Here is a 57,671-nt window from a genome sequence, read left to right on the forward strand (position 1 = left end):
GCTACAATTCCGGGAGTTTCGCAAATTTCTACCGGAACTTCTATTGGAAAACCGGTTATTCGCGGATTAAGCGGAAACCGTGTTTTGGTTTATTCTCAAGGGGTTCGTATCGAAAATCAGCAATTTGGAGACGAACATGGTTTAGGTTTAAATGATGCAGGAATTGAAAGTGTTGAAGTTATTAAAGGCCCGGCATCGCTATTGTACGGTTCTGATGCTTTGGGAGGAGTTTTATACTTTAATCCTGAAAAATTTGCTGATGCCGGTACTTTTAAAGCTAATTTCAGCCAAAAATATTTTACAAATACAGAAGGAAGTAATTCTTCTATTGGTTTAAAAACTTCTACTGATAACTGGAAATTTCTGGCTCGCGGAAGTTACAATACACATTCTGACTATAAAATTTCTGGCGGCGACCGCGTAACAAATTCACGTTACAACGAAACCGATTTTAAAACCGGAATTGGTTATAGTAATTCGAGTTTTTCAAGTGTTTTAAGATACAATTACAACAAACTGGATATTGGAATTCCGGAGGAAGGAATCGCTGAACAATCTTCCAGCAAAGACACACAGTTTCCGAGACAGGGAATTTTCAACCATTTGTTGAGTTTAAACAATGTTATCTTTTTTGAAAACTCAAAACTGGATGTTGATTTAGGTTATATTTCTAATGACAGAAGTGAATTTGAAGACAGCAACGAAGCTTCTCTTCATATGAAACTGAATACTCTGAATTATAATTTAAAATATCACTTTCCTAAATTCGGAAAAATCGAAACTATTTTAGGTATTCAGGGAATGCACCAGACAAATAAAAATTCTGGTGAAGAATATTTAATTCCGGATGCCACAACGAATGATTTTGGTGTTTTTGGAACTGCCAATTACGAATGGAATAACAGCGTTCTTCAGGCAGGATTACGTTTTGATAACAGAAACATTACTTCTGACGCTCACGGAACTGAAGGCGAAGAAGGCTATTTTCAGGCTCTTGACCGATCTTTTGACAGTTTTAATGCTTCTTTAGGATATAAAACAAAACTGGCTGAACCGTTAACACTTCGTTTAAATGTTGCTACAGGATTTAGAGCGCCAAACTTAGCCGAATTGACTTCAAACGGTGTTCATGAAGGAACAAATCGTTATGAAATAGGAAATGCTGATTTAAAAACAGAACAAAACGTTCAGACTGATTTGAATTTAGAATACAAAAACACGCATTTTGAGTTTTTCGTTAACGGATTTTACAATCACGTAAATAATTATATCTACACTTCGCCAACTGGAGAAGTTCGTGATGACAATGATGTTTTCGCTTATGTTCAGGATAATGCCAAATTATATGGTGGTGAAGTTGGATTACACTTTCACCCACATCCTTTAGACTGGCTGCATTTTGAAACTAGTTTTGAAACTGTAACAGGTAAAAAAGACAATGATGATTATTTACCATTAATTCCTGCAAACAACTGGAATAACACCTTGAGAACAGAATTTAATATTAAAGACTGGTTAAGCGAAGGTTTTGCTTCTTTGAATGTTTCTTCGACTTTCAGTCAGGATAATGTAAGTGGTTTCGAAACGGCTTCTAAAGGTTATACTTTAGTAAATTTAGGTTTTGGAGGAACGGTAAAACTAGGAAAAACTGCTTTTGATGTTAATCTGAACGGAAACAATTTATTCGACAAAAAATACATTGCACACCTTTCAAGATTAAAAACAGACGGAATCCCAAATATTGGAAGAAACATCGTTCTGGGTGTTAATTTCAACTTATAAATAATTTAACCGCAAAGTGTTACGCAAGGTTCGCTAAGTTTTTATTTTAGCTTGGCATTTAAAAAATCTCGCAAAGGCGCGAAGTCGCAAAGAAATTTTAAAACTTTGCGTCTCTGCGCCTTTGCGAGATTAATATTGAGTGCTTTGCATAAACTCTTGCGTACTTTGCGGTTAAAAATTCAACAATGACACAAAAAATGCTATTTTTGTTAAAACCGACAAACTTAAATATGAAAAAAACATTTCTACTAATGGCGATTACAACAGCAGGAATTTCATTTGGGCAAAATAAAATTCAGTACCCGGAAACTAAAAAAGGAGAAACTGTCGATGTATATTTTGACACAAAAGTAAGCGATCCTTATCGTTGGCTGGAAGATGATAAATCTGCAGAAACTGGCGCTTGGGTGAAAGCTGAAAATGAAGTAACGTATGGATATTTAGATAAAATTCCGTTTCGTGAAGAGCTTAAAAAACGAATGGAAAAACTTTGGAATTACGAGAAAATTGGAGCTCCGTCTAAAGAAGGAAAGTTTACTTATTATTCTAAAAATAACGGACTTCAAAATCAATCTGTTGTTTATAGAAAAGACCAAAATGGCAAAGAAGAGGTTTTTCTTGATCCGAATACTTTCTCAAAAGACGGAACGACTTCTCTGGGTGGCTTAGAGTTTTCTAAAGATGGAAACAAAGCAGCTTATTCAATTTCTGAAGGCGGAAGCGACTGGAGAAAAGTTATTATTATTGATGCTTTGTCTAAAAAAATTTTAGAAGATACTTTGGTTGATGTAAAATTCAGCGGTGTTTCATGGCTTGGAAATGAAGGTTTTTATTATTCCAGTTATGATAAACCAAAAGGAAGTGAACTTTCTGCCAAAACAGATCAGCATAAATTGTATTTTCATAAGTTAGGAACTTCTCAAAAAGAAGATAAAGTGATTTTTGGTGCCGATCAAAAAAGAAGATATGTTGGCGGTTATGTTACCGAAGACAATCATTATCTGGTCATTACAGCAGCAAATTCTACTTACGGAAACGAGCTTTATATTCAAGATCTAAAAACACCAAACGGTCCAATTATTACGATTGTAGATAATTTTAATACTGATAATTCGATTATAGAAAACGAAGGCACAAAATTATTTATCCATACCGATTATAATGCTCCAAACGGACGTGTAGTTACAGTAGATTTCAGTAATCCAAAACAAGAAAACTGGAAAGATTTTATTAAAGAAACCGAGAATGTTTTATCTCCGTCTACAGGCGGCGGATATTTCTTTGCAAATTATACAAAAGATGCCGTTTCATTAGTTTTACAATACGATTACAGCGGAAAATTAGTTCGTGAAATTAAACTTCCTGCGGTTGGAACTGCCGGAGGATTTGGTGCAAAAAAAGAAGAAAAGATTTTATACTACAGCTTTACAAATTACACAACTCCGGGAACAATTTTTTCTTTTGAGCCAAAATCTGGAAAATCAGAAATTTATCAAAAACCGAAAGTTGATTTCAAAAGTGATGATTACGAGTCTAAACAAGTTTTCTATACTTCAAAAGACGGTACAAAAGTTCCGATGATTATTACGTATAAAAAAGGAACAAAATTAGACGGTAAAAATCCAACGATTCTTTATGGTTACGGCGGATTTAATATTAGTTTGACGCCTGCTTTTAGCATTTCAAATGCGGTTTGGATGGAAAACGGAGGCGTTTATGCCGTTGCCAATTTAAGAGGAGGCGGTGAATACGGTAAAAAATGGCACGATGCGGGAACTAAACTTCAAAAGCAAAATGTATTTGATGACTTTATCGCCGCTGCAGAATATCTAATTGCTCAAAAATATACTTCATCTGATTATTTAGCGATTCGCGGAGGATCAAACGGAGGTTTGTTAGTGGGAGCAACAATGACACAACGCCCTGATTTAATGAAAGTAGCACTTCCTGCAGTTGGTGTTATGGACATGCTTCGTTATCACACTTTTACAGCTGGTGCAGGTTGGGCGTATGATTACGGAACTGCTCAGGACAGCAAAGAAATGTTTGAATATTTAAAAGGATATTCTCCTGTTCAAAACGTTAAAAGCGGCACTAAATATCCGGCTACAATGGTTACAACCGGAGATCATGATGATCGTGTTGTTCCGGCGCATAGTTTTAAATTTGCTGCTGAACTACAGGAGAAACAAGCAGGAGAAAATCCGGTTTTAATTAGAATTGATGTAAAAGCAGGTCACGGCGCAGGAAAATCTGTTGCGGCTACTATTCAGGAAAATGTAGACATTCAGGCTTTCACACTTTATAATATGGGTTTTAAAGCTCTGCCTAAAAAATAAGACTTAAAAACTAAGATTTTTCAGCCACGAATTCACGAATTTATTTTGTGAATATCGTGGCTTTTTCTTTGTCTAAAATTATACAAATTTTGTTTTTCTTTTCTTCCGCAGATTTTGCATATTGAGCAGAATAAAATAAAAATCTATGTTAAATCTGCTTAAATCTTTTCAAATCTGCGCGAAATGAATTCGTGTAATCGATACAGAATTTTTAAGATGCAGATTAAAATAAATTCGTGAATTCGTGGCTAATTTTCTTTTAAATTTGAGAAACTTAAAACTTAAACCATGAAAATTATAAAATGGGGAATTATTGGCTGCGGAAATGTAACCGAAGTAAAAAGCGGACCGGCTTTGCAGAAAGCTCCAAATTCGGCTTTAGTTGCGGTTATGCGACGAGATGCAAAACTTGCCGAAGATTACGCCAAACGTCATAATGTCCCGAAATGGTATTCGAATGCTGAAGATTTAATAAATGATCCCGAAGTTGATGCTGTTTATATCGCTACGCCGCCATCTTCTCATAAAGAATATACCATTTTATGCGCCAAAGCCGGAAAACCTGTTTATGTAGAGAAACCAATGGCTTTGACTTTTGAAGAATGCAATGAGATGATTAGCGTCTGCAAAGAACATAATGTGCCGCTTTTTGTTGCTTATTACAGAAGAGGCTTACCGCGTTTTTTAAAAATAAAAGAAATAATTGACCAAGGAAAATTAGGTAGCATTAGACATGTAAACTGCGTTTTATATCATTCTTTTGAAGCTCGCTATGATGACGAAATTAACCTTCCGTGGACGGTTTTACCGCATATTTCAGGCGGTGGAATTTTTGTTGATTTGGCCTGTCACACTTTAGATTTTCTGGATTTTGTTTTAGGTCCGATAAAATCTGTTCGCGGGCATGCAACTTCTCAATTAATGGCTTATCCTGCCGAAGATGCTGTTTCAATGTCATTTTTATTCGAAAACGGAATTCACGGATCGGGAATGTGGAATTTTGCAAGTTTTGAGCGTTATGATAATACCGAAATTGTAGGCGATAAAGGTAAAATCTCGTTTTCGACTTTTGGAAATGATCCAATTCATATTCAATATACTAATGGAGAAAAGGAAAGTATTACGATAGAAAATCCGCTTCATATTCAGCAGCCTTTTATAGAAACGGTTATTGCTGAACTTTTAGGAAAAGAAGGTGCTTCCCCATCAAAAGGAGTTTCAGGAGCGAGAACGACCTGGGTTATTGATGAAGTTTTAAAAGAATTTAGAAATTCTAAATAATTAATTGCCTCCAGCTAAAGCTGGAGGATAAAAATTAAAACATATTAAAGGCTTTAGCCAAAAACTTTTGTTCGGCTAAAGCCTTTTTTAAATTCAATCCTATTAACCTCCAGCTAAAGCTGGAGGCAATTAAACTCATACTTTCTCAAAGTTGAATTTTGGCGATAAAAAAAGGATATTCTCTCGAACATCCTTTCTTCAAAAAACTATAAAACTTCTATAAAAAAATTATAGGCTGTATTTTAAACCTACAGTTAATCCTAAACCAGAGATTCCAACATAAGAGCTTAACTCATCCATTTTGTCATTTGGTCTCGTTGTATCAGTTGTATCAGTTGTAGTAGCAGTATTTGGGTTAAACAAAGGATTATTAGAATTTACATCTAATCTATCATGATACACTGTATATCTCTGTGAAGTATTTCTTGTTGCTAAAGCATCTTGTCCATTCACTGTATATTCAGTAGTTTCTTTAGTTTTTCCGTGCACAGTAAAGTTACGGTATTCTAATTCAGCAAACGCAGAAATGTGTTTTCCTAATTTATACGATGTTCCTAAAGAAGCCATAAATCCAAGTGTTGGGTTTGGTTTTACCACATCCTTAGAATAAATATTATTTGTTGCTACCACATTATTTCCTGAATAAGATGTAAGCTCTCTATCAGTTTTTATATCTAATGTACCGTGAATTGGAACAATTACTCCAACTTTAGTATACGGCTCAAATCCGTGAGCTTCACCTAAAAACATTACGACAGCTGGTGCAATGTCAAAAGCTTTAATTTGTCCTTCAGCAGTAAAGCTTAGATAAGTATCTACGTTTGTAGCCTGATTATAAGCATAAAGTCTATTTGTTGTCTGAGCCATTGTCTTACTATTACTAATGTAGTAATTAGCTGCAACCTCAACTCCTAAACGTGTAGAGAAACGATATCCTGCAGTGATTCCACTTCTAAAACCCTGACCAAAAGAACCTGTAATGCTTTCTCTTGAAACCAATTTATTATTTGTTAATCTACCTTCGTATACATCTCTGTTTGGTGCCTGTCCTCCAACTTCTGGAAACTCAGTTGAAGCAGTTTGGTTAAAATAAGATCCTCCTAATTTAAAGTACCAGCTTTCTGGTTTGTCTGCTTTTTCTGTCTGCGCCATAGTAGCCATAGAGCAAACTAATAATCCTAATAAAAATAGGTTCTTTTTCATAATTCTGATTTTAATTGTTTTTATACAAACATAGATTATTTTAACATATTCCTATAGTTTGCATTGTTAGACTTGGAACGAAATCGTTGTAATTTCGGGCAATATTACTAAAAAAGTATTATGCATGCATATTTTTAACTAAAAAAATTCACATTCTATCAAATTTTAACTGTTAAAATTTAGTTCAGCTTAAAATTTATCTGCATTTTTTCTAATTCCTGAAGTAGTTCGGTACAAATCCTAACTTTTAATCTTCTGCTTGGCATTGTCAGTTTGGTTACTACTTTCACCTCTTCTACTTCTTTAACTTCCTGCATTTTGGCTTCTGCAACAGTTGTTTCATTATCATCACTTACATCTTCAAATACGGCATCTTCATTGTCTTCAAACTCACTGGTAGTTTCAACTTCGACCAGACGTTTTATATTTTCAATTTCCATGATTTCAAAACTCACTGAGTTATCTCCTCTGTTTTCATTGAATAAATGACTTAATCTATGAATAAAATCGGGATGCAAATCTTTAATATCTAATAACAGAATCAGCTTTTTTGCAAAAGCTTCTAGAATATCCTGTAATTGTCTTACCTCAACAAACTGCATTCTTGGATCTGATTTTTTCCCTGTATCATGGTTAACCCAGCCATCTTTTATCATTATTTTCAGGAAGGCAAAATTATTTTGAATTAAGAAATGGCGGAATTTCAAATATTCTTCACCAAAAATCTTAAACTCGTAACTTTCATCATATCCTTCTAAGTTAAATGCTGCCCAGCCTTTTCCATTTTTAGCCACACGATGCTGTACGTTATTAATAATTCCGGCAAAGGTTAGGTTTTTCCCAACATATTCATTCATACTTTTTAGCGCTTCTAAACGAGCATTACAGAAGTATTTCATTTCAAACCTAAAATCGTCAAGCGGATGTCCGGAAATATAGATTCCGACAACTTCTTTTTCTTTGGCCAGTTTTTCCATTGTGCTCCAGTCTTCGCATGGAGGCACAACAGGTTCTGCAATCTGCACTTCGCTGGTTTCTCCGAACAAACTTACCTGAGACGAATTCTCGTTTTCCTGAAATTTCGACCCGTAACGCATTGCTTTTTCGTAGAAAGTGATTCCATCGCCATCATCATGAAAATACTGTGCTCTTGAAGTTCCTTCAAAAGAATCAAACCCTCCTGCTAAAGCTAAATTTTCAATCGCTTTTTTGTTTGCCGCACGCAAATCAATTCGTTTTGCCAAATCAAAAATCGATTTATATTTTCCGTCTTTTCTGTTTTCAACGATAGTTTCAACTGCTCCGGCTCCTACTCCTTTAATTGCTCCCATCCCGAATCGAACAGCGTAATTATCATTTACGGTAAATTTATAATATGATTCGTTTACACAAGGACCTAAAACCTGTAATCCCATACGTTTACATTCTTCCATGAAAAACGAAACTTGTTTAATATCATTCATATTATTCGAAAGTACCGCTGCCATATATTCGGCAGGATAATGCGCTTTCAAATAAGCTGTTTGGTATGCAATCCAGGCATAACAAGTTGAGTGCGATTTGTTGAAGGCGTAACTCGCAAAGGCTTCCCAGTCTTTCCAGATTTTCTCCAGAATTTTGGCATCATGGCCTTTTGCTGCGGCTTGTTCAACAAACTTCGGCTTCATTTTATCCAGTACGTCTTTTTGTTTCTTACCCATCGCTTTACGCAATACGTCGGCCTCACCCTTTGTAAATCCTGCCAAAGACTGAGACAAAAGCATTACCTGCTCTTGGTAAACGGTAATTCCATAGGTTTCAGAAAGATATTCGGCACAGGCATCTAAATCGTATTTAATTTCTTCGTCGCCATTTTTTCTTCGAACGAAAGACGGAATATACTCCAAAGGTCCCGGACGATATAAGGCGTTCATTGCAATTAAATCTCCAAAAACCGTTGGTTTCAGATCCTTCATGTATTTCTGCATCCCAGGCGACTCATATTGGAAGATTCCAACGGTTTCACCTCTTTGGAAAAGCGCATACGTTTCTTCGTCATCGATTGGGAAAGTATCAGGATTCAGCTCAATTCCCGTTCTATATTTTACAAGTTTTACGGTGTCTTTTATCAGCGTAAGGGTCTTAAGACCCAAGAAGTCCATTTTCAACAATCCGGCACTTTCGGCAACGGAGTTATCAAACTGAGTTACATATAAATCGGAATCTTTTGCTGTCGTTACAGGAACATAATTCGTAATATCCGACGGTGTAATGATAACCCCACAGGCATGGATTCCTGTATTACGCATTGATCCTTCAAGAATTTTTGCCTGTTGGATCGTTTCTCCGGCTAAATCACCTTCGTTTGCTATGGCAATTAATTCTTTTACATTATCAAATTCGTCAGAACGAAGAGCTTTTTTGACTTCCTCTTCACTCTCCGAAATAAAACGCGCCAGATTCCATTTTGACGGCATCATTCCCGGAATCAGTTTCGCAATTCTATCAGCTTCAAATAATGGTAAATCCAGTACACGAGCGGTATCACGAATCGCCGATTTGGTCGCCATTTTACCATAAGTGATAATCTGTGCCACCTGATTTTTTCCGTATTTGTTGATTACGTATTCCATTACACGGCCACGACCTTCGTCATCAAAGTCGATATCAATATCGGGCATCGATACACGGTCAGGATTTAGAAAACGCTCAAAAAGTAAGTCGTATTTAATGGGGTCAATATTGGTAATTCCGAGACAGTAAGCAACCGCAGATCCGGCTGCAGAACCACGCCCTGGTCCTACCGATACATCCATTTTTCTCGCCTCGGCAATGAAATCCTGTACAATCAAAAAGTAACCTGGATATCCTGAATTCGAAATCGTCATTAATTCAAAATCCAGACGTTCCTGAATCGATTCGGTAATTTCGCCATATCTTCTTTTAGCACCTTCCATGGTCAGATGTCGGAGATATTTATTTTCTCCTCGTACACCGCCATCTTCTTCATCTTCGGGAACCATAAATTCTTCCGGAATATCAAATTTGGGAAGCAATACATCACGATACAATGAGTAACCTTCAACCTTATCTACAATTTCCTGAATATTGATAATGGCTTCCGGCAGATCGGCAAAGAGTTTTTTCATCTCTTCTTCGGACTTGAAATAGTATTCCTGATTTGGAAGTCCATAACGATAACCGCGGCCACGACCAATTGGCGTTGCCTGCTTTTCACCGTCTTTTACACACAATAAAATGTCGTGTGCATTGGCATCTTCTTTATTTAAATAATAAGTATTGTTAGTTGCAATTAGCTTGACATTATGCTTTTGCGAAAATTCAATCAGGGTTTTATTGACACGATTTTCATCTTCCTGATTGTGACGCATTACTTCAAGGTAAAAATCTTCTCCAAATTGTTCTTTCCACCAAATCAAAGCTTCTTCGGCCTGATTTTCACCAATGTTCAGGATTTTACTCGGAATTTCTCCGTATAAATTTCCAGACAAGACCATAATATCGCCCTTGTATTGCTCAACAATTTTTCTGTCAATCCTTGGAACGTAATAAAATCCATCCGTATAAGCAATGGAAGCCATTTTAGCCAGATTGTGATATCCGGCTTTGTTTTTGGCCAATAAAACAACCTGATAACCGTTGTCTTTTTTGCTTTTATCTAAGTGATTGTCGCAAATATTAAATTCACAACCTACAATTGGTTTTACTTCAGTTTCTGTTGGTTCCTCACCCGCTTCGACCAAAGCTTTATTTTTCCCTGAAGCGGCTTTGTTGTGGTTCATAACGGCGCTCACAAAATGGAAAGCTCCCATCATGTTTCCTGTATCGGTCATGGCAACAGCCGGCATTCCATTTTTGGCTGCAGCCGCAACTATATTTCCAATTCCGATAGTCGATTGAAGTACCGAAAACTGTGTATGATTGTGTAAATGTGCAAATTTTGCAGCTTTAAAATCGGCTTTATCAGATTCTGAAACTACAGTTTGTTTATCTTCAGTTTGTAAGGCTTTAAGCTGTTCTCTGATTTTATCTGAAGCCGCTTTTAAATTGATATGTTTTAAACCAATAAGCTTAAACGGCTCAGGATTTCTTTCCTGAAAATCTTTAAAATACCCCTGAGGAACATCTAGTTCTTCTTTGGTAAAAACCTCTCTTCTAACTAATTCTAAAAAACAACGCGTAGTGGCCTCAACGTCGGCAGTTGCGTTGTGGGCTTCTGCAAAAGGAACATTGAATAAATATTCATGCAATTCGGTCAAAGTTGGAAGTTTGAATTTTCCTCCTCGACCTCCCGGAAGTTGCAATAACGAAGCGGTAACTTCGGTACAAGTATCGAGAACCGGAATGGAAGCCATAATAGAATCTACTCCCATTCTATGGAATTCGGCTCCCATAATATTTACGTCGAAACCTAAATTCTGTCCAACAATGAATTTGGTTTTACTTAAAGCAATATTGAATTTCTCTAAAACTTCGGCCAAAGTGATTCCATCGGCTTCAGCCAATTCAGTCGAGATTCCGTGAATACGCTCGGCATCATACGGAATGTTAAATCCTTCTGGTTTTACCAAATAATCCTGATGCTCAATAAGCTGTCCCATTTCGTCATGCAACTGCCAGGCAATTTGTATACAGCGAGGCCAGTTATCAGAATCGGTTATTGGGGCATCCCAGCGTTTTGGTAATCCGGTTGTTTCGGTATCGAATATTAAATACATAGAGTTGCAAAAAGTCAAATTTTAGAACTCCAAATTCCAAATCACAAACATTGCAAACCATTGATAACATGAAATATAACAAAATGTGAAATGAAAAATCGGAGGAATTCAAATTTACGCTTTTTTTAGAGAAATAAAGAAGCGAAAGTTGTTAACAAAAACGTTAATTAAAACTTGTCGATTGCAATACTTAAAATTTTAAACACATAGAAACATAGATTGTAGTTTTGTAAAAAGAGATTTTAGAAAATCTAGATTTTCACACATAGCTATGTGTACTTTTAAATAAGTGAAACGCCTTTGTAGACAAAGAAAAACTATGTTTCTATGTGTTTAAAATAATTAAACTCAAAACTTTTTCTTCAATTATTCATTTTGGATACTCATTAGACCAAAATGAACACTTTTAAACTACAGTGTATCCTGAACTTTGCTTCATCAAATTATAACAATTAAAAAAACAAATAATCATGAAAACAATTTTTATCACAGGCGCATCATCAGGTTTAGGAAAAGCAACAGCAAAATTATTCCACAAAAAAGGATGGAATGTAATCGCAACCATGAGAAACCCTGAAAAAGAAACTGAACTTTCTCAATTAAAAAACGTTACGCTTTTGGCGTTAGACGTTACCCATTATGATCAAATCCAATCTACGGTTAAAAAAGCACTAGAATTAAGCGACATTGATATCGTTTTTAACAATGCTGGTTATGGATTAATTGGCCCTTTAGAGAGTCTTTCTGATTCCCAAATTACCAAACAATTAGATACTAATTTATTGGGAGTAATTCGCGTTACGAATGCATTTATTCCTTACTTCAGAGAAAGAAAAAGCGGTTTGTTTATCTCTACAACATCTATCGGCGGATTGATTGCTTTTCCTTTAGGATCAATTTATCACGCAACAAAATGGGGCTTAGAAGGCTGGAGCGAAAGTATGGCTTACGAATTAAATCCGTTTGGAATAAACATTAAAACAGTTTCTCCTGGTGGTATCAAAACTGAATTTCTTCATGGTTCATTAGATACTGGTGCCAAACCTGAATATCAGACAATGGTAGATAAAATGTTTGGAAGCGTTGACGTTATGTTTGAAATGGCTTCAACTCCTGAGCAAATTGCTGATGTTGTTTACGAAGCTGCAACTGATGGAAAAAACCAATTAAGATATGTTGCCGGCGAAGATGCAAAAGCATTTTATAAACGCAGACTGGAAGTAGGCGACGAAGTTTTTCGTTCTGAATTTGGCAAACAATTTTTTGGAGAATAATTCATTTCAAACTAATACCGTTCAGGTTTCAAGAAGCCGAACGGTATTAGTCTTTTAAATTTTCATACTTTTATATCATGGAAAAGAAAAACAATAATCCGGCAAAAATCTCTTCTATATCGCAGTTTCACGATCTGCTTCGACTGCCAAAACCGCTTCATCCAATGGTGAGTTTGGTAGACAATACAAAGTTGGTCATCAATGAAGATTTAGCGAATCATGCCTTTTTGCTTGATTTTTATAAGATCTCTTATAAGTTTTCCACCAAAGGAAAAATGGGCTACGGTCAAGGCTATTATGATTTCAACGAAGGCGGACTCATGTTTGCTTCTCCAACTCAGTTAATTTTTACTGAAAATGAAGAAGGCGCAGAATACGGCGGCTATACACTTTTATTTCATCCTGATTTTATTCGGAATTATCCTTTGGGAAAAAGCATCAAAAAATATGGTTTCTTTTCTTATGATACCAATGAAGCGCTGCATCTTTCAGACAGCGAAAAAACAATTATTATTGGATTATTACAAAGTATCGACAACGAACTCAATACCGCAATTGATGAAATGAGCCAAGATGTGATTGTTTCTTATATTGATGTTTTGCTGAATTACAGCAATCGTTTTTACAAACGCCAATTTATTACCAGAAAAATCATCAGTCACGATTTATTATTGAAAGTTGAAGAAACGCTGGACAATTATATCAGCAACTCTGAAACCTTAAAAAGAGGATTGCCAACAGTAGAATTTCTGGCTTCACAGATTAATGTTTCGAGTCATTATCTCAGCGACATGCTTCGTAATTTAACCGGACTAAATGCACAACAGCATATTCATTCGAAATTAATAGAAAAGTCAAAAGATTTCCTGATTACAACCAATCTTTCAGTAGCAGAAATCGCTTATCAACTAGGTTTTGAATATCCTCAATCGTTCAGCAAATTATTCAAAAAGAAAACCAATCTTACTCCATTAGAATTTAAAAATTCTTTGAATTAATTTTCAAAAACACTTCTTTCAAAAAATCAGTTTTTGCTTCAAAAAAACACAAAATTTCATAAAAATACACTTCTTGGATGTCGTAGTATTTTGATGTTTTATTGAATCTAAATAATGTCCAAAAAACGCCTTTCAATGCTTTAAAAAACTCAAAAAGCATTCTTTTAGCAAAGATTTCAAAACTAACAATTATTACTATTTTTATGTAATTTGTTAGATTTTTTCAATCAAATTCTTATATTTTATATTGATTTTGAGATAAATTTGCAAACTATTAAAACAAAAAACAAACAGGTAAAATCAAAGCCGAAAAAGAAAAAGCAAATCTATTTCTTAATCATTTTTCTTTCAAATTTTAGCTTGCAAAAGCCATTTGGCAATTTGTAAATTAGTTTGGGTATCGTATATAATGAAATATCGAAATTGACGCTTTTTTATCTTTTTTTACTTTTGTTTTGCTATTATAATGAACAGGAAATTGCTGTGGTTATAGAAATTACAATTTAAAAAAATAAAAAATGAGTAAGACATTATTTGACAAAGTATGGGATTCACATGTTGTGCGTAAAATTGAAGATGGGCCAGATGTGTTTTTTATTGACCGCCATTTCATTCATGAAGTTACGAGTCCTGTTGCTTTTTTAGGATTAAAATCAAGAGGCGTTAATGTATTATATCCAGAACGTACTTTTGCAACTGCCGACCACAATACACCAACCATAAACCAACATTTACCAGTTCAGGATCCGCTTTCTGCAAACCAGCTTAAAGCTCTTGAAGACAATGCCGCTGAATACGGAATTTCGCACTGGGGATTAGGTCACCAAAAAAATGGAATTGTACACGTAGTGGGTCCTGAAAACGGAATTACTTTGCCAGGTGCTACTATTGTATGTGGAGATTCACATACGTCTACTCACGGTGCTTTTGGAGCAATTGCTTTTGGTATCGGAACATCTGAGGTTGAAATGGTGCTTTCTACTCAATGTATTATGCAGCCAAAACCAAAGAAAATGCGTATCAACGTAAACGGTAAATTGAGTAAAGGTGTTGGTCCAAAAGACGTTGCACTTTACATTATTGCTCAGTTAACTACTTCTGGAGGAACTGGATATTTTGTTGAATATGCTGGTGATGTTTTTGAAAACATGACTATGGAAGGCCGTATGACGGTTTGTAATTTAAGTATCGAAATGGGTGCTCGTGGAGGTATGATTGCTCCTGACCAAACTACTTTCGATTTCTTAGAAGGAAGACTTTACGCTCCAAAAGGAGAAGCTTGGACAAAAGCTGTTGAATACTGGAAAACTTTAAAAACTGATCCAGATGCTGTATTTGATGCCGAATTAAATATCAAAGCGGAAGACATCGAACCAATGATTACTTATGGTACTAACCCAGGAATGGGAATCGGTATCACAAAACATATCCCAAGTGCAAAAGAAGTTGAAGGCGGTGAGGAAACTTACAAAAAATCTTTAGCTTACATGGGCTTCAACGAAGACGATGTAATGATTGGAAAACAAATCGACTACGTTTTCTTAGGAAGCTGTACAAACGGACGTATTGAAGATTTTAGAGCTTTTGCTGAAATTGTAAAAGGAAGAAAAAAAGCAGATAATGTTACCGCTTGGTTAGTTCCAGGTTCTCACGTTGTCGAAGCTCAGATTAAAGAAGAAGGAATTTTAGATATTTTGACTGAAGCTGGTTTCGTATTACGTCAGCCGGGATGTTCTGCTTGTTTAGCAATGAACGACGATAAAGTTCCTGCTGGAAAATATGCAGTAAGTACTTCAAACAGAAACTTTGAAGGTCGTCAAGGTCCTGGTTCAAGAACGCTTCTTGCAAGTCCAATTATGGCTGCTGCAGCTGCGGTTACAGGAAAATTGACCGACCCAAGAGAGCTGTTCTAAGTCAATGACAATTGCAATAACAATTTCAAAATCAATTACAATCGCTTTTAGGTTATAAAGATTCTCAATTTTCAGAAAATCTAAAATCTAAAATCCAAAAATCTAAAATTAAAATGGCATACGATAAATTTAATATACTTACTAGCAGCGGAGTTCCGTTGCCAATTGAGAACGTAGATACAGATCAAATCATCCCGGCTCGTTTCTTAAAAGCTACAAAACGCGAAGGTTTTGGAGACAATCTTTTTAGAGACTGGAGATACAACGGAGATGATACTCCAAAAGCAGATTTCGTTTTAAACAACCCAACTTATAGCGGGAAAATCTTGGTTGGAGGAAAAAACTTCGGTTCTGGATCTTCTAGAGAGCACGCTGCATGGGCAGTTTACGATTACGGATTCCGCGCTGTGGTTTCTAGTTTCTTTGCAGATATCTTCAAAGGAAACTGTTTGAATATTGGTGTATTGCCAGTACAAATCAGCCCAGAATTTTTAGCTAATATTTTCAAAGCTATCGAAGCTGATCCTAAAACAGAATTAGAAATCAATCTTCCAAACCAAACCATTACTTTGTTATCAACTGGCGAGCAAGAATCTTTTGCCATTAACGGTTACAAAAAGAACAACTTAATCAATGGTTTTGACGATATTGATTATTTACAAAACATGAAGGAAGATATTAAAGCTTTTGCTGATAAACTTCCGTACTAATAGAAATATCATTCAGTCTATTAGACCCGAAAGGCTTCAAAACCTCTCGGGTCTTTCTAGAATATAGAACGCGGATGAAACTGATTTGCTTTCGCAAAAACTCGGAGTAACGCAGATTTTTTATCCAAATAAAAAAATCCGTTTTTATCAGCGTCTTCGCGAAAGCGAATCCGTAAAATCAGCGTCAAATTACATCAGAATTACAATATCAATATGGAAAAAAGAAAAATTGAAATAATGGATACGACACTTCGTGATGGTGAACAAACCTCAGGAGTTTCATTTTCTGCTGCAGAAAAACTGACCATTGCGCAATTGTTGCTGGAGGAATTAAATATTGATAGAATCGAAATTGCTTCGGCGCGTGTGAGCGAAGGAGAATTTCAGGCTGTAAAAGGCATTACTTCATGGGCTGAAGAGAAAGGATACATTAACAGAATTGAAGTTCTAACATTTGTTGATGGAGGCGTTTCAATTGACTGGATGAAAAAAGCGGGTGCTAAAGTGCAGAATTTGCTGACCAAAGGCTCAATGAATCACTTAACACATCAATTAAAGAAAACTCCGGAACAACATTTTTCCGAAATCGCTCAAATTATCGCTTTAGCAAAAGAAAAAAATATTGAAACCAATGTTTATCTGGAAGACTGGAGCAACGGAATGCGAAATTCTCCAGATTATGTTTTTCAATTTTTGGATTTCTTAGCAACTCAGCCAATTAAAAGAGTTTTACTTCCTGACACTTTAGGCGTTTTAATTCCGTCTCTAACTTTTGAATTTATTTCAAAAATCAGAGCAAAATATCCAAGCATTCATTTTGATTTCCATGCTCATAACGATTATGACTTAAGTGTTGCCAACGTTATGGAAGCCATAAAAGCGGGAATCAACGGACTTCACGTAACGGTAAACGGAATGGGAGAACGCGCCGGAAATGCACCGCTTGAAAGTACTGTTGCCGTAATCAACGATTATCTGCCACAAGTAGACATTAACGTAAAAGAAACTTCTTTGTATTCTGTGAGTAAGCTGGTTGAAACTTTTACAGGTTATAGAATTCCTGCAAACAAACCAATTGTTGGAGATAATGTTTTTACACAAACTGCCGGAATTCACGCCGACGGAGACAATAAAAACAATCTTTATTTCAATGACCTTCTTCCAGAACGTTTTGGAAGAAAAAGAAAATACGCCCTCGGAAAAACTTCAGGAAAAGCCAATATCGAAAAAAATCTTCAGGAATTGGGTTTAAAACTAAACAACGAAGATTTGAAATTGGTTACCCAAAGAATTATCGAATTGGGCGACAAAAAAGAAACCGTAACGAAAGAAGATCTTCCATACATTATTTCAGATGTTTTGGATAGTCATACTTACGAAGAAAAAATTACGATAAACTCTTATATGCTGGTTCATTCTAAAGGAATGCGCCCATCTACGACTTTATCTTTAAATTTAAACGGAGAAATAATCGAAGAAAATGCGCAAGGAGACGGTCAGTTTGATGCTTTTATGAATGCTTTATCGAAGATTTACAAAAGCAAAAAACTTACGCTTCCGAAATTGATCGATTATGCCGTGAGAATCCCGCCAGGAAGTAGTTCTGATGCGTTGTGCGAAACCATTATAACTTGGGTTAACAACGGAAAAGAATTCAAAACCCGCGGATTAGATTCGGATCAAACCGTTGCAGCGATTATTGCAACGCAAAAAATGTTGAATATAATTACATAGGTTCTAAGTTGCTAAGATTCTAAGCTACTAAATTTTTCTTCTTTGAACTCAGAATCTCAGCAACTCAGAATCTTAAAAACAAAACTAAGTAATAAGAATAAAAACTTAGAATCTTAGCAACTTAGAACCTTTGAACCTTAATAACACATATAGAATGAAATTAAACATAGCCCTTTTAGCCGGAGACGGAATCGGACCAGAAGTAATAAATGAAGCTGTAAAAGTATCTGATGCTATTGCAAAAAAATTCAATCACGAAATAACCTGGACTCCTGCTTTGACTGGAGCTTGCGCAATTGATGCAGTTGGAGTTCCTTATCCAGACGAAACGCACGAAATTTGTATGAAAGCCGATGCGGTTTTATTTGGAGCTATCGGACATCCAAAATATGATAACGATCCAAGTGCACCGGTTCGCCCTGAACAAGGACTATTATTAATGCGTAAAAAATTGGGCTTATTCGCAAATGTGCGCCCAACATTTACTTTTCCTTCTTTAATTGACAATTCTCCTTTAAAAAGAGAAAGAATTGAAGGAACTGATTTAGTTTTCTTAAGAGAATTAACAGGTGGAATTTACTTTGGTGAAAAAGGAAGAAAAGATAACGGAGATACCGCTTTTGACAACTGTGTTTACACAAGAGCCGAGGTTCAGCGTTTAGCTAAAAAAGGTTTCGAACTGGCAATGTCCCGTAACAAAAAATTATGCTGCGTTGACAAAGCAAACGTATTGGAAACTTCACGTTTATGGAGAGAAACAGTTCAGGCAATGGAAAAAGATTATCCGGAAGTAACGGTTTCTTATGAATTTGTTGATGCTGTTGCAATGCGTTTGGTGCAATGGCCAAACTCTTATGATGTATTAATTACTGAGAATTTATTTGGAGATATTCTAACTGACGAAGCTTCTGTAATTTCCGGTTCTATGGGATTAATGCCTTCTGCTTCTGTAGGAGAACATACCTCATTATACGAACCAATTCACGGATCTTACCCACAAGCTACAGGATTGAATATTGCCAATCCATTAGCCACCATTTTATCTGCAGCCATGATGTTCGAAGATGCTTTTGGATTAAAAGCTGAAGCTGATGCTATCCGTGCCGTTGTAAACAAATCTTTAGAAGAAGGTGTTGTTACAGAAGACTTAGCTGTAAAAGGATCAAAAGCTTACAAGACAAGCGAAGTTGGAGACTGGTTAGTTGCTAATTTATAATAGTTTATTTTGTTTCAAGTTTCAGGTTTCACGTTCCAGCAACTTGAAGCTTGAAACAAATAAACCTGAAACAAAAAAAGGGATCAATTTTCATTGATCCCTTTTATATTTTAGAAAAAAAACATTAATATTCTCTTCTGTTTCCGCGATCTCCGCCACGGTTGTTTCCATAACCACCACGATCGTTTCCTCCGCGGTTATTATTAAAACTTCTTCTTTCGCCTTCTGGTTTTGGCTCAGATTTATTTACAACGATTGTACGTCCTGATACAACAGCACCATTCAATTCGTCGATAGCTTTCTGAGCTTCGCTATCATTTGGCATTTCAACAAAACCAAAGCCTTTACTTCTTCCAGTAAATTTATCAGTAATAATTTTAACAGAGTCAACTGTTCCATAAGCCTCAAAAGACTCTCTTAAATCTGCTTCCTCAATACTGAATGGAAGGCTTCCAACAAAAATATTCATAGATATTTATTTATAATAATGAACAAATGTAGTCTTATTATTCTGCAATCTACTATATATTAGTTTATTTATGTTTTTATTTAGATTTTAAACCCTTTTAATATAAGATTAAGGTTTAGCAAAAATCACATTTCCGGAACATTTCCTTCAATTGGAATTTTATAAAAAACTCCTTCTGTAAAATTGACTTTGGGATTTTCTATATTGCTTTCGTCATCGTTTACAGCAGTAAACTTAAATGTTCCCGAAATCGTACTCGCATCCGTATCATAATCTGTAATAACAATTTGTCCGCTGCCCTTGTTTGTACCTGTAGAAAATGAAGCTGATTCCGCAGGAAGTGTATTTTTATACGTAGCTTTAGAAACATCATTAACCCCTAAAATAAAAGTTTGTTCAGATGAAGAAGCTGTTTGCAGTATAATTTTTTCATATCCAAGCGAACCTTCAATAACTAAAATACCGTTTGTACCAAAATGAGCTTTATATGCCTGAGACCTCCAGAAAACATTATTTTTTAAAGTTTGAAAAGCAGGGTTATTAAATTTTACATCTTCTGTACAAGATATAAGGAGAAATAAAAATGATAAAAAGTAAAAATATTTTTTCATGTAAATGATGAATTTAATGCAAAAGTACCGCATTATGAGATAAATATTTAAAATTTAAAGTCAAAAAAACGCTAAAATACTGTCGTAACTACATTTAATACTTTTTGAAACGAATAATTAATAAAAAAATTATATCTTTGCGCCCTTAATTAACAGAGGTCGAGTACCTCAAAATTTAATCATAAGATTATGTCAGTAAAAATTAGATTACAAAGACACGGTAAAAAAGGAAAACCTTTTTACTGGGTAGTAGCTGCAGATGCACGCTCAAAAAGAGATGGTAGATACTTAGAGAAAATCGGTACTTACAATCCAAACACAAACCCAGCAACTGTTGAGTTAAACCTTGACAGCGCAGTTAAATGGCTACACAATGGTGCTCAGCCAACTGATACTGCCAGAGCTATCCTTTCTTACAAAGGTGCTTTATTGAAACACCACCTTGACGGAGGAGTTCGTAAAGGAGCTTTGACGCAAGAACAAGCTGATGCTAAATTAACTGCTTGGTTAGAAGCTAAAGCTGGAAAAGTTGACGCTAAAAAAGATGGTTTATCTAAAGCAAAAGCTGATGCTAAAGCAAAAGCTTTAAAAGCTGAGCAAGAAGTTAACGCTAAACGTGTTGCTGATGCTGCCGCTGCACAAGCTGAAGCTGATGCTGCTGCACAAGCTGCTGAGACTACTGAAGAAGTTGCTGAAGTTGAAGCAACTGAAGAAGCTCCTGCTGCTGAAGAGAATAACGAAACAACTGAAGCATAATTTTACCTTAGCGATAAATGCGTAAAGAAGAATGTTTTTATTTAGGTAAAATCGCTAAAAAATTTAGTTTCAAAGGTGAAGTCTTAATCTATTTAGATACGGATGAACCTGAGTTATACGAAAATCTGGAATCAGTGTTTGTTGAACACAACAAACACTTGGTTCCTTTTTTTATTGAATCAAGTTCTTTACACAAAGGCGACTTTCTTAGAGTTCGTTTTGAAGATGTTAATACCGAAGAAGATGCTGACGCTCTTGTTGGAAACGGAATTTATCTTCCACTATCAATGTTGCCAAAACTTTCTGGTAACAAATTTTATTTTCATGAAGTAATTGGTTTCGAAATTGAAGATCAGCGTTTAGGCGTTTTCGGAAAAATTGCTGCCATTAATGATACTACTGCACAACCTCTTTTTGAAGTTTTAAATGGTGAAGTCGAAATATTAGTTCCGATGATTGATCATTTTTTGGTAAAAGTAGATCGTGAAAATAAAAAAATCATCATGAATCTTCCGGAAGGATTGATTGAGATGTATTTGTAAAAACTGATTGGTTTAATCGGTTAATTGCACCGAAAACTAAAGTTTCAGTTAAAAATCTTTTTCTTAAAAAATTAAATCAAAATGTTTCAGTTCAAGCAATTTTCTGTAAAACAAGATAAAACCGCTATGAAAGTTGGTACTGATGGCGTTTTATTAGGTTCTTGGGCTCCAATTCATCATAATCCATTTAGTATTTTAGATATTGGCGCAGGAACAGGAATTATTGCTTTAATGCTTGCGCAGAGAACTCACGCTGAACAAATTGATGCTCTTGAAATTGACGAAGATGCTTATGAACAAGCAGTAGAAAATTTTGAAAGTTCTCCGTGGGGTGATAGATTATTTTGTTTTCATGCTGGTTTAGATGAATTTATAGAAGAACCAGAAGAAGAATACGATTTGATTGTTTCAAATCCGCCTTTTTATTCCGAAGATTATAAAACTGATAACGAACAGCGTGATTTAGCAAGATTTCAAGATGCAATGCCCTTTGATGAAATTGTAGAAGCTGCTGATTTACTGCTTTCAGACAACGGAATTTTAGCTGTAATTATTCCTTTTAGGGAAGAAGAAAAATTTACTGCTTTGGCGAAAGATTTCGAATTATACCCAATAAAAATTACACGTGTAAAAGGCACTTCAAAATCGGAAATTAAACGAAGTCTATTAGCTTTTAGCCGAAATGAAGTTTCTGAAATTGAAATTAATGAATTAATAATTGAAATCGACAGACACGTTTATACCCCGGAATATATTGAGCTTACAAAAGATTTCTATTTAAAATTCTAAACCTGCTCAAATATACTTTTAAATTGATATAAGATTCTTTCAATTAACCTTAAATCTTCGGTCACGATTTCTGCACTTCCTTTCATTTCCTGCTGAAATACAATTTGTTTTTTATAAGATGTTTCAAGTCCGTTTGGGAGAGCAACATCAATCAGCAGATTTCCGTCTTTATCCGGAACCAGAGAAATATTCTGAATTTTTCCTTTTAAAACACCAAACTCTCTGTCGGGAAAATTTGCCAGGCGAATATTAACCCGCTGCCCTACTTTTATTTTACCTGAATTCAACGCCGGAGCTTTTACTTTTCCTATGTAACCATTTTTAGCATCGGGAATAATCGAGAAAACATTATCGCCGGAATTAATCGTTTGGTTTTCTGTCCAAACCTGCAGGAAACTAACTTTTCCGCTTATAGAAGATTTTAAGGCATAAGCCAATTCCCAGTCTTTAATTACTTTTTTAAGCTGATAGAAAGACTGCGCCATATTTCTGCCTAAGTTAACTTCTTCCTTAGTGCTGTTTGCCTTAGAACTCTGACTTGATTTTGTATTATCAATCAATGATGATTTCAGCTGCGAAATAGACGATAACAAACCTCTGTAGCTTTTCTGTGCTTGTAAAAAACTAAGCTTTTTAACTTCCATTTCCTGAGCCGAAATAATTCCTTTATTGAATAAAACTTCAAAACGGGCTACTTCATTTTTCTGTAACTGCAGTTCGCTTTCATTAATTACTTTTTGCTGCTGCAAAATTTCCAGCCTTTCTTTTATCTGAATTTTTTCAGAAACCTGAGCTCTGTTTTCAATGGCAAAAGGCTGCAGATCATGATTTAATTCCTGTGCCTGATAATCTTTTTGAAAAACAGCAAAAGCGCTTTCAATTTCTCCCAGTTGTGCATTTTTAAGTTTTGAGAAAGGAAATTCTGTTTTTGGATCATTAATATTATAGCTGTCAGTTATACTTTTCAGCAAAAAAACATCATTATAATTGGCCGTGTTTTCTATAATGGCAAGTATGCTGTTTTTATTAACTATCGCCTTGTTTTTAACCAATATAGCTTCAATACGACCCGAGGATTTAGCAACAATTTTCTCTGGCGGAATATTGGTTGTAATGACAATTTCGGTATTGACAACATCTGGATATTTTATGAACCAGGAAACAAAAAAGAGCATCAGGATGATAACAAAAATCAAAACGGTTCCCCAGCGGATCATCCAATGCGGTACTTTGGTCAGAATGTCCTGAACCTCCTCGCTTCTTAATTCGAATGTAGTATTGTCTTCTGCCATGATTAATTTCCTAACTGTAATTGATTTTTAACCAATTCAAAATAATTCCCTTTCTGTGCCACTAAAGCCGAATGTGATCCTATTTCAATAATTTTTCCTTTTTCTAAAACCACAATCTGATCAGCATTCATGACCGTGCTTAAACGGTGAGCAATTACAATTACGGTTTTATTTTTAAAGAAAATATCCAGTTTCTGCATAATTTCTTTTTCATTATTAGCATCCAGAGCTGATGTAGCTTCGTCAAAAAAGAGTATTTCAGGGTTTTTATAAACCGCTCTTGCAATTAACAACCGCTGTTTCTGCCCTGTACTCATTCCTGTTCCCTCGGCGCCAATTTTTGTATTGTAACCAAGAGGAAGTTCGCTTATATATTCTTTTATATTGGCCACATCTGCTGCATAAACCAGTCTTTCTTTATCAATTTTATCGATTCCAAAAGCAATATTATTGGCAATAGTATCACTAAAAATAAAGCCTTCCTGCATTACAGCTCCAATATTAGAACGCCATGCTTTTTGCGAAATATTTTTCAGGTTTGAATTTCCAATATTGATTTCTCCTTTTTCAGGTTCATAAAATTTCAAAAGCAGTTTCATGAGTGTTGTTTTTCCGCTTCCGCTCACGCCTACTATAGCTGTTACTTTATTGGCCGGAATTATCAAATCAAGATCTTTTAATACTGGAATATCTGATCCTAAATATCGATAAGAAACATTTTTAATTTCAATATCTGAATTGTAAGGAACATCATTTGACTGGTGTTCTTCCTGTTGGGTTTCATCTTCTTTTTCGTGTATTTCAGACAGTCTTGCCAATGATATTTTCGCATCCTGAAGTTCTCTTACAAATTCTATAAGCTGGGTTATTGGCCCGTTTAAGCTCCCTACAATCGAACTGATTGCCAGCATCATACCAAGGGTTATCGAACCATCTATTACTAATTTTGCAGAGAGAAATATGATGAAAATATTTTTTAATTCATTTATGACAGATGAACCTATAGTCTGGCTTTGTTCTAAAATTAGACCTTTTATCGAAACCCTGAACAATCTTGCCTGAACATATTCCCAACCCCAGCGTTTCTGTTTTTCGGCGTTATGGAGTTTGATTTCCTGCATACCGTTTATGAGTTCCATCACTTTACTCTGTTCCTGAGAAACCTCAGCAAAACGTTTGTAATCCAGAACTTCTCTTCTTTTTAAAAACAAGGTAATCCACCCAAAATAAAGAGCACTTCCTGCAAAAAATACTAAAAATATTTTCAGATTAAAATAAGCCAGAACTGCTCCCATAACAAACATATTAATGACAGAAAACAACACATTTAAAGATGAGGTTGTAAGGATTTTTTCGATTCTGCGATGATCATTAATACGCTGCATGATATCACCGGTCATTCTCACATCAAAAAATGAAATTGGAAGATTCATCAATTTGATGAAGAAATCTGAGATTAGCGATATGTTGATTCTTGTCGAAAGATGCAATAATATCCAGCTTCTTATAAGTTCCAGACCGGTTCTTCCGGCAAAAAGAAATAATTGCGCAAAAAGTATTAAATAAATAAAATGAATATTTTGATTTTGTATCCCTACATCAACAATACTCTGGGTTAAAAACGGAAAAATAAGCTGGAGTAAACTGCTGGCCAAAAGCCCAATACTCAACTGAATCAAAAAAGATTTATACCGCAGTACATATTGAAACAAAAGCTTAAACCCTAAACCTTTATTATCTTCTTTATCAAAATCTGACTGGAAGAATTTTGGTGTTGGTTCCATTAAAAGCGCGATACCTTCCTGAGTAGAATCATTGGCATTATTGCCAATCCAGAATTTTAAAAAATCCGCTTTATTGTATTCAATTAATCCAAAAGCAGGGTCTGAAATGTAATATCTGCCTTTTTTTATTTTATAAAGTACAACATAATGATTATTGTTCCAATGTAGAATACAAGGCAGCGGCGCTTCGTCTAACCTTTCGGAACTTAATTTTACTCCCAAAGTTCTGAAACCAATTTTCTCAGCGGCATCACTCAAAAAAAGCAAATTGCTTCCTTCACGAGTCGTCTCGCTGCTGTCCCGCAATTCCTGAATGTTGATTGTTTTGCCGTAATGTTTTGCTATTATTTTTAAACATGTAGGTCCGCAATCTTTATAATCTGCCTGTTTGTAATTGGTGAATTTTTTCAATTCTGCTATTTGGGTTTATTCATAGCAATATTATACAAAAAATCTTAAAAAATATAAACCATTTTTTAATTTAAATAGGTCAAAATTTATTTTTCAATATTTTTTATAGTAAACAAAAAAAGAGTAGAAATAAATCTACTCTTTTAAGTATCTAAAAAAGGTATTTTTAGTAACATACTTCTCTAGGAGATGGCACTTGATCAGCCCTAACCAAATAAAACCGACCCAAGTGACCAATTATCCTGAGAATCCCGACACCAATCATCAATGTTGGGATAATTTGCTCAATGTTCCACGATCGAGCGCCTACAAATTAAAAAAAACATGACTAAATTTTAAAAAGGCTTTATTGTATATTACTTTAAATAATTTTAAAAATTTAGGATTGCAAAGACATTCTAATTCTTTGCTTTTCTACCTTAGCAATAACTGTGCAGCTTTTAATTCAAATCTGAAAAATAGTCTGTACAATCTTCTACTATAATCGAATTGGCATCGCATTTTGATGCTAATTCTATGCTTATAATTCCAATTATTGTTTTTTGTTCGCTTACACTTATCTCTTGTGTTCCTTCTAAGTTTAATATATTTTTTAACATGATTTCTAATTTTTAATTGTTCATTAATATTTATCAAATGTTAAACTAGGCTATTCTTTCTAATACCGGTGTTTCCTTTTCTTCAACAAAATCGTTTAAGAAATATTTTAGTTCACTTAATTCATACTCATTAGGAAACAATTTTTCATTTACAATTTTTACTGGTGTATAATTGAAATTGTTTTTTGAACACCACTCGTATTGCTTGTTTATTTCCTGGTTAATCATCATACTTACATTATCAACATGCCATTTTTTCAACCATTTTTTCAGACTCATTTTTTTTATATGCCAATCTGAAATCGCTTCAACTGTTTTTCCCGGAGTTGATCTGTTTATGGTTAAAAGTCTTTCTACAACAGCTTTATATGGATTATCTAAATTCTCCGGATTAATGTTAAACAGAACACTTAAAAATATCTTATCCGGGAACTTTAAAACTAAATCAAAAGCTTCCTGAAATGTTTTATGACAATGAGCGCAACTTGGGCTTATTATTATAGAAAGTTTTACTACGGCACTTCTATTTCCAAAATTTAACCCTCTTAAGTCCTCAAATCCATTTTGATGAGAAACTTTTTTAGATAAAAAGTTTAACAACGAATAATTTCTTTTGAATTTTTTAAGTTCTTTTAATGAATTTTCATTATTAAGAACATCTTTTGCTATTGATTTTACGACAAATCCAATTGGTATCAGAAGTAATAAAGAAAATAGAAATGGGAAAATGGTACTGAAACTGAAACTTAGCGTAAATAAATCTGACAAAAACCAAATTGCACTTTGTGTAAAAATCAAAAATGAAACCATTAAACACATCACACACCATTTTTGAAGTTCGAATTTTTGAATCCATATTGAAGAAACAATAACCGGAATCGCCAGCAAACTCAAAAACCCAACAAAAATCGACTAGTTAAATGGCTGAACCAATATTGAAATAAAGCTTGCTCCAAAAAACAAAAGAGGTAAGTCTGAAAAACTAATCCATCTGTTTTCATAATTTTCAGTAAAACTTAAAACAGAATTACAAGAAGAATTTGTAGTTAGATTACAAAAATTTGTAATTAGTCCGTTTTTAAAACCTAGTTTTTCCTGAACAATTAAAATACTAACAATTAATCCCAATGCTGTTGTCAGCAAAAATGTAGCACTAAATAAACTATATGAGTTGTAAAAAAATGATAGTCCTGCTACTAATATAAAAGGCACAAGATATTTTAGCCAATTCAATTCAACTTTTAAATTTTCTCTTGCTACAACATTGTTTGGTTCAATTGCTACAATTACGCCGCTCCAGTCTAAAAGAAATTTTTCATAAGATATTTTTTGTATTCCTTTTTTAGTTGTATTTATGCTAACGTGATTTTTAGCTTTTTCTACCAAGATTAATTCATCTTTAAAATAAGCTAAAAAATTAGAAGGCAGATCAACTATTTGTTCTTTGGGAACTCTTATTGCAGCATTCTCTATCGACAACAAATCAAATGAATCTGTTATCGCAAACAAACTAGGATAATTTGGATGAGAAAGAAATAAATCTTTAAACTCATTTTTTACCTCCGAGTATCTGTTAATTTGAAGAAATTTTTGAATAAGTTTTAACATCTTCCTGACCTGTTTTAAATCGAATTACAGTACAAATATTGGTGTTTTTATTCAAAATATTATGCGATAAACACACATTTTATATATTATACTACATACAATTTATAAATTATATCAACTATAATTTATTCATAAAATACTGATTATCAATTAATTAAAAAGAAAAATAAAAATGAAAAATGCTCAAAACCCAAATCTCGACCAAGAGCTAAGCATTTTCTGTAGTTTTGATAAATCAGTAACCGTAACATGTAAAAAGATGGCAAATATGAAATTAAAATTCGAAGATTTTGTTGAAGAAAAATTATCTAAAAATCAGCAAAAAATGGTAAGAGGAGGAGATGATCCAGTACCACCACCAGTTGATCCTGGAAAAAAGGATACTAATGGTAATGGATAAGAGATCCTTATAAGTATAAAGTTTTTATAAACTTAAATATTATTCGCAAACTGAGCTGGAGATACTCCAGTTCTTTTGCGAAATGATTTAGCAAAAGATACTGCATTTTTAAAACCTACACTTTCAGCAATTGCTTGTGTTGAGTATTTACGATACATATGATTTGTAATCATCTCGTTGATAACGTAATTAATTTTTAACTCATTTGAGTACTCCCCAAACGATTTACCAAATCGCTTATTAACTACGTAGGACAAATAAGTTGTATTTGTTTTTATCTTTTTTGCCACATACGGCAGGGTAAAATCAGCATTTAGATATTCTAGTTTTTCTTCAAGAGCTAGTAATTTTTCTACTATTTTATTCTCTTTGGCCTCATCGATACTAAGCGTAATATTTTCTTTTTTGAGATGAATTTCTTCATTTTCAAAAATTTCTTCTCTATCTCCTAACTCAACTTCAGTATTATTTTTCTTCTCAATGTTAGCCTTAAATTCCTCAATTAAGGCATTCATTTTTTTATGTGCCTTATTCTTATCCCTAATATTTTTAATTAATAGAAAGACGATTCCAACCACCAATAGAACATAAAAAACCTTTAATGCTTTATTCAAAAATACATCGTATTGATACTTTTCCTGAATAACAACCATCTCTTCTGTCAAATCATTTACCCCTAGTTTATAATTTACTTCTAAGGCTTCATGATTTAATTTTGTTTGGAACTGCTCATAATTATCCAAATAAATTTTAGAGTGCTTATAAGCAAGTTCAGGCTCTTTTTTTATATTATAAATTTTTGCCTGATAATAATTTGACTTTAAAAAATCTATATTATTTGATTTCGTTATTTCTGCAAGAGAATCGCATTTTTTAAAAAACACCAAAGCCTTATCGTACTTTTTGGTTGTAAAGTAAATGTCTCCCAGATTATAATTTGCAATACATAACAAATCGGGCTGATTGTTCTGCTGAGAATAAAATACTATATCATAATAGGTTTTTTCAGCAGCCTTATAATCGCCTTTCCAGTTATATATATTTCCCAGACTTAATTTTGCCGTAATTCTGTTATCAGCAAAATTCTGCGAATAGTTAATTGCTCTTTTATAATAATATTCAGCAGAATCTAGTAAGTACTTTTTGTCTAAGTTTTTAATGAAATAATTTTCATAAGAACTTCCTAAGCTTACATTAATATTACTTTTTCTATTTAAGAAATCTTCTTTTGTAAAAATACCTTCATTTTTGTCCACAAAATCATTCAACTGCCTTAAGTTTTTAATTGACAATTGATAATTTCCGACAGCTTCATTAATTAAAGCTATATTTCCTCTAAATTTTACAATTTGAATAATATCATTAATCTCTACAGAAAGCTTCATTCCCTGCTGATATTTATCCAGCGCAGCACTAAAATTACCTCTTTTCCATTCTGCCAGTCCGCCATAATTGTATATATATGACTTTAACTGGATTTTATCACGAGATTCCGGCACTTTCTCTAAGTACTTAAGTGCCAATATATATTTTTCTTTTGAAAGCTTTGTATTTCCTTTTATCTGAAGCAGTTGAGTCATTGCTCCATTCGCAAAAGCCAAATGTTTATAATTGTTTGATTTTGCCATTTGATTAGCATATACAAGGGCACTATCGACATTAGCGTTATAATTTAGTCGAATTTTTTCCTGCAATATCAAATATTCTTCTTCGCTCAATGCCCCTTTTTGCTGGGCAAATGTCATGTTTAGGGCAAAAAAGAGTACAAAAGAAATGATCAGCCTCATTCAATTTATGTTTTTTGGAATCTCAAAATTAGTCTATAAATTATCAATAAACTAGAATTTATTCACCTATTTTGTGATTATTTTATAATCAACTTCTAAAAATATAACATTTTAACTTTGTTTTGTTATATTTTTATTGCGTAAATTTGTTTTGCAAAAAACTATCAAAAATGAAACCAGACTTATTTCAAGCTCCAGATTATTATAATCTTGATGATTTATTAACAGATGAACATAAATTAGTTCGAGAATCGGCTCGTGCATGGGTTAAAAGAGAAGTTTCTCCTATTATTGAAGAATACGCTCAAAAAGCAGAATTTCCTAAGCAAATTATAAAAGGGCTTGGAGAAATTGGAGGATTCGGGCCTTATATTCCTGTGGAGTATGGAGGTGCAGGATTAGACCAGATTTCTTATGGACTAATTATGCAGGAAATCGAAAGAGGCGATTCTGGTGTAAGATCAACTTCGTCTGTGCAGTCTTCTTTAGTAATGTATCCTATTTGGAAATACGGAAACGAAGAACAACGCATGAAATACTTACCAAAATTAGCAACAGGTGAATATATGGGATGTTTTGGTTTAACCGAACCAGACCATGGTTCAGACCCGGGAAGTATGATTACCAATTTTAAAGATATGGGCGATTATTATCTTTTAAATGGTGCTAAAATGTGGATTTCAAATGCTCCTTTTGCAGATATTGCGGTTGTTTGGGCAAAAAATGAAGAAGGAAGGATTCACGGTTTAATTGTTGAAAGAGGTATGGAAGGTTTTACAACTCCTGAAACTCACAATAAATGGTCACTTCGAGCTTCTGCAACCGGAGAATTAATTTTTGATAACGTAAAAGTTCCAAAAGAAAACCTTTTACCAAATAAATCTGGTTTAGGTGCTCCGCTTGGCTGTTTAGACTCGGCAAGATATGGAATCGCATGGGGAGCAATTGGTGCTGCAATGGACTGTTATGATACTGCTTTACGATATGCTAAAGAAAGAATACAGTTTGGCAAACCAATTGGAGGAACACAATTACAACAGAAAAAATTGGCCGAAATGATTACCGAAATTACAAAGGCTCAATTATTAACCTGGCGTTTAGGTGTTTTGAGAAACGAAGGAAAAGCAACAACTGCACAAATATCGATGGCAAAACGTAATAATGTTAACATGGCAATCGAAATTGCACGTGAGGCAAGACAAATGCTGGGCGGAATGGGAATTACCGGAGAATATTCGATCATGCGCCACATGATGAACCTTGAAAGTGTCATCACTTATGAAGGAACTCATGACATTCATTTATTGATTACAGGAATGGATGTAACTGGAATTCCAGCATTTAAATCATAAACAACTATTAAATTATATACAAAAACAATCTAAAAAAGCTTCTTCTAACCGAGAAGCTTTTTATCTTTGCACCAAAATCTACATAAATGAATATTGAAACTATAAACAATAGCATTCAACCTCAAAAAGAACAGCTTTTAAACCATTCTTTATACAACAAAATCCAAACGATTGATGACTTACATAGTTTTGTAGAAAATCATGTTTTTGCCGTTTGGGATTTTATGTCGCTTTTAAAAGCTTTACAAGCCAAACTTACTTGTACAACAACACCTTGGTTTGCTACTAAAAATCCGCAGACAAGATATTTAATCAATGAAATTGTTCTTGCAGAAGAAACTGATTTAAGCATTGACGGAAGAAGACAAAGCCACTACGAAATGTACCTTGAGGCAATGGAAGACTGTGGTGCGGATATAACAGAGATTAATAAATTTTTAGCTTCGGTAAATTCGCTTCATAACATTTTTGTTGCTATAAAACAAAGTTCGCTTCATCCTGAAATAAAAGCATTCTTAGATTTTACTTTTAGAGTTATTGAAGAAGGAAAACCTCATCAAATTGCAGCAGCATTTACTTTTGGAAGAGAAGACTTGATCCCGAGTATGTTTACCGAAATCCTGAAAAACTTTCAAAAAAACCTTCCGGATACAGATTTAAGCAAATTGTTATATTATTTCGAAAGACATATTGAACTTGATGCAGATGAACACGGACCAATGGCGATGCAGATGATTACCGATTTATGTGAAGATGATGCTCAAAAATGGAAAGAAGTTGAAGAAGTTTCCATCTTAGCTTTAGAAAAACGCATCGGACTTTGGAATGCCATAGAAGAAGAAATTCTACTTAAAACAGAAATGGTATAAAAACCAAATCTATATATTTAACGTAACTATTTGTTTAAACCAGCATAAATTAAAAATTATGAAGCCTCAGTTAAAACAAATAGTTACCGTTATTCTTTCAGCATTTTTATTAAGTTGCAGTACAGAAGAATCTACTTCCGAAACTCCCGGAACACCAACTCCTGTAACTCCGCCAACAACACAAATTCCCACAACTCCTATTTCTAAAACTATAAATTATTTGGCTTTAGGAGACAGTTATACTATTGGTCAAAGTGTTTGCGAAACCTGCCGATATCCTGAACAGCTCAAAACCAGTTTAAAAGCGATTTATCCGGAAACTAGTTTTTCATTAAGAGTAATTGCCACAACCGGCTGGACAACCAATAATTTACTTACTGCAATAAAAGAACAAAATCCAGAATCTAATTATGATTTGGTAACGCTTTTAATTGGCGTAAATAATCAATATCAGGGAAGAGATTTTTCCATGTACGAAAAAGAATTTCCCGAATTGGTTACCAAAGCAATTGTATTGGCAAAAGGCGATAAAAAAAATGTAGTTGTACTTTCGATTCCAGATTATGCTTATACTTCTTTCGGAATGATGTTTGGAACAAACGGAAGAATGAAAATCACCGAAGAAATAAACAAATACAACACATTTGCCGAAAACTACTGTATGATGAATGGTGTAACTTTTGTTTCCATTACAGACATTACCAGAAACGGATTAGTCAACACAAGTCTTGTTGCTTCTGATGGTTTACACCCTTCAGAATCTGCTTATGCGATGTTTGTAGAGCGCATTTTGCCAAAGGTAAAAATGGCTTTGCAGGATTAGTTTTTTATTTTAAAAAACAGAAAAATCAATTTTAAAAGTACGTAGCACTTGTGTCGGGACTAGATTAGAGATTTTCGTTTTCTATTAACCTTTTTAACAGGATTGGTGGAGGCGATGGAGGTAAAATTGATTTCAAATTTCCAAAATCTACAATCTTTACAGTTGGAAGAAATTTAAATTTCCTCTTTATTTCTCCAAGAGAATCAATAAATTTTTCTAGCTCTTGTGGCGCTACATGACCATAAAGAAAAATCTGCTTTCTTTTCCCTTCTTTTAAGATATTGATTAAATAGCTAGTTCCATCAACTAAATTTTCTTGTTCGTAGACATCATTAAATTTTTCAAAATTTATGCTCTGATATAATTCACTTATTTTCTTTCTTTCAGAAACTTCGAGAATTGCATACGAAGTTTTTACTGGCTCTGGATAAATTCTCTTAAAATATACCGTATCACTTTTGGTAAATTTCATTGAAATAGCATGATGTAAGCCAGAAGAAGAAAATACAAATTCATCAAACGGAAATGGTTTTACATCTTCCTTTTTAGAACAGGAAAGAAATAAAAAAATAATACCAAAAATTACAAACTGTTTTTTCATCTAATCAAATCTATTAAAACCAATTTTACTTTTTAGACTTCCAAATAAAACCATCCAATAAATAATGTGTAAACTGTGGCACTGTTAACAAAGGAACTAACAAAATCTGCCAACTAGAAAAATCAAAATCAGTAACGCTAATATTCTCATTCCAAACAAAAAATTCCCAAAGGAATTCTTCCGAAAAGGCAATTACAAGCAGAATTCCAATATAAATAAAAATTCCTTTGTACTGTTTTAAGAAAGATAAATTTCCCAATTCTGATCGTGATTTTCCGTCTATTTCTTTAAAATAAACCAAAGCCATATACGGAATTCCGTGCGATACGACATTCAATAAAGTAAAAATCAAATCATCATTAAAATAGACAATTCCAAAATACCAAGACAAAGCAGTTCCCAGAATAATACTGTTTTTTGGAATATTAAAAAACTGATTCTGAATTGATTTTACAGCCGTATAAACCATGTACAAAATCAAAATTGCAATATAAATCCAAAACAAAATCTCTAAAACAATTTGATTTTCAAACCTAAAAAATTCATTTTCTACAAACCAGTTGAACTTTCGCTTAGACGAAAAAAACCAATACAGCATCGGATATCCAGTTGAAGCATAAATTGTTAAATTATCAATGCAAACCGAGATTTTAGTCTTTGTTTCTTTTCTAGCATACAATCTCATAAAACCATATTGCTGTCTTATAAAATGAAAAACAGCCACATAAGCCAAAAACGACCAAAAAACCAAACTTCCGAAAGAGAAAAACACAATTCCTGTTACAAAACAAATTAGCGGTAAAAGAATTAATCGTCTTTTCTGTTTTTGAAATTCATCAGCAACAAAATAAGTTTTGAATAATGTCGCATAAACATGCGCCACGTCTATAAAAACAATCAGGAAAAGCCAAGTGTAAAAAGAATAATTCTCCTCAATTTGGGCAATATAATCCTGAAAAATGAAAATGATAGCCAAGACAAAAAATGACGGCCCAATAATAAATGCCCAATCGGTTTTGGCTTTATGAATCCACGGTTGTTCCATCTACAATTTCATTTACAACATTAATTCCCTGATGAAAAGCTTCTTCAAAAATCGAAATTCCTGATAAATCGCTGTGCGCGAAATAAATCTTTTTTTCAATATTCTGTTTTGCCTGCTTTTTTGCTTCACCAAAAATAAATCCTGGCGCAGGCGAAATCATTCCGTGACCTAAAAGAAAAACTTCAATGTCTTCTGTATATTCTTCAATATCTGGATGTGCGATTTTTAAATCATTCAATACAAATTGTTTCCAGTATTCTTTATCTTTTTTATAAAGCTCTTTTCTTGTTTTCTTTAAATCGGCAGAAGAAAAACTGTAATAATATGTAATGACTTTTTTATCCTGAACCTGATTCACGGTCTGATGCTGATCGTACACATAACCCAAACCTTTTGCATCGTAAATCACATTATCCCACGAAAGTGGAAAACTAAAATTATCAAATAAATCATTGACTGTAAACGTTGCCAAAAGCCAAGGCGTATAATGAAAATCTTTGGTAAATACTTTTCGATTTTTAATCAAATATTGATTTACAAATTGTGGAGAAGCCATTATCAATTTGTCTGCAATAATTTCGACAGAAGTTTTATTGACATCATCAAAAGCTTTTGCGATTACTTTATTCCCTTCTGTTTTGACTTCGTAAACCAAATGATTTTTCAGCGTTTTATCTTTGGAATATTTTTTCAAATGATTGGCTAATTGAGAATTTCCTTCTGCCCAAGTTAAAACGCTATCATGTTTTTCGGGTGTGCAATCTTGCTTTCTTCCTGCAAAATAATGAATTCCAGCCCAAGCCGAAACGTATTCGATTCCTAAACCAAAATCGTCTTTACAGCAATAATCGATATAATTGTACAAAGGTTCTGAAGTAAAATGATTTTCTTGAAACCATTTTTTCATGGTGATTTTATCTAAAGCTCTCGTTTTTTCATCTGACGAAGAAAGATAAAGCGGAATATCAAACAAATATTTCTGATCTTGTCCTTTTCCGGTTCTGAAAACATCCATTTGCTTGAAAAATTTTTCAAACTCCAAATCATCAGCAACCGAATTTCCTTCTTTTGGAACGACGCCTTCCTGCCAATTATTTTTGTAAAACAAACGTTCGTCTGGCGCAAAAGTCAATTGCAATTCGTCAAAAATCGGAAAGCCTTTTGTATCGTAACCCAAAATGATTTTTTCTTCTTCTAGAAAACGAAGCAATTCTTTGTCTTGAAAATTTGGCAAAGGCAAATAATGCGCGCCTAAAGGATATTTAGAATATTTATTTTCTCCGTTAGAAGAATTTCCGCCCAAATGATTTTCTAATTCTACCATTAAAAAATCTGAAATTCCTTTTTTATGAAACTGACGCGCCGCGCTTAAACCAGAAATTCCTCCGCCGACAATCAAATACGGAATTTCGATTTTTTTTGTTGGTTTAGGAAAATCTTTTATCCATAAACGATGTCCGAGCAAATGTTTGGTTCCTGATAAACGAATCATGATAACCGCAATTTTATCCGAACAAAACTGCAGAAACGGAACCGCAATTAAAGCCGCACCAACTATTTTTAAGAAACTTCTTCTAGATTTATTGCAGTTTTCCCCACTCTTCATCAAAATAGCGTACTAAAATTTGGTTATCTAAACGATTGATTTCAATTTGGTTTGAAATCATATCATTCGTAAAATAATTGAAACGGTCAAATTGATAATTGTAAAATTTCAATCCCTTGGTTTTTCGGTTTACGGTATTAAAAGTAGTTCCGAAACCATTTATCGCAATCGTGTAACCCCATTCTCCAAACGACGGAACATAAGCGTGATAGGCATCAACTTGAGGAAAAACCTGCATTACCGTTTTATTGATACACCAGAAAGATTTCGGCGCAAAATAAGGCGAAGTTGTTTGTATAACAACTGCTGCATCAGGTTTTAAAATGGTTTTTATGGTTTGATAAAAATTTAGCGAATACAATTTCCCTAAACTATAATTGGATGGATCCGGAAAATCGATTATGGCAACATCGAATTTTTCTTTGCAACTTTTTGCCCAGATATAAGCATCTGTATTGATTACGGTAACTTTAGTATTGTTCAATGAATTTTGATTGAAATTGGTTAAAACCGTGTTGGTCTTGAACAACTTCGTCATTCCTTCGTCTAAATCAACCAAAGTTACTTTTTCTATATCTTTATATTTTAAGATTTCGCGAACCGCTAAACCATCACCTCCACCTAGAACCAAAACGTTCTTGACGCTTTTTGCCATAGACATTACGGGATGCACCAAAGCCTCGTGATAACGATATTCGTCTGCAGAACTGAATTGTAGGTTGTTATTCAAATAAAGCCTGTAATCGCTCTTATTATGCGTTAAAACAATGCGCTGATACGGTGTTGAATTCGTATAAATGATGTTTTCTCCATATAATTTCCCTTCTGAATGAGCGAGGATATCATTCGAAAAAATAAAAACGACCAATAACAATACAAAAGAAAAAATCGCTTTTGCTCTTAATAAAGAAGGTTTTCTTAATTCTCTTTTTAATAAAAAGCATAAAGCAATCGCAATACTCACATTTATCATTCCGAAGAAAAGAGAAGTTCCCATAATTCCCAATTTCGGGACTAAAACCAAGGGAAATAATATAGAAGCTAAAAGCGCTCCGATGTAATCAAATGTAAAAACATTCGAAACCAGATCTTTAAACTCAACTCTATCTTTTAAAATATTCATTAAAAGCGGAATCTCCAATCCAACCAAAAATCCGGTTACAAAAACAAATAAGTATAAAATGAGTTGAAACGAACCTACACTTTCAAACAGCAGAAACAAAACTACCGAACTCAAACCTCCGATGAGTCCAACTAAGATTTCGATTTCTACAAAAGTGTTGAGCAGATTTTTATGAAAAAACTTTGAAAAAAATGAGCCTATACCCATTGAAAATAGGTATACGCCAATTATAAATGAAAATTGTTTTACCGAATCGCCTAATAAATAACTTGCCAAAGTTCCCGCAACCAACTCATAAATAAGTCCGCAGGTGGCAATTATAAATACGGCAAAGAGTAAAAGAAATTCAAACCTAAGAAACTTTTTACCCATGAATTGCGGCGCTTACTATCATCGAAATTCCGATGATAAATGCTGCTAAAACAATAGCGACAGCAACATTATTTTTTTCTACAACTTCTTTCCATGTATTTTCCGGCGTAAGTTTTTCGATAATAAAATAGCCTATTAATAAAATTACAATTCCTAAAAGAGAATAAATAATCGAATTTACTATTGGCTGAGCGTGAATTAATTCCATACAGATTGATTTTTTATTTGTGATAAAAACGGTTATAAGATGTTCGGCTTCCTGCCGTGCTATATTTTTCGGTTCTTTCGCAATCGCAGATTCGGTTTCCTGCAAGAGCAAAGTACATATAAACTCCAAAGCAAAAGAAACCTATTGCCAATGAGGCCCAGTTCTTACTAAAGAAATTAGAAATTTTATTCATAATCGTAAGTTGAATAGGAACTATCTGCCCATCTATTTTTTTCAAATTGATTTTTAAAGAATCGTATGATAAAGTAAATCACAACCATCCCGATAATAACGAGCCAAACGTTTCGGCTTGAAGGTTCATTCCAAATCACATTGACACGCATAGCATTGTTTTTAATGTCTTCAGGCGCTTTCATAGGCGTAATTATAAGATGGTATTTTCCTGGTTTTACGCCGCAGATATTAAATTTTTCAGAACTGCTTCCTTCTCTCCAATATTCTCCATCGGTGTATCCCGAATAATATTCAATGTCTTTATTGGCATAAATTTCATCATTGGTATCTTCGTTAATCAGTGCAATATTTAAGTTGGCCCAAGAATTATCAACATCTGTAGAAACCGAAATTGTCATGGGAGCCGAAGCGCCTTTAAGCTCAAAAGCGGGACTGGTAATTTCTTTATTATCGAATTTACTAAATTGTATGGTTTGAGAGAAAACCGTTTGTTTAAATTGATCTCTATAGATGTACCAGTTTGCCGTTATAATCAGCAAAGCAAAAAGACAGAAAATAATAGCCGTGTTTTTAAGATCAAAAAGAGAAGGCTGAATCATTCCTGTTCCAGACAGATACGGTAACTTTATTCCTGGAAATGCTTTTCTCATTTTTCTTTTATTGAGATATTCGCCGTGAAAAGCAGTCTGAACATTATTCATTTTTTCTACCGAAACAATATATGGCGGATTTATAAATTCAGCCAAATGTATTTTTTTGTTTGGAAGCTTAAAATCAAAAAAACCCTTTGCATCAATTATTTCAGCATCCGAATGTTCAAATAAATCATAATGCTGACCATCATAATCGAGTACTTCAACTCCTTTTTTTAGATCGTCAATCTTTTCCATTTCGGTAAGCGTCATCCAATGTCCGTTTGAAACAGATAGATATAGAAACTCTTTTGCTTCATTTTGCAAAATAAATTCTGTCCATCTATAATCAGGATGTACTTTTTTTCTCAAAATACCCGTCACTTTGTATTCGCTTCCTTTTAAGAAGCCTGTTTCGCCAATAACTAGTGGATACGTTTCTATTTCTGCTTTATATTTTGATTTTCTGCGAAATTTTCCATCGTCATCGACTTCATAAAGGCTTCGACATATAGGGCAAACAAAATTTACTACTTCAAAACCAACTTCTAATTCGGTTTCTACATTACAATCGTAACAAGGAATCTTCATATCTTATCGGTTAATCTCAAAATCTTTAATAATTTCTGCTTCAAAATAAGCCACATAATCTGTCATTACAGCTCGTACTTTTTGCGAATTATCCTGAAGATAATTACACAAATAAACATCTAAAGTAAGCTGATTGTATTCTGGCCAAGTATGTATACAAATATGAGATTCTTTGAGACAGTACGAAATCGTGAAACTATCATTTTCAAAATCATGCACGACTGCGCCAACCTTCTCAAGTTCATATTTTTCTAAAATGGAATTGGTAACCGTAACAAAACTTTTGCTGTCTGTAAGCTTCTCTGTTTTGTCGACATGTAAAGTAACCAGTTTATGCAATCCTGGCGAATAAGGAGGTAGATCCATCAATTATTTGTATTACACAGGAGTCAAATATATAATATTTTCTGTAACAAAATAATGTGGAAAACCGTATTTTGGATATACTTTTTTTGAACAAAAAAACCCAAACCTTCAAAATACAGCAGGTTTGGGTTTTCTTAGCAGAAAGGAAGGGATTCGAACCCTCGATACAGTTACCCATATACTAGCTTTCCAGGCTAGCTCCTTAAACCACTCGGACACCTTTCTTTATTGGTTTGCAAAGAACACAAAAAAATCTGAGTTACGAAAACAAAATTTAAGTTTACTAAATGCTTTTTCGAAATTCTTCCATAAATAATTTTACTGCTTTCTTTTGATATCCACCAATTGTAAGCATAAAAGATTCTCTTTTGGTTGCAACTCCAGTAATTTGTATCGCCTTAAGCTTATCCCAGCCTTTTAAAGCTTTTTCAGCCACGATTGTCGCCCAGTCACTGTTCTCTACCATTTGCAATAAAGCGTGTATAGAATGCAGTTCTATTGAGATTTTAGGTTTCATGTTGAATTTTTGAAATAACTCTTCGACAAATTCTCTCGAATTTGATCCTTTTCCGGGCAATACTAATGGAATTTCTTCTATTTTTTTGAAAGCTATTTTATCTAAAGCTGCTAAAGTGTGTGTTCCCGAAACTGCCAAAACCATGTGAGAAGTAAACAAAGGAACTTTCTGAATGGGTAGTTCAATTTCATGAGACGAAATAACCAAAACCACATCTAATTGGTTGTCAAGTAGTTTCTGTTCTAATGTTTCAGTAGTTCCATATTCAACAACAATTTTCAAATTTTGATATTTTTTAGCAAATGCATTTACGACAGGAAGAATAAGTAAACCAAAAATATAGGTAACACCAATTCGAAGTTCACCGCCAATCATTTCGTTTAAATCTTCTATTGCCTGTTTTCCGTTTTCGACATTTTCAACCACTTTTTTGGCGTGAATTAAAAAAACCGATCCTGCTTCTGTAAGCTGGACTTTTTTCCCAATTCGCTTAAATAAAGGCAGACCAAGTTCTTCTTCCAGTTTTTTTATTTGTTGCGAAAGCCCGGATTGCGTTACAAAACAGAGTTCTGCAGCTTTTGTAAAATGAAGAACCTCAGCCGTTTTAATAAAATATTCAAGTTGATAAATTTCCATATTGATAAGTTTTAATACTCATAATAAGTAAAATTATTAATTTTTCTAATGAAATCATAATTCCGATCTTTGTATCAAATATTTAAGATCATGTTTAAAGCCTTAAAATCTAAAAATTTCAAATTATTCTTTTACGGACAATCTGTTTCTGTTATTGGTACCTGGATGCAGAAAACCGCTGTAAGCTGGATGGTTTACAGTATAACGGGATCTGTATTTTTATTAGGTCTGGCAACTTTTTTAAGTATGATTCCTTCTTTATTTCTGGCTCCTTTGGCCGGAAGCATTATTGGTCGATACGACAGACACAAAACAATGCTCGTTTTACAATCAGCTGCAATGATACAGGCGGGAGCATTGGCTGTTTTAATTTATTTCAAGATTTATAATATCAATTTTATTCTGGCATTGAGTCTTATTCAGGGAATTATAAATGCTTTTGATATGACCTGTAGACAAACCATGATGATTGATATTGTCGATGATAAAAAGGATTTACCAAATGCGGTTGCACTTAACTCAACTTTAAACAATTTTGCCAGAATCGCCGGTCCTGCTCTTGCCGGAATTATTCTGCATACTTATGGTGAAGATTTCTGTTTTATGGGAAACTTTTTCAGCTACATCCCTGTCTTGATTTCTTTATTAATGATGAAAATTACGCCTCATGTTAAAACAGAGAATAAACTTAATATGCTGGATGATCTTATAGAAGGTCTTGATTATGTAAAAAAAGAAACCGAAATGGCAAGAATGCTCTTAATGTTAACCTGCAGCAGTATATTCGTTATTTCATTTAATACTTTAATGCCGGTTTTTGCCAAAGATATCTTTAGCGGAAACGCAGAAACTTTCAGCTGGTTTGAAAGTGCCGCCGGAATTGGTTCTGTTTTGTCTGCAGTTTATTTAGCCAATTTAAAATCGGCTGAAAATATGGGAAAATTAATGATTGCTGCCAGTCTTTTATTAGGTTTCAGCATCATAATTTTGGCTGTTTCCAGCAGCATTACAATTGCCCTAATCTGCATGACTCTGAGCGGCATTGGAATGATGGGACAAACTTCATCCATAAACATTTATATTCAAACGCATAGCATTGTTAGTATGCGTTCAAGAAGCATCAGCTATTATATGATGGCGTATCAGGGAATGATTCCTGTGGGAAGTTTGATTATCGGCTATGTTTCTCATTCGCTTGGCGTAAGAACGACAGTGGCTATTCAGGGAATTATTTGTATTCTTTCTGTTCTTGTATATGTCTATTATAAAAAACATAAAACGACAGAAGAAGACTTGGAAACTTGCCCAGTTCCGTATCGAAATTCTAAAAATTAAATTCTAAATTCCAAAATGACAACTAAACGTGTTCAACTTTGTCAAAGTTTAAAACTTTGACAAAGTTCTTTACGGCAAAGCATTGGAATTTGGGATTTAAAATATTAGAACTTAAATTTAAGAAATCTCCCCACGAAGAGCAGTTTCAAAAATATCTTTAAATTCGTTTTGCGGAATATTATGACCTAGCAAATACATCAATTTTGTAATTGCAGCTTCTGTAGTAATATCTTTTCCTGAGATAACTCCAAGCGATTTTAAAGCCGTACTGGTTTCGTATTGTCCCATATTAACACTACCGCCTGAACATTGTGTTACGTTTACGATATGCATTCCGGAATTAATTGCTTTTTCGATTAAGTTTAAAAACCAATCTTCGGTTGGAGCGTTTCCTGAACCGTACGTTTCTAAAACAATTCCTCGCAAATCCGGAGTTGACAGGATTGAAGCCAAAACCACTTCGCTCATTCCCGGGAACATTTTTATAATCACAACGTGATTGTCTAAGTTTTTGTGAACGATCAGTTTAGCATCTTTATTTATTGGAAGAAATAAATGAGAATTTAATTTTAAATGTACGCCAGATTCTACCAATTCAGGATAATTTGGCGCTGTAAAAGCTCTAAAATGTTCTGCATTTACTTTTGAAGTTCGGTTTCCTCGATATAATTTGTATTCAAAATAAAGAGAAACTTCATTAATTACAGGCTTTCCATTCTCCTGTAATGAAGCTATTTGAATCGCTGTAATTAGGTTTTCTTTTGCATCTGTACGCAAGTCCCCAATTGGTAACTGCGATCCTGTAAAAACAACAGGTTTTGCTAAGTTTTCGAGCATAAAACTCAATGCCGAAGCCGAATATGACATGGTGTCTGATCCGTGAAGAACCACAAAACCGTCATAAGAAGTGTAATTTTCTTCGATAATAGTGGCAATTTTGGTCCACATTTTCGGATTCATGTTTGATGAATCTATAGGGTTTTCAAAAGAAACCGATTCGATTTCACAATCCAATTGTTTAATTTCGGGAATCTTTTGTATTAATTTACTAAAGTTGAAAGCTTTAAGTGCTCCAGTTTCAAAGTCTTTGCTCATACCGATTGTTCCTCCAGTATAAATCAAAAGTATTTTTGCTTTAGATGACATCTTGATATTTTAATTTATTGACAACCGGATTAGCGTACATTGCCAAAAATCCTTGTCTGGTAACAGGATTATCACTACCAATACGCATTTCTAAACGACGCTCAAAAAGCGATTTTTCACTCTCTTTGTACTTATCAGCAAATTTGTTTGTTTCGTTTAAAATATCGTAAGCAATAAAGTTAGTCGGCCATAATTGATAGTTTTTAATGATAATATCATCAATCGTTTGTGCCAAAGCCTGAACCTGCTTGTTTGCATTGTCATTTTCAGCAACAATCTGATCGATTTCTGTATCTAAAACATCGCCAACAGAAATATGAATTCTTTTCTTAGTTCCCATGATACCGCTGATGATATTCATGAAATCTTCGTTTTTATCTTTTACATAAACTTCATTGTTGGCTTCGGCCATCAACTGCGGCATTTTCAATACATCAGTTGGATCGTATTCGTATGAAATAGAAACAGGAACTATTTTTAATTTCTTGAAATAATTCATTAAATCTTCTTCATCAGAGGCCATTCCAATCATTTTTAAAACTCCCGGATTTGTCTCGTCGTTTCCGTCTTTTGTTCTTCCTTCTTTCTGAGCAATCCAAACCGAACGATTTTCGCGCAATAACAATTGTCCCATATATTCAGACAGCAGTTTAGAACTTTGCAGCATTTCACGAGGCGATAATCCTCTTAAAACCAAAAAGTTTCGGTTTAATTTTGCTAAAGTAGCCAAGAAAGCTTTTTTAACTAAATTATCTCCAATTGCTGATGCTGTCATCACCAATCCATGTTCGAACAAGCAAACATTCAGCAAAGTAGTATCTAAAAGGATGTCTCTGTGATTCGAGATAAATAAATAAGAAGTATTTGGTTCTAGTTTTTCAAAACCTGAAGTTGTAAGGCCTTCAGAACTTTTTTCGAGAACTTTTTGAATGGTATTATAAATAAAATTGCATTGAAAATCACGAATAGAATGTGTTTTCTTAAGCTGCTCTTTCCAAACCTCATCTTTAACTTCCGGAAAAGTAAAGTTCATCATGGTTTTCATCATCGGATGATTTACAACATCATGAAGTGCTTCATTTATTTCAGAATCATAAAACGGTCGAATGGCATCAAATTTCTGCATTATTTATATTTTAAGTGGGCAAAAGAACAAAAAAAAAATTAAAGTTTTGTAAGGCATGGGTTAAATCCCAAAAACGTCTTTTGAATTTTGAGTTGTTACTGCTGCTATTTCTTCATGAGATACATTATAAATATCGGCAAGTTTCGAAATTACATTTATTAAATAACTACTCTCGTTTCTTTTCCCTCTGTATGGAATTGGGGCCAAATAAGGCGAATCTGTTTCCAATACTATATGTTTTAAATCGATTTGGTTTAAAAACTGATCGATTTTTCCGTTCTTGAATGTTACCACGCCGCCAATTCCTAATTTCATATTGTAAGAAATCGCTTGTTGGGCTTGTAATAAAGTTCCGGAAAAACAATGAAAAATCCCAAATAAATCTTCAGATTTTTCTTCTTCCAAAATTTCAAAGATTTCATCAAAAGCTTCACGGCAATGAATTACAATGGGCAATTTGTATTGTTTTGCCAATTGAATTTGTCTTTTAAAAGCAATTTGCTGTTCTTTTAAATGCGTTTTATCCCAATACAAATCGATTCCGATTTCGCCTACAGCGTAGAATTTTCTTTTTGATAATTCGGTTTCAACATGTGCTAATTCTTCCTCGTAATTATCTTTCACGTAAGTGGGATGTAAACCCATCATCAGGAAAATATTATCAGGATAGTTTTTCTCTAAATCGTACATCGATTGTGTGGCCGCGGCGTCGATTGCTGGAATAAAAAAACGTGTAATTCCGGCATCAATGGCACGTTGAATCATTTCGTCACGATCCTGATCAAACTCTTCAGAATATAAGTGCGTGTGTGTATCGGTAATTATGGGTGTTGAATTCAATGGTATAATATTAAAGTTGTCAAAATTACGATAATATTAAAAGAATAACAATTGCAGGTTTATTGGCACACGGATTTTACGGCTTCACTTCGTGAAAACGCGGATGAAAACGGATTTTTTTTTCATTTTTGTCATCCTGAGCGAAGTCGAAGGACACGCAAGTAGCTCGACAAAGATTGAGGATTTTGATTGCGTATCCTTCGACTTCGCTCAGGATGACATATGTAAAGCAAAAACCTTTGTCAAAGTTTGAAACTTTGACAAAGGTCTCTAATAAAATATTTAATAACGGAATCTCTAATCCAGCTGATGTAAAAGCTCTTCAACCTGATCGTAACCTTCGTAATCTTCAGAGATACTTTCCAGGATTTTTTTGCAGCCTTCGTAATCTTTTTGTTTTAATTTGGATAAAGCTAAATACCAAACAGCTTTTTCTTTGTAGGCAGAACTTCCTGCTTTCAGTTCATTAAAAACGGCTTCGGCTTTTATATAATGGCTTTCTTCTAAAAGAGAAACTCCATAAAAAAACTGAATTTCTGCTGATTTATTCTTTTGCAAAACGGTTTCAAAAAGTGGAATTGCTTTATTATATGTTTTATGATTATAGGCTTTTTCGGCTTCTTTTAAGGTTTCATCTGCGGTAGATCTTTCCGTAAAGGAAGCTTGTTCCGGATTATTATAATCTCCGTAAACCGGATTTTGGTTATAATTAAAAAAGAACAATCCAAACAATACAGCAACCGATGCAGCAACCGCCAAATACCAAGGTTTTAAACCAATTACCTTTGGGGTTTTATCAAAATGCTGCTCTGATATCTGAGTCAGATTTTCTTTAAACGCTTGTCTTTCCTGTTCAATTCCAAATTTGTTTGCCAATTGAAACTGCACATTTTTGAAAGTCTCAAATTGTGAAGAAAATTCAGGATCTTCTAACAATTGTCTTTCAAAATCATTTTTGCCCTCAATCGTTAATTCACCCTGAAGATATTCATCAAATAATATGTAGCGTTCTTCGTTCATGACTAATTGTTTTTTAAAGAATTAAAGTTTTTTGCTTCCTGAATCCACTGTGTTAACTGGCCAACACAAAGCGACTTTTTTTTACGCACATAACCGTATGTTACGTTTAGTTTTTCGGCCACTTCTTCCATCGATTTAATTTCAAAACTCAACTTTAGTAATTCTTTGCATTTGTCTCCTAATTTTTGGAACATGGTTTCAAAAAGCTGTTGTTTTTCATCAAATTCTTCGGTTTGTCCAATAAGCTCACCAGCAGATTCATTGATAGATAAAACATCTTCAATAATTGTTACCCCTTTGTTGGATGTTTTTTTCAGTTCGTTCAGCCATTTTCTTTTACACAAAAGAAAAAAGTACGCATCAAACGGACACGTTAACTGCAGCGAATTGGCTTTGGCCTGATTAAAAAGCAAAATCAAAACTTCCTGAACAACATCCTGAGCCTGATCTCTATCGCCAGAATTGTTCATGATAAACAAAACGACTTTAGGAACGAACTTTTTATAAATAGATTGAATGACTGCCGAATTGTTTGCGGCAAGCCCATCAATATACATTTGGTCAGGATGCACTTTAGTTTTACTCATAAAAAAACTTTTAATCAGATAAAGTTAAAAAAGAATCTTAAATAAATTTCAAATAAAAGGGTAACAATTATCAATTACAGTTGATATAAGGAAACAAAATTTTTTTAAAAGAGTTAAAAATTAAGAGAAAATGGAAACCTGTCAATTTACAAATGAAAAGACTTTAGATCAATTCTACAAAATGATATCTGTCAAAACCCGAAATGGCTTTGTAATCGTAGAGCATAACGAGAAACTACCTTATGTTGTTTTATGCCGCGAGAAAAAAATTGTAAAACATTCTCTTCATTTCTTTCTTACCTGTCTCACTTTCGGACTTTGGTCAATTGTGTGGATCTATTTAATTGTTACGCTTTCGCGGAAGACAAACATTCTCGTGGCTGTCGATGAAGACGGAAATCTCTTTGAAGACAAATGTCTTTCGGCATAAATCAAAAAAATAAAAATCTAGGGTAACAAATAAAAACCCAAGTTGATATAAGCCTGTAAGCACATTTAAAAATATTTTTTTGAAAACATGGGTAACAATATCAAACCTTACTTGATATAAGAATGTAATTAATAACCAAATCTGAAAAACCGCTTGATAATCAAGACAGATTTATAAAAACTAGAAATTATGAACACAAATTTTAAAACTATCGGACTTTTATTTCTATTGTTATTTTCGTTTGTAAGCTGTGATAACAGCGACGGCGATGATAAAGAAACTATTTTGCCTCCAACATCGGCTGCTTTTAAAAGCATCAGCGAAAAAGGCGTTAAAAGAAATACACAAAACTTTACCATTACTGCCGGAAATGGTATGGTAACACTTACATCTGCAAAAGGTGTAAAATTGAACATTAATGGCGACTGCCTTACTAAAAACGGAAATCCTGTTACCGGAGAAGTTAATATCGAATATATAGAACTTTTTGACAAAGGAAACATGCTGGTTACCAACAAACCAACTATGGGACTTACTGCTGACGGAAAGAAAAACCTTTTGATTTCGGGTGGAGAGTTTTTTATTAAAGCTACACAAGGCGGTGTTGAACTACAAACTTCCTGTTATATGAGTTTAGTGGTTCCAACTGCGCTAACTGACGGTTTCGATAACTTAATGACTTTGTGGACTGGTGCAATTGACGATAAAGGAGAACTAGCCTGGAGAGAAGCAAAAGCAAATGCTGACGGAACCGGAGGTAAAGGCGGAGTTCAGGGCGAAGGAAACAATTATTATGTAACTTTTGGAAACTTCGGATGGACAAATGTTGACCGTTTTTACAGCGATCCAAGACCAAAAACAACTCTTTTAGTTGATGTTCCGGAAGGATTCAACAATACAAATAGTGCTGTATATCTTTCTTATGATGGAGAAGGAACAAACGCTCTTGCAAAATTAGACACTTATACTGCCGAAGGATTATTTAGTGAACACTACGGCCAAATTCCAATTGGTCTTGCTTGTCACATCATTTTCGCGACAGAAGATAATGGAAACTGGAGATACGCCATAAAAGGAGTAACAATATCTGCAAATGCCGTTTACACCTTTACACTAGCCGAAACAACAGTCGGTACCGAAGCTCAATTAGTTGCTGCAATTAATGCCATACAGTAACTTACAAATGCTTTTTTTAAGAGAAAGTGATGATTTGCTCATCACTTTTTTTTACATTTAAACCTGTTTTGAAATTGATTCTGATGATTTTAAGACTAAAACTATCTAGTTATGAAACCACAACTGTCTATTTTCTTGATTCTATTTTCGATTTTTTCAATAGGACAAACCAAAGTAAAAGACACCATAACCCGAAGAGCCAATATTGGTTTTATCCAAAACGGAAATGCTGTAAATTTTAAACCCGAAACACCGCCGCTGATTCCAATTGCGGGCGCACCAAAACCAAGTTATTCTTATTTATGGGAACTCGGTGACGGACATTACAGCAAAGAAGCAGAGCCAAAACATGTTTATAAAAACAAAGGAACGTATACCACAAGACTTGCTGTAACAAACAATTACGACAACGGAAAACCTCCGGCAACACGCCCGAAAAAAGTGGCTGTAAATGACATTACAGATACTAATTATAAAGACATTGCTTCGATTGCAGATCAAAATGGTTTTGCTATTTTAAAGAATTGCGATCCTATTCCGGAGCAGGAAATGGTAGTCGTAGTAAGTTATCAAAATCTGGAAAATTATGTTTCGAGCGGAAAGTTGTATTTATTTTATAATGAAAAGCAATTCAAACATAATAATTTCGAATTGAGCGATTTTAGAACCTATGCAAACGAACGTGAAGTAAAAGAAAACTTAGTCGCTTCGGTTGATGATCTTGACGATTCGAATAATTTTGTGGCTTCCGCCGAAAACACTTTCAAACTTAAAAAATACCGAAATACAACGACAGAAGAAGATCTTGATGCTTCACTTTTAGACGCTCATAAAACCTATCATAATGTTTCGGTTTTAGAATTTGATGATGCCAATCCGGGAGAAACGCGTAATGTTTTTTATACGTTTAAAACTACTCCCGAAATGATAAAAGATACAAGCGCAACAGTTACGATGCGCGGTATTTTTGTTCCGAATCGAAGTTATAAAAACCATAAAATCAAAAATCTGGAAATGGAAATCGTAACGTCTCACGACCCGAATAAAATGGGTTCTAACGGACGTTTTATGAATTACAGATTGGTGCGTTTTAAAAGAGTTAATTTTAAAACCCGTTTTCAGAATAATGGTGAAGGTCCGGCTAGAAAAATTCGGTTAGAAACTGATGTTCCGGATATGTTTGACAAGAAAACTTTCCAGATTGAAAGCATGTATCCAGAATGTCCGATTTGTCCAAAAGGCGAAGAACCAACCGTGAGCTGTCTCGATACGATTATCAAACAAAAGCAAATTATATTTACGTTTAAGAATATTTATCTTCCGGGAACGGAGCAAAAAAATGTTCATGAAAAAGACAGTACAAAAGGCTTCGTAAAATATTCGATGAAGTTTGGCGAAGATTTCCATAAAGTCAAAACCAAAAGTCGGACTTCGATTATTTTTGATAAAAACGAGCCAATCGTAACCAACTACGCCACTACCCGATTTTTGCCGGGAATCTCGATTGGTGTAAAAGCGGGTTACAACTTTTATCCTGATTTAGACAAATCGACGAGTTACTTTTTGGGTGCGACGCTTTCGCCTTTTAAATCGTATCGTTTTTACTGGCAGGTCGAATGGGTAAATGCTTTAAACCAATATAATAGTGCCATAAATGTTGTCGATCAAATAAATACAAATGCAAACGGAGTCAGACAGTTAATCCGTACGACAACGGCAACAGAAAATAAAAATATCAATTGGGAAGTTCCAATTTTGATTCGATATAACATTAATAATTATATCGGAGTTGGAGCCGGAATTCAGGCGAACATCAATGTTTCTTCTGAACAGAATCAAAGCATACAAACTGACACTTATGAAGGCGATAAAGAATCGTTTTTAATAAGTTCTGTTATGAGTTCTAATAAGATTAAAAACACTTTTACAGATGTCAAAACGGGCCTTTTATTTGATTTAACGGCTGGTTTCGCCAGAATTGGACCAAGTTTAGGCGCACGATACGTAATTAATTTTGAACAAAATTTTAATTACTTTCAGGTTTATGGAATATGGAAGTTTTAAGGTTATTCCACAGAGGCACACAAAGGATGCACAGAGATACACGAAGGTTTTTTATACTTTGTGTATCTCTGCGAGAAATCTTTGCGAATCTCTGTGAAATAAAATTCAATATAAACTTATATGGTTTAATCTTCCTCTTCATAAATCTGAATATTTTTGGACAGAGTCAGGAAGATAAAATATATAATTCAGTTGATAATTTCGCCGCGCATCCTTCCGCGAAAGCGTTACAAAATTTAAACGCCGCAGAAGCTGATTTTTGGAGAAATCCTAAACCTAAAACCAAAGATGAATTTTTGGCAATTGTGGTTTTAAACTGCAATAAAGCGTATTACGAAAATCAGTTTGGGCAGACGCAAAATGCAATTTCTAGTTATGAAAAAGCCTGGCAAATCTATCAAAAACATAAACTAAGTAATTACGATATTATTGAATTCTGCCTGAAACCTTTAGGCAATTTATACACCGTTTTGGGCGATTATGACAGTGCCGAAAACACCATAAAACAATACTTCTTTATTGTAAATACTTCAAAAAATTATCCAGATGCACAAAAACAAAAGTTTGCTGCAATTCTTAATTTATCGAATGTTTATCAGAGTTCGGGGAAAATTTCTTTGGCAATTGAAGTTTTAGAAAATACTCTAAAAACAGAGCAATTATCTAATTTACAAAAGGGGATTTTATGGAATAATCTTGGAAATAATTATTGGCTGGGCTCTAAACAACTTATGATAATTCGGAATTCATCTGAAAATGCAGAAAAAGCTTTTCAATCTTCGATAAAATATCTACAAAACGAAAAAGATCAATCTGAAACATTATCAAACTCTTATCGAAATCTGGCTTCGATGAACAGGCAATGGCAGCGATTTGATATCGCTGATTCTTATATGCAAAAGGCTGAAAAGCTATTTTTAGAATCTAAAAATCAACAGCCTCGAAAACTGGGAAAATTATATTATGAAAAAGCTTTATTACTTTTTGATGAAAAAAAATATGATGAAAGCACAAAGCAGATTTTGGCTGTTTTTAAAGTTTTAATTCCGAATTATAATTCTAAAGATATTCTTCCAAATCAAAATCAATTGTATGCCGAAACGGTTTTGATGGATGCAATCGATTTGGAAGCAGAAATCCTGAAGTTAAAACAGCCTAAAAAAGCATTAAAAGCATTTGATCTTTCTTTTTATATTGAAGATTTATTGATGAATTCGCTCGTTTACGAAAACTCAAAAATCATATCGCAATTACGATCCCGAAACCGTACTGAAAAATGTATTTCGATCTACAATAATTTATATCTAAAAGAAAAAAAAGTCCAATATTTAGAAGAAGCTTTTCAATTATCTGAAAAAACAAAATCGGGAATTTTAAAAAGTTATCGTTCGAATATTAAAAACGCTTCCGCAGAAGAAAAACAGCTTTTGCAAGAACTTCAAAATTTAAATAATGCCATTTTAAAAGAACAGCAAAAAGGAAATTCTGCTGATATTTCAAAAATAAATCAATTCATAAAAAAGCAAAATGAATTGATGCTTTCGCTGAAAAAAATTCAATCAAAAAACCCAGATTATCTTCCTGAAAATTGTGATTTAAAATCGTTGTTTTCAAAATTAGAAAATGATAAAGCTGTAATGATTTATTATTTTATGGGTTCTGAAAAATTGTATTATTTTACTTTGCAAGCCAATACGATTCAACTGAATCATATCTCAATCAATCATTTGGCAATTCCAAAAATTGTACAATTTATCGACTATTTCAATGATGCAAATTCAATTATAAATGATATTTCAGGTTATAACAAATATGGAAAAGTTGTTTATGATTTATTGAAACTTCCGAACAATTCGGTTTACCAAAATTTGATAATTGTGCCCGACGGAATTTTAAATTTTCTTCCTTTTGAGGCTTTAATTACGCAGGAATCATCTACAACAAATTTTGCTAAAATGCATTATTTGTTAAACGATTTCAGAATTGCTTATAATACTTCTGCCAATATTTATCTGAATTCAAAACCTGTTTCAAAATCAGAGAAAACGGTTTTAGGAATTTTTCCGATTTTCGAAAAAACAGCTTTTGAATTGGGTTATTCGAAGAAAGAAATGGAATCGATTCGAAGTAATTTTAAAGGAAAGTATTTAGAAAATTCAGATGCGAGTTTTTCTAATTTTAAAAATAATGCTCAAAATTATTCTATTTTACATTTGAGTACACATGCTTCGTCTGGCGATATTGAAACTCCGGCAAGTATTAAATTTTACGATCAGGAAATCTTATATTCTGAACTTTATAATCTCAACATAAATCCTGATTTGGTGGTTTTAAGTGCCTGCGAAACAGGAATCGGAAAATTGTATAAAGCCGAAGGAGCGATGAGCGTTGCAAGAGGTTTTCAGTTTGCCGGCGCACAAAATCTGTTGTTTTCTTTATGGAAAGTAAACGATTTTACAACTTCGGTTTTTATGGCTGATTTTTATAAAAATGTCAAAAATAATGTTTCTTATTTTGAAGCAAATTCAAACGCCAAATTGGAATATTTAAGCGACAAATCGATTCCGAATGCTAAGAAATCACCTTATTATTGGAGTGCATTTGTGTATTACGGATCGATTTCGGCAGAAGAAAAATCAGGAAATTATATATATTATGCGATTAGCTTTTTGATTGTAATTGGCTTATTTTTGGGTTTCAATCAGTATCGAAAATGGAAAATCTTCACGAGGTTCTCAAAAAAGGGAAATATAAAAAAATAAAATTCAAGGTTACTAAAACCCAGCATCTGCAGATTAAAGCAAAAATCAACGGCATTTCGGGAAATTTTATTTTAGATACCGGAGCTTCAAATACCTGCATAGGATTTGAAAGTATCGACCGCTTTGAATTGTCAGCAAAAAAATCTAAAACAAAAGCGTCAGGAGCTGGCGCAACGGGTATGACAACGCAGATTTCTTCGCAGAATACTTTACAATTAGGAAGCTGGAAAAGTAAAGATTTTAGTATTGTGATTTTTGATCTTTCTCATGTTAATGAGGCTTTAGAATCGTATAAAGCAAAACCTGTACATGGAATTATTGGTGCGGATGTTTTATTGGAGGGAAAGGCTATTATTGATTATTTTAATCATTATTTGTATTTGAAATAGAATAAAAAATCATAAAAAGAAGTGAGTCGTATATTAAAAATTCTAACTTTTTTCATTTAAGATTCCTGATAGAGAATTATTTAGATTGGATATCTAAATAATTAATTAGATTTGTGTTCCAAAAAACAAATAAATCTAAAACCAAAAACTAACCCCATTGATTATCGCTGATTCTCCTCTTGTTTCGATTATTATCCCCACTTATAACCGTTCTTATTGTTTACAGGCTGCTATCGATGCTGCTATAAACCAGACTTATCAAAATACTGAAATCATTGTAGTTGATGATGGTTCGACGGATAATACCAAAGATGTTATATCATCTTTTGAAGATAAAGTTATATATATTCAAAAAACACATACCGGACAGGCTGACACAAGAAATGTAGGTTTGCAATATGCTACAGGGGAGATTATTGCCCCACTTGATTCTGATGATATTTGGCATGACACCTATCTTGAAAAAAGTATTGAATATATGCTTGAACATAAACTAGATTTATTTTTTTCAAATTGGGAACTCCATTCTTTTAATTCACATCATGTAAACATTTTTCCTCATTTTATTAAAAACAACAATATTCCAAATCAAGGCTGTTATGTTTTTGATTATAAAGAGTTTAGAAAACTTTTACTTGTTGATTCTATTGCTCCCAGCTCTGGTTTAATAGTAAAGAAATCTTCCATTCCTTTTGGATGGAATAATCAGGTAAATATTGGTGACGACTGGGTTTTGCAACTCGAAATGGTTTTTAAAAATTTGAATTGTAGAGTTGGTTTTACTAAAGAGGTTTTTTGGAAAAAAAATCGAGATACGACTAATGTTAGTGATGGAAGAAAAGGGATTACTTTTAGAAAGTTACATCTTAAAGATTTAAATCTCGTGATTTTTGAGTTTAGTTCTTTGATGAGTAAGCATGAACGGGAAATGATTGATTTGAAAATCATTCAAAATAAAATTTTAGTGACCTATTTATCCTTATCAGAAGGAAGTATGAGCAGAGAAATAGGGCACTTGCTTGTACACATTGTTAAACAGCCTGTTTTATTTTTCATTGCTTTAAAAAGAGGAATTCAAAAACAAATTAGTAGAAAAAATTACCAACTTACCTTTGTTAAAAGTTAATGAGTTTTTTTAAACATATCCGCATTGCTACCTGGTGGTTTAAACTACCTCCTTTTTTAGTACTTATCTATTTGTATTTTATCAAAGAAAATATAACTGATTTTGGGCGCGAGATTTTTCTTATCTTGTTTCTTTTATCCGGGGTAGTAACTATTGCTATATTTGCAAGTTTGATTAATAATTACTACGATCAGGAAGATGATGCTGTCGCGGGAAAAGAAAATAAGATGACAAATCTTAGCAAAACCCAACAGTATTTAGCTTTAGGAAGCATTATATCATTTGGAATTTTATTCTCTTTTTTAATATTTCCTAATTTATATGCTTTAGTATTTTATTGGCTAAGCTGGTTTTGCTTTTATCTTTATTCCTGCAAAAAATTTCGTCTAAAAGAAAAGCGGTATCTGGGTATTATTTTTGACGGATTAGGATCTCAATTTTTCCCTTCGCTTTTTATTTTTTCTTTTTTATATGCAGGTAATATCGAGAATCATTTGGTTTGGATAATCAGCGGGAGTTTTTGGATGACTTCGGCCTTTGGAATGAGGTCATTGATTATTCATCAATATGATGATTATGAAAATGATTTAAAAGCCGGTGTTTCTACTTTTGTAAACAATACAGTTCAATTACCTAGAAATTTGTTTCAAGGATTTGTTTTGTTTCTGGAAATTATATCTTTTATAATATTTGTTTGGGGAATAGACTGGCATATTTTCGTGTTTCCTATTTTAATTTATGGTATCATACTCGTTATATTTAAAGTTGCTTTAAACATAAAATTTTATTTTTTTGAACCACTTCAAAATCAAAAATCCAGAAGTTTATTTTTTGATTTTTACATAACAATTCTCCCTTTTACACTTTTGGGATTACTTACTTTTAAAAATCATCAAAATGGAATTTTATTGGTGGTTTCTATTATCCTGTTTAATGTACCTACTTTGTTTAATGTTATTAAATTTTTTAAATTAAAATGAAATATACTTTTTTCTATATCTGTGGAACTTTTGGAGAACTTTTTTGGGTATTAGCTTATATGCTCATAATTTATAGAGGATTAAAAGACAAAAGTTATGGGATGCCGCTTGTACCGCTTGCTTTAAATTTAGGTGTAGAATTTGTTTTTTCTTTTTGTGACAGATTCAATTTATTATTTAGTTATACTTGGTTTTTACTGGATCTGGGTATTGTCTATACTTATTTTAAATATGGATATCCTTCGTTTAAAAAATATTATCGTTTAGAAAAAACGCAATGGTATGTTATAAGTATATTGGCCTTAATACTTGGTATTCTAATTAACTATTATGGGCATGAGTTTTTTGCTCATCTTTTACCAGAACTTCATGATAATCATATCAGTATTTTTTTCTCTGTATTAACATGTATCTTTATGTCGATATGCAGATTGGCGATGTTTTTTCAGCGTGAAAATTCAGAAGGACAGTCTTTTATAATTGCAAGCGTAATAATGATAGGTAACTTTTTGTGCTTTTTTCAAATCGTAGCTACCTCTACTCTGTATATATGGACAAACCCGCTAATGAGATTAATTTTATTGATTATCGTTGTTACTGATACCTATTGTGCAATATTACTTTACAGACAACTTACAAAAGAAGGAATAAACCCGTGGAAAAGATTGTAATTTTTTCCTTCTTTGGTAATTATGATAATTTATTTGATCACAATATTTGTGTCTAATTTGTAATTTTTTAAAAATGCAATAGCTACTCCAATACATAAACCCAATAAAATGAAACCAGTAAAAACTTTAGGTATTGAAGGTTCACTATTGGCAGCAGGAATTTGTGGCTTTTGTAAAACCTGAATAGTTGGGGTATCTTCTTGTATTTTTATTTTCATTTGTATTACCGATGCGGATAAACTATTTTGTATTTCATTTTTTATCGCTTCATTTTTAGAAGAGTCCTCTTCAACGTTTTTTATTAAGTTTTCTAGAAAACGTAAATCCTGGCGGGATTTTTCGGTGCGATATTTTGTTATATAATCTATTAGGTAAGTCATTGTAAAATTAGCAATATCTGCTGCAACTATTGGGTCTTGCATTTTTGCAGTTACAAAAACCATATTATTTTTTTTAACCGGATTTATTACTATTCTATTTTGAATATCCTGAATAATACCAGCTTTATTTTTCAAATTGAGATCATAATAAGATTTAAAACTCATCTTTTTATTTAAGCTTGTTGTTACTTTTTTATTAAGAATATAATCGTAAAAGTCAGTTGTATTTAGAATTTCCGGATAAAGTTCCGGGCTGGTAATTTCGGTGTTGAACAAATCAACGTTTCCATTATATTTTTTTAACAATTGATTTATCCCCGCTATGCCATTCGAAGCTTTATATGAAACTTCAGGCATAATTTTACCAACAGAAATATATTCTTTAGGAGTAATATATATATATACAGAACTAATAATTAAAAAAAACAAAGTGCTTAACAAAATTATTTTGTATTCCTTTTGTAAAACAGCAAATATTGAACTTAAA

At 33.6% G+C, this 57,671-nt stretch carries 50 protein-coding genes and 1 tRNA gene (2 of these 51 cut by a window edge); 25 read left to right on the plus strand and 26 right to left on the minus strand.

The window, feature by feature from the left end:
- The 3 genes from BUC29_RS03040 to BUC29_RS03050 all read left to right on the plus strand — a co-directional run.
- Positions 1 to 1,782: the 3' portion of a TonB-dependent receptor gene (locus BUC29_RS03040; protein WP_073413218.1), read on the plus strand. It extends 426 nt beyond the left edge of the window; the window shows 1,782 of its 2,208 coding nt (coding positions 427-2,208); the start codon falls outside the window, past its left edge; it ends in the stop codon at positions 1,780 to 1,782.
- A gap of 230 nt (positions 1,783 to 2,012) precedes the next feature.
- Positions 2,013 to 4,121, plus strand: coding sequence for a prolyl oligopeptidase family serine peptidase (locus BUC29_RS03045; RefSeq protein ID WP_073413600.1), 2,109 nt, complete (start codon positions 2,013 to 2,015; stop codon positions 4,119 to 4,121).
- A 288-nt stretch (positions 4,122 to 4,409) separates the two neighbouring features.
- Positions 4,410 to 5,402 (plus strand): Gfo/Idh/MocA family protein, encoded by a 993-nt coding sequence (locus BUC29_RS03050; RefSeq protein WP_073413220.1) that lies wholly within the window; start codon positions 4,410 to 4,412, stop codon positions 5,400 to 5,402.
- 228 nt (positions 5,403 to 5,630) lie between these two features.
- On the opposite strand, the gene BUC29_RS03055 is transcribed toward BUC29_RS03050, so the two are convergent.
- Complete coding sequence (locus tag BUC29_RS03055; protein WP_073413222.1) at positions 5,631 to 6,605, minus strand: outer membrane beta-barrel protein; 975 nt, start codon at positions 6,603 to 6,605, stop codon at positions 5,631 to 5,633.
- 179 nt (positions 6,606 to 6,784) lie between these two features.
- The gene (gene dnaE / locus BUC29_RS03060; protein ID WP_073413224.1) at positions 6,785 to 11,323 is read right to left on the minus strand and encodes a DNA polymerase III subunit alpha; all 4,539 of its coding nucleotides are present in this window, start codon (positions 11,321 to 11,323) and stop codon (positions 6,785 to 6,787) included.
- Between the two features lie 470 nt (positions 11,324 to 11,793).
- Between dnaE and BUC29_RS03065 the strand changes: the two genes are divergently transcribed.
- The 6 genes from BUC29_RS03065 to leuB all read left to right on the plus strand — a co-directional run bounded on the left by BUC29_RS03065 (position 11,794) and on the right by leuB (position 19,168).
- Positions 11,794 to 12,597, plus strand: a complete 804-nt coding sequence (locus BUC29_RS03065; protein ID WP_073413226.1) for an SDR family oxidoreductase — start codon at positions 11,794 to 11,796, stop codon at positions 12,595 to 12,597.
- Between the two features lie 77 nt (positions 12,598 to 12,674).
- Positions 12,675 to 13,595, plus strand: coding sequence for a helix-turn-helix domain-containing protein (locus BUC29_RS03070; protein WP_073413228.1), 921 nt, complete (start codon positions 12,675 to 12,677; stop codon positions 13,593 to 13,595).
- Between the two features lie 518 nt (positions 13,596 to 14,113).
- Entirely contained in the window at positions 14,114 to 15,508 is a 1,395-nt protein-coding gene (gene leuC / locus BUC29_RS03080) for a 3-isopropylmalate dehydratase large subunit (protein WP_073413232.1), read from the plus strand.
- Positions 15,509 to 15,621: 113 nt separating this feature from the next.
- The gene (gene leuD, locus BUC29_RS03085; RefSeq protein WP_073413234.1) at positions 15,622 to 16,218 is read left to right on the plus strand and encodes a 3-isopropylmalate dehydratase small subunit; all 597 of its coding nucleotides are present in this window, start codon (positions 15,622 to 15,624) and stop codon (positions 16,216 to 16,218) included.
- Positions 16,219 to 16,431: 213 nt separating this feature from the next.
- Positions 16,432 to 17,952 (plus strand): alpha-isopropylmalate synthase regulatory domain-containing protein, encoded by a 1,521-nt coding sequence (locus BUC29_RS03090; RefSeq protein ID WP_073413236.1) that lies wholly within the window; start codon positions 16,432 to 16,434, stop codon positions 17,950 to 17,952.
- 154 nt (positions 17,953 to 18,106) lie between these two features.
- Positions 18,107 to 19,168, plus strand: a complete 1,062-nt coding sequence (leuB, locus tag BUC29_RS03095; protein ID WP_073413237.1) for a 3-isopropylmalate dehydrogenase — start codon at positions 18,107 to 18,109, stop codon at positions 19,166 to 19,168.
- Between the two features lie 124 nt (positions 19,169 to 19,292).
- Here leuB and BUC29_RS03100 read toward each other — a convergent pair whose 3' ends face one another.
- Together BUC29_RS03100 and BUC29_RS03105 are read right to left on the minus strand one after the other, a co-directional pair.
- Complete coding sequence (locus tag BUC29_RS03100) at positions 19,293 to 19,637, minus strand: RNA recognition motif domain-containing protein (protein WP_012023384.1); 345 nt, start codon at positions 19,635 to 19,637, stop codon at positions 19,293 to 19,295.
- Positions 19,638 to 19,762: 125 nt separating this feature from the next.
- Entirely contained in the window at positions 19,763 to 20,248 is a 486-nt protein-coding gene (locus BUC29_RS03105; protein WP_073413239.1) for a DUF6252 domain-containing protein, read from the minus strand.
- Between the two features lie 189 nt (positions 20,249 to 20,437).
- Here BUC29_RS03105 and BUC29_RS03110 point away from each other — a divergent pair, with 189 nt between their 5' ends.
- The 3 genes from BUC29_RS03110 to BUC29_RS03120 all read left to right on the plus strand — a co-directional run bounded on the left by BUC29_RS03110 (position 20,438) and on the right by BUC29_RS03120 (position 22,335).
- Positions 20,438 to 21,004, plus strand: a complete 567-nt coding sequence (locus tag BUC29_RS03110) for a 30S ribosomal protein S16 (RefSeq protein WP_073413241.1) — start codon at positions 20,438 to 20,440, stop codon at positions 21,002 to 21,004.
- Between the two features lie 17 nt (positions 21,005 to 21,021).
- Complete coding sequence (gene rimM, locus BUC29_RS03115; protein WP_073413243.1) at positions 21,022 to 21,546, plus strand: ribosome maturation factor RimM; 525 nt, start codon at positions 21,022 to 21,024, stop codon at positions 21,544 to 21,546.
- 81 nt (positions 21,547 to 21,627) lie between these two features.
- A complete protein-coding gene (locus BUC29_RS03120; protein ID WP_073413245.1) occupies positions 21,628 to 22,335 on the plus strand; it encodes a tRNA1(Val) (adenine(37)-N6)-methyltransferase in 708 nt (235 codons plus the stop codon).
- On the opposite strand, the gene BUC29_RS03125 is transcribed toward BUC29_RS03120, so the two are convergent.
- From BUC29_RS03125 to BUC29_RS21665, 5 genes are all read right to left on the minus strand, one after another.
- Positions 22,332 to 23,627, minus strand: a complete 1,296-nt coding sequence (locus tag BUC29_RS03125) for an HlyD family secretion protein (protein WP_073413247.1) — start codon at positions 23,625 to 23,627, stop codon at positions 22,332 to 22,334. The genes BUC29_RS03120 and BUC29_RS03125 overlap by 4 nt on opposite strands.
- A gap of 2 nt (positions 23,628 to 23,629) precedes the next feature.
- The gene (locus tag BUC29_RS03130; protein ID WP_073413249.1) at positions 23,630 to 25,822 is read right to left on the minus strand and encodes a peptidase domain-containing ABC transporter; all 2,193 of its coding nucleotides are present in this window, start codon (positions 25,820 to 25,822) and stop codon (positions 23,630 to 23,632) included.
- Positions 25,823 to 26,262: 440 nt separating this feature from the next.
- Positions 26,263 to 26,421, minus strand: a complete 159-nt coding sequence (locus tag BUC29_RS21445; protein ID WP_167369515.1) for a hypothetical protein — start codon at positions 26,419 to 26,421, stop codon at positions 26,263 to 26,265.
- Between the two features lie 45 nt (positions 26,422 to 26,466).
- A complete protein-coding gene (locus BUC29_RS21660) occupies positions 26,467 to 27,315 on the minus strand; it encodes a vitamin K epoxide reductase family protein (RefSeq protein ID WP_244160752.1) in 849 nt (282 codons plus the stop codon).
- An 18-nt stretch (positions 27,316 to 27,333) separates the two neighbouring features.
- Positions 27,334 to 28,029: a cysteine peptidase family C39 domain-containing protein gene (locus BUC29_RS21665; protein WP_244160754.1), complete on the minus strand. Its 696-nt coding sequence runs from the start codon at positions 28,027 to 28,029 to the stop codon at positions 27,334 to 27,336.
- Positions 28,030 to 28,201: 172 nt separating this feature from the next.
- Here BUC29_RS21665 and BUC29_RS21670 point away from each other — a divergent pair, with 172 nt between their 5' ends.
- Positions 28,202 to 28,429, plus strand: a complete 228-nt coding sequence (locus BUC29_RS21670) for a hypothetical protein (RefSeq protein ID WP_244160755.1) — start codon at positions 28,202 to 28,204, stop codon at positions 28,427 to 28,429.
- Positions 28,430 to 28,461: 32 nt separating this feature from the next.
- Here BUC29_RS21670 and BUC29_RS03140 read toward each other — a convergent pair whose 3' ends face one another.
- Positions 28,462 to 30,216 carry an AraC family transcriptional regulator gene (locus tag BUC29_RS03140; protein WP_073413251.1) on the minus strand — a complete coding sequence of 585 codons (1,755 nt, stop codon included), beginning with the start codon at positions 30,214 to 30,216 and terminating at the stop codon, positions 28,462 to 28,464.
- 170 nt (positions 30,217 to 30,386) lie between these two features.
- Here BUC29_RS03140 and BUC29_RS03145 point away from each other — a divergent pair, with 170 nt between their 5' ends.
- The 3 genes from BUC29_RS03145 to BUC29_RS03155 all read left to right on the plus strand — a co-directional run bounded on the left by BUC29_RS03145 (position 30,387) and on the right by BUC29_RS03155 (position 33,260).
- Positions 30,387 to 31,568: an acyl-CoA dehydrogenase family protein gene (locus tag BUC29_RS03145; protein ID WP_073413253.1), complete on the plus strand. Its 1,182-nt coding sequence runs from the start codon at positions 30,387 to 30,389 to the stop codon at positions 31,566 to 31,568.
- An 86-nt stretch (positions 31,569 to 31,654) separates the two neighbouring features.
- A complete protein-coding gene (locus BUC29_RS03150) occupies positions 31,655 to 32,437 on the plus strand; it encodes a DUF3050 domain-containing protein (RefSeq protein WP_073413255.1) in 783 nt (260 codons plus the stop codon).
- 58 nt (positions 32,438 to 32,495) lie between these two features.
- Entirely contained in the window at positions 32,496 to 33,260 is a 765-nt protein-coding gene (locus BUC29_RS03155; protein ID WP_073413257.1) for an SGNH/GDSL hydrolase family protein, read from the plus strand.
- A 64-nt stretch (positions 33,261 to 33,324) separates the two neighbouring features.
- Here the strand turns inward: BUC29_RS03155 and BUC29_RS03160 are convergent, their stop codons facing one another.
- From BUC29_RS03160 to BUC29_RS03205, 10 genes are all read right to left on the minus strand, one after another.
- On the minus strand, positions 33,325 to 33,861 hold the full coding sequence (locus BUC29_RS03160) for a DUF6438 domain-containing protein (RefSeq protein WP_073413259.1): 537 nt from the start codon (positions 33,859 to 33,861) through the stop codon (positions 33,325 to 33,327).
- Positions 33,862 to 33,886: 25 nt separating this feature from the next.
- The gene (locus tag BUC29_RS03165; protein WP_073413261.1) at positions 33,887 to 34,906 is read right to left on the minus strand and encodes a hypothetical protein; all 1,020 of its coding nucleotides are present in this window, start codon (positions 34,904 to 34,906) and stop codon (positions 33,887 to 33,889) included.
- On the minus strand, positions 34,884 to 36,512 hold the full coding sequence (locus BUC29_RS03170) for an NAD(P)/FAD-dependent oxidoreductase (protein WP_084538575.1): 1,629 nt from the start codon (positions 36,510 to 36,512) through the stop codon (positions 34,884 to 34,886). Before BUC29_RS03170 ends, BUC29_RS03165 begins: the two co-directional genes overlap by 23 nt.
- Positions 36,487 to 38,007: a polyamine aminopropyltransferase gene (locus tag BUC29_RS03175; protein ID WP_073413263.1), complete on the minus strand. Its 1,521-nt coding sequence runs from the start codon at positions 38,005 to 38,007 to the stop codon at positions 36,487 to 36,489. The genes BUC29_RS03170 and BUC29_RS03175 overlap by 26 nt, the downstream gene beginning before the upstream one ends.
- The gene (locus BUC29_RS03180; protein WP_073413265.1) at positions 38,000 to 38,215 is read right to left on the minus strand and encodes a DUF350 domain-containing protein; all 216 of its coding nucleotides are present in this window, start codon (positions 38,213 to 38,215) and stop codon (positions 38,000 to 38,002) included. Before BUC29_RS03180 ends, BUC29_RS03175 begins: the two co-directional genes overlap by 8 nt.
- A 13-nt stretch (positions 38,216 to 38,228) precedes the next feature.
- Positions 38,229 to 38,408 (minus strand): hypothetical protein, encoded by a 180-nt coding sequence (locus BUC29_RS03185; RefSeq protein ID WP_073413267.1) that lies wholly within the window; start codon positions 38,406 to 38,408, stop codon positions 38,229 to 38,231.
- Complete coding sequence (locus BUC29_RS03190; RefSeq protein WP_073413269.1) at positions 38,401 to 39,633, minus strand: DUF4178 domain-containing protein; 1,233 nt, start codon at positions 39,631 to 39,633, stop codon at positions 38,401 to 38,403. Before BUC29_RS03190 ends, BUC29_RS03185 begins: the two co-directional genes overlap by 8 nt.
- A 3-nt stretch (positions 39,634 to 39,636) precedes the next feature.
- Positions 39,637 to 39,999, minus strand: coding sequence for an S-adenosylmethionine decarboxylase family protein (locus BUC29_RS03195; protein WP_073413271.1), 363 nt, complete (start codon positions 39,997 to 39,999; stop codon positions 39,637 to 39,639).
- A gap of 138 nt (positions 40,000 to 40,137) precedes the next feature.
- Positions 40,138 to 40,224 (minus strand) — tRNA-Ser (locus BUC29_RS03200).
- Between the two features lie 58 nt (positions 40,225 to 40,282).
- Positions 40,283 to 41,152, minus strand: coding sequence for a LysR substrate-binding domain-containing protein (locus BUC29_RS03205; RefSeq protein ID WP_073413273.1), 870 nt, complete (start codon positions 41,150 to 41,152; stop codon positions 40,283 to 40,285).
- 90 nt (positions 41,153 to 41,242) lie between these two features.
- Here BUC29_RS03205 and BUC29_RS03210 point away from each other — a divergent pair, with 90 nt between their 5' ends.
- Positions 41,243 to 42,487 (plus strand): MFS transporter, encoded by a 1,245-nt coding sequence (locus BUC29_RS03210; protein WP_073413275.1) that lies wholly within the window; start codon positions 41,243 to 41,245, stop codon positions 42,485 to 42,487.
- A gap of 117 nt (positions 42,488 to 42,604) precedes the next feature.
- Here BUC29_RS03210 and BUC29_RS03215 read toward each other — a convergent pair whose 3' ends face one another.
- The 5 genes from BUC29_RS03215 to BUC29_RS03235 all read right to left on the minus strand — a co-directional run bounded on the left by BUC29_RS03215 (position 42,605) and on the right by BUC29_RS03235 (position 47,206).
- Positions 42,605 to 43,633: an asparaginase gene (locus BUC29_RS03215; RefSeq protein WP_073413277.1), complete on the minus strand. Its 1,029-nt coding sequence runs from the start codon at positions 43,631 to 43,633 to the stop codon at positions 42,605 to 42,607.
- A complete protein-coding gene (locus tag BUC29_RS03220; protein WP_073413279.1) occupies positions 43,623 to 44,759 on the minus strand; it encodes a 1-acyl-sn-glycerol-3-phosphate acyltransferase in 1,137 nt (378 codons plus the stop codon). Before BUC29_RS03220 ends, BUC29_RS03215 begins: the two co-directional genes overlap by 11 nt.
- Before the next feature lie 60 nt (positions 44,760 to 44,819).
- Entirely contained in the window at positions 44,820 to 45,599 is a 780-nt protein-coding gene (locus BUC29_RS03225) for a TatD family hydrolase (RefSeq protein ID WP_073413281.1), read from the minus strand.
- 297 nt (positions 45,600 to 45,896) lie between these two features.
- Complete coding sequence (locus tag BUC29_RS03230; protein ID WP_073413283.1) at positions 45,897 to 46,619, minus strand: hypothetical protein; 723 nt, start codon at positions 46,617 to 46,619, stop codon at positions 45,897 to 45,899.
- Between the two features lie 2 nt (positions 46,620 to 46,621).
- Complete coding sequence (locus BUC29_RS03235) at positions 46,622 to 47,206, minus strand: RNA polymerase sigma factor (protein WP_073413285.1); 585 nt, start codon at positions 47,204 to 47,206, stop codon at positions 46,622 to 46,624.
- Between the two features lie 130 nt (positions 47,207 to 47,336).
- Between BUC29_RS03235 and BUC29_RS03240 the strand changes: the two genes are divergently transcribed.
- The 8 genes from BUC29_RS03240 (at position 47,337) to BUC29_RS03275 (ending at position 56,804) form a co-directional block, all read left to right on the plus strand.
- Positions 47,337 to 47,636, plus strand: coding sequence for a hypothetical protein (locus BUC29_RS03240; RefSeq protein ID WP_073413287.1), 300 nt, complete (start codon positions 47,337 to 47,339; stop codon positions 47,634 to 47,636).
- Positions 47,637 to 47,825: 189 nt separating this feature from the next.
- Entirely contained in the window at positions 47,826 to 48,812 is a 987-nt protein-coding gene (locus BUC29_RS03245; protein WP_073413289.1) for a hypothetical protein, read from the plus strand.
- A 111-nt stretch (positions 48,813 to 48,923) separates the two neighbouring features.
- Positions 48,924 to 50,876 carry a PKD domain-containing protein gene (locus tag BUC29_RS03250; protein WP_073413291.1) on the plus strand — a complete coding sequence of 651 codons (1,953 nt, stop codon included), beginning with the start codon at positions 48,924 to 48,926 and terminating at the stop codon, positions 50,874 to 50,876.
- Between the two features lie 26 nt (positions 50,877 to 50,902).
- On the plus strand, positions 50,903 to 53,638 hold the full coding sequence (locus BUC29_RS03255; RefSeq protein WP_084538585.1) for a CHAT domain-containing protein: 2,736 nt from the start codon (positions 50,903 to 50,905) through the stop codon (positions 53,636 to 53,638).
- Positions 53,590 to 54,027 (plus strand): retropepsin-like aspartic protease, encoded by a 438-nt coding sequence (locus BUC29_RS03260; protein WP_073413292.1) that lies wholly within the window; start codon positions 53,590 to 53,592, stop codon positions 54,025 to 54,027. The genes BUC29_RS03255 and BUC29_RS03260 overlap by 49 nt, the downstream gene beginning before the upstream one ends.
- Before the next feature lie 157 nt (positions 54,028 to 54,184).
- Positions 54,185 to 55,153, plus strand: a complete 969-nt coding sequence (locus BUC29_RS03265; RefSeq protein WP_073413294.1) for a glycosyltransferase family 2 protein — start codon at positions 54,185 to 54,187, stop codon at positions 55,151 to 55,153.
- On the plus strand, positions 55,153 to 56,133 hold the full coding sequence (locus BUC29_RS03270; protein WP_073413296.1) for a UbiA family prenyltransferase: 981 nt from the start codon (positions 55,153 to 55,155) through the stop codon (positions 56,131 to 56,133). Before BUC29_RS03265 ends, BUC29_RS03270 begins: the two co-directional genes overlap by 1 nt.
- Entirely contained in the window at positions 56,130 to 56,804 is a 675-nt protein-coding gene (locus BUC29_RS03275) for a transmembrane-type terpene cyclase (RefSeq protein WP_073413297.1), read from the plus strand. Before BUC29_RS03270 ends, BUC29_RS03275 begins: the two co-directional genes overlap by 4 nt.
- A gap of 29 nt (positions 56,805 to 56,833) precedes the next feature.
- Here BUC29_RS03275 and BUC29_RS03280 read toward each other — a convergent pair whose 3' ends face one another.
- A protein-coding gene (locus tag BUC29_RS03280; protein WP_073413299.1) for a Wzz/FepE/Etk N-terminal domain-containing protein crosses the window boundary here: on the minus strand, positions 56,834 to 57,671 show its 3' portion. The gene runs 44 nt beyond the window's last position; the window shows 838 of its 882 coding nt (coding positions 45-882); its start codon lies beyond the right edge, outside the window; it ends in the stop codon at positions 56,834 to 56,836.

This window comes from Flavobacterium defluvii (assembly GCF_900129555.1).
In the GTDB taxonomy this organism is placed as follows: Bacteria; Bacteroidota; Bacteroidia; order Flavobacteriales; family Flavobacteriaceae; genus Flavobacterium; species Flavobacterium defluvii.

What these genes read in the sequence shown, in the direction of transcription:
- BUC29_RS03185 (WP_073413267.1), bottom strand. Translation starts at nt 38,408, where the DNA reads ATGAATAAAATTTCTAATTTCTTTAGTAAGAACTGGGCCTCATTGGCA.
- BUC29_RS03220 (WP_073413279.1), bottom strand. Translation starts at nt 44,759, where the DNA reads ATGCAGAAATTTGATGCCATTCGACCGTTTTATGATTCTGAAATAAAT.
- BUC29_RS21670 (WP_244160755.1), top strand. Translation starts at nt 28,202, where the DNA reads ATGAAAAATGCTCAAAACCCAAATCTCGACCAAGAGCTAAGCATTTTC.
- BUC29_RS03120 (WP_073413245.1), top strand. Translation starts at nt 21,628, where the DNA reads ATGTTTCAGTTCAAGCAATTTTCTGTAAAACAAGATAAAACCGCTATG.
- BUC29_RS03090 (WP_073413236.1), top strand. Translation starts at nt 16,432, where the DNA reads ATGGAAAAAAGAAAAATTGAAATAATGGATACGACACTTCGTGATGGT.
- BUC29_RS03230 (WP_073413283.1), bottom strand. Translation starts at nt 46,619, where the DNA reads ATGAACGAAGAACGCTACATATTATTTGATGAATATCTTCAGGGTGAA.
- BUC29_RS03195 (WP_073413271.1), bottom strand. Translation starts at nt 39,999, where the DNA reads ATGGATCTACCTCCTTATTCGCCAGGATTGCATAAACTGGTTACTTTA.
- BUC29_RS03100 (WP_012023384.1), bottom strand. Translation starts at nt 19,637, where the DNA reads ATGAATATTTTTGTTGGAAGCCTTCCATTCAGTATTGAGGAAGCAGAT.
- BUC29_RS21665 (WP_244160754.1), bottom strand. Translation starts at nt 28,029, where the DNA reads ATGTTAAAACTTATTCAAAAATTTCTTCAAATTAACAGATACTCGGAG.
- leuC (WP_073413232.1), top strand. Translation starts at nt 14,114, where the DNA reads ATGAGTAAGACATTATTTGACAAAGTATGGGATTCACATGTTGTGCGT.
- BUC29_RS03045 (WP_073413600.1), top strand. Translation starts at nt 2,013, where the DNA reads ATGAAAAAAACATTTCTACTAATGGCGATTACAACAGCAGGAATTTCA.
- BUC29_RS03205 (WP_073413273.1), bottom strand. Translation starts at nt 41,152, where the DNA reads ATGGAAATTTATCAACTTGAATATTTTATTAAAACGGCTGAGGTTCTT.
- BUC29_RS03210 (WP_073413275.1), top strand. Translation starts at nt 41,243, where the DNA reads ATGTTTAAAGCCTTAAAATCTAAAAATTTCAAATTATTCTTTTACGGA.
- BUC29_RS03155 (WP_073413257.1), top strand. Translation starts at nt 32,496, where the DNA reads ATGAAGCCTCAGTTAAAACAAATAGTTACCGTTATTCTTTCAGCATTT.
- BUC29_RS03260 (WP_073413292.1), top strand. Translation starts at nt 53,590, where the DNA reads ATGGAAAATCTTCACGAGGTTCTCAAAAAAGGGAAATATAAAAAAATA.
- BUC29_RS03180 (WP_073413265.1), bottom strand. Translation starts at nt 38,215, where the DNA reads ATGGAATTAATTCACGCTCAGCCAATAGTAAATTCGATTATTTATTCT.
- leuB (WP_073413237.1), top strand. Translation starts at nt 18,107, where the DNA reads ATGAAATTAAACATAGCCCTTTTAGCCGGAGACGGAATCGGACCAGAA.
- BUC29_RS03065 (WP_073413226.1), top strand. Translation starts at nt 11,794, where the DNA reads ATGAAAACAATTTTTATCACAGGCGCATCATCAGGTTTAGGAAAAGCA.
- BUC29_RS03055 (WP_073413222.1), bottom strand. Translation starts at nt 6,605, where the DNA reads ATGAAAAAGAACCTATTTTTATTAGGATTATTAGTTTGCTCTATGGCT.
- BUC29_RS03270 (WP_073413296.1), top strand. Translation starts at nt 55,153, where the DNA reads ATGAGTTTTTTTAAACATATCCGCATTGCTACCTGGTGGTTTAAACTA.
- BUC29_RS03070 (WP_073413228.1), top strand. Translation starts at nt 12,675, where the DNA reads ATGGAAAAGAAAAACAATAATCCGGCAAAAATCTCTTCTATATCGCAG.
- BUC29_RS03160 (WP_073413259.1), bottom strand. Translation starts at nt 33,861, where the DNA reads ATGAAAAAACAGTTTGTAATTTTTGGTATTATTTTTTTATTTCTTTCC.
- BUC29_RS03105 (WP_073413239.1), bottom strand. Translation starts at nt 20,248, where the DNA reads ATGAAAAAATATTTTTACTTTTTATCATTTTTATTTCTCCTTATATCT.
- BUC29_RS03245 (WP_073413289.1), top strand. Translation starts at nt 47,826, where the DNA reads ATGAACACAAATTTTAAAACTATCGGACTTTTATTTCTATTGTTATTT.
- BUC29_RS03145 (WP_073413253.1), top strand. Translation starts at nt 30,387, where the DNA reads ATGAAACCAGACTTATTTCAAGCTCCAGATTATTATAATCTTGATGAT.
- BUC29_RS03150 (WP_073413255.1), top strand. Translation starts at nt 31,655, where the DNA reads ATGAATATTGAAACTATAAACAATAGCATTCAACCTCAAAAAGAACAG.
- dnaE (WP_073413224.1), bottom strand. Translation starts at nt 11,323, where the DNA reads ATGTATTTAATATTCGATACCGAAACAACCGGATTACCAAAACGCTGG.
- BUC29_RS03255 (WP_084538585.1), top strand. Translation starts at nt 50,903, where the DNA reads ATGCACAGAGATACACGAAGGTTTTTTATACTTTGTGTATCTCTGCGA.
- BUC29_RS03170 (WP_084538575.1), bottom strand. Translation starts at nt 36,512, where the DNA reads ATGAAGAGTGGGGAAAACTGCAATAAATCTAGAAGAAGTTTCTTAAAA.
- BUC29_RS03050 (WP_073413220.1), top strand. Translation starts at nt 4,410, where the DNA reads ATGAAAATTATAAAATGGGGAATTATTGGCTGCGGAAATGTAACCGAA.
- rimM (WP_073413243.1), top strand. Translation starts at nt 21,022, where the DNA reads ATGCGTAAAGAAGAATGTTTTTATTTAGGTAAAATCGCTAAAAAATTT.
- BUC29_RS03240 (WP_073413287.1), top strand. Translation starts at nt 47,337, where the DNA reads ATGGAAACCTGTCAATTTACAAATGAAAAGACTTTAGATCAATTCTAC.
- BUC29_RS03140 (WP_073413251.1), bottom strand. Translation starts at nt 30,216, where the DNA reads ATGAGGCTGATCATTTCTTTTGTACTCTTTTTTGCCCTAAACATGACA.
- BUC29_RS03215 (WP_073413277.1), bottom strand. Translation starts at nt 43,633, where the DNA reads ATGTCATCTAAAGCAAAAATACTTTTGATTTATACTGGAGGAACAATC.
- leuD (WP_073413234.1), top strand. Translation starts at nt 15,622, where the DNA reads ATGGCATACGATAAATTTAATATACTTACTAGCAGCGGAGTTCCGTTG.
- BUC29_RS03110 (WP_073413241.1), top strand. Translation starts at nt 20,438, where the DNA reads ATGTCAGTAAAAATTAGATTACAAAGACACGGTAAAAAAGGAAAACCT.
- BUC29_RS21445 (WP_167369515.1), bottom strand. Translation starts at nt 26,421, where the DNA reads ATGTTAAAAAATATATTAAACTTAGAAGGAACACAAGAGATAAGTGTA.
- BUC29_RS03250 (WP_073413291.1), top strand. Translation starts at nt 48,924, where the DNA reads ATGAAACCACAACTGTCTATTTTCTTGATTCTATTTTCGATTTTTTCA.
- BUC29_RS03175 (WP_073413263.1), bottom strand. Translation starts at nt 38,007, where the DNA reads ATGGGTAAAAAGTTTCTTAGGTTTGAATTTCTTTTACTCTTTGCCGTA.
- BUC29_RS03275 (WP_073413297.1), top strand. Translation starts at nt 56,130, where the DNA reads ATGAAATATACTTTTTTCTATATCTGTGGAACTTTTGGAGAACTTTTT.
- BUC29_RS03165 (WP_073413261.1), bottom strand. Translation starts at nt 34,906, where the DNA reads ATGGAACAACCGTGGATTCATAAAGCCAAAACCGATTGGGCATTTATT.
- BUC29_RS03125 (WP_073413247.1), bottom strand. Translation starts at nt 23,627, where the DNA reads ATGGCAGAAGACAATACTACATTCGAATTAAGAAGCGAGGAGGTTCAG.
- BUC29_RS03235 (WP_073413285.1), bottom strand. Translation starts at nt 47,206, where the DNA reads ATGAGTAAAACTAAAGTGCATCCTGACCAAATGTATATTGATGGGCTT.
- BUC29_RS03190 (WP_073413269.1), bottom strand. Translation starts at nt 39,633, where the DNA reads ATGAAGATTCCTTGTTACGATTGTAATGTAGAAACCGAATTAGAAGTT.